Annotated in this window: 51 protein-coding genes, 1 pseudogene and 1 other annotated feature (1 of these 53 cut by a window edge); of the genes and pseudogenes, 23 read left to right on the top strand and 29 right to left on the bottom strand. The window is 36.8% G+C overall.

The window, feature by feature from the left end; genetic code table 11:
- Positions 1-109: 109 nt before the first annotated feature.
- From EKM68_RS00790 to EKM68_RS00820, 7 genes and pseudogenes are all read right to left on the bottom strand, one after another.
- Positions 110-1,468: an extracellular solute-binding protein gene (locus tag EKM68_RS00790; protein ID WP_125587769.1), complete on the bottom strand. Its 1,359-nt coding sequence runs from the start codon at positions 1,466-1,468 to the stop codon at positions 110-112.
- A 1-nt stretch (position 1,469) separates the two neighbouring features.
- A complete protein-coding gene (locus EKM68_RS00795) occupies positions 1,470-2,300 on the bottom strand; it encodes a carbohydrate ABC transporter permease (RefSeq protein WP_125587770.1) in 831 nt (276 codons plus the stop codon).
- Entirely contained in the window at positions 2,300-3,241 is a 942-nt protein-coding gene (locus tag EKM68_RS00800; RefSeq protein WP_125587771.1) for a carbohydrate ABC transporter permease, read from the bottom strand. Before EKM68_RS00800 ends, EKM68_RS00795 begins: the two co-directional genes overlap by 1 nt.
- Positions 3,234-4,316, bottom strand: coding sequence for an ABC transporter ATP-binding protein (locus EKM68_RS00805; RefSeq protein ID WP_125587772.1), 1,083 nt, complete (start codon positions 4,314-4,316; stop codon positions 3,234-3,236). The genes EKM68_RS00800 and EKM68_RS00805 overlap by 8 nt, the downstream gene beginning before the upstream one ends.
- A 211-nt stretch (positions 4,317-4,527) precedes the next feature.
- Positions 4,528-6,768, bottom strand: a complete 2,241-nt coding sequence (gene nrdJ / locus EKM68_RS00810; RefSeq protein ID WP_125587856.1) for a ribonucleoside-triphosphate reductase, adenosylcobalamin-dependent — start codon at positions 6,766-6,768, stop codon at positions 4,528-4,530.
- 410 nt (positions 6,769-7,178) lie between these two features.
- Positions 7,179-8,548 (bottom strand): annotated as a pseudogene (brnQ, locus tag EKM68_RS00815) (branched-chain amino acid transport system II carrier protein).
- A gap of 158 nt (positions 8,549-8,706) precedes the next feature.
- Positions 8,707-8,941, bottom strand: a binding site (T-box leader).
- Positions 8,942-8,998: 57 nt separating this feature from the next.
- A complete protein-coding gene (locus EKM68_RS00820) occupies positions 8,999-9,523 on the bottom strand; it encodes an SLAP domain-containing protein (protein ID WP_125587773.1) in 525 nt (174 codons plus the stop codon).
- Positions 9,524-9,822: 299 nt separating this feature from the next.
- Here EKM68_RS00820 and EKM68_RS00825 point away from each other — a divergent pair, with 299 nt between their 5' ends.
- Entirely contained in the window at positions 9,823-11,268 is a 1,446-nt protein-coding gene (locus EKM68_RS00825; protein WP_225422938.1) for a glycosyltransferase family 39 protein, read from the top strand.
- A gap of 51 nt (positions 11,269-11,319) precedes the next feature.
- Here the strand turns inward: EKM68_RS00825 and EKM68_RS00830 are convergent, their stop codons facing one another.
- From EKM68_RS00830 to EKM68_RS00840, 3 genes are all read right to left on the bottom strand, one after another.
- Positions 11,320-12,252 (bottom strand): peptidoglycan recognition protein family protein, encoded by a 933-nt coding sequence (locus EKM68_RS00830; RefSeq protein ID WP_125587775.1) that lies wholly within the window; start codon positions 12,250-12,252, stop codon positions 11,320-11,322.
- A 136-nt stretch (positions 12,253-12,388) separates the two neighbouring features.
- Positions 12,389-14,113, bottom strand: coding sequence for a phosphoenolpyruvate--protein phosphotransferase (ptsP, locus tag EKM68_RS00835; RefSeq protein WP_125587776.1), 1,725 nt, complete (start codon positions 14,111-14,113; stop codon positions 12,389-12,391).
- Positions 14,113-14,379 carry a phosphocarrier protein HPr gene (locus EKM68_RS00840; protein ID WP_125568761.1) on the bottom strand — a complete coding sequence of 89 codons (267 nt, stop codon included), beginning with the start codon at positions 14,377-14,379 and terminating at the stop codon, positions 14,113-14,115. Before EKM68_RS00840 ends, ptsP begins: the two co-directional genes overlap by 1 nt.
- A gap of 300 nt (positions 14,380-14,679) precedes the next feature.
- On the opposite strand from EKM68_RS00840, the gene EKM68_RS00845 reads away from it, so the two are divergent.
- A complete protein-coding gene (locus tag EKM68_RS00845) occupies positions 14,680-16,914 on the top strand; it encodes an ATP-dependent Clp protease ATP-binding subunit (RefSeq protein ID WP_125587777.1) in 2,235 nt (744 codons plus the stop codon).
- A gap of 240 nt (positions 16,915-17,154) precedes the next feature.
- Complete coding sequence (locus EKM68_RS00850; RefSeq protein WP_225422939.1) at positions 17,155-18,192, top strand: MucBP domain-containing protein; 1,038 nt, start codon at positions 17,155-17,157, stop codon at positions 18,190-18,192.
- A 48-nt stretch (positions 18,193-18,240) separates the two neighbouring features.
- Here the strand turns inward: EKM68_RS00850 and EKM68_RS00855 are convergent, their stop codons facing one another.
- The 3 genes from EKM68_RS00855 to hisJ form a co-directional block, all read right to left on the bottom strand.
- Entirely contained in the window at positions 18,241-19,164 is a 924-nt protein-coding gene (locus EKM68_RS00855; RefSeq protein ID WP_125587778.1) for an AEC family transporter, read from the bottom strand.
- A 98-nt stretch (positions 19,165-19,262) separates the two neighbouring features.
- Positions 19,263-19,997: a 1-(5-phosphoribosyl)-5-[(5-phosphoribosylamino)methylideneamino]imidazole-4-carboxamide isomerase gene (gene hisA / locus EKM68_RS00860; protein WP_125587779.1), complete on the bottom strand. Its 735-nt coding sequence runs from the start codon at positions 19,995-19,997 to the stop codon at positions 19,263-19,265.
- Positions 19,998-20,145: 148 nt separating this feature from the next.
- Positions 20,146-20,982, bottom strand: a complete 837-nt coding sequence (gene hisJ, locus EKM68_RS00865; RefSeq protein WP_125587780.1) for a histidinol-phosphatase HisJ — start codon at positions 20,980-20,982, stop codon at positions 20,146-20,148.
- Between the two features lie 161 nt (positions 20,983-21,143).
- Here hisJ and EKM68_RS00870 point away from each other — a divergent pair, with 161 nt between their 5' ends.
- Together EKM68_RS00870 and EKM68_RS00875 are read left to right on the top strand one after the other, a co-directional pair.
- On the top strand, positions 21,144-21,950 hold the full coding sequence (locus tag EKM68_RS00870) for an HAD family hydrolase (protein ID WP_125587781.1): 807 nt from the start codon (positions 21,144-21,146) through the stop codon (positions 21,948-21,950).
- 3 nt (positions 21,951-21,953) lie between these two features.
- Positions 21,954-22,907, top strand: coding sequence for a LacI family DNA-binding transcriptional regulator (locus tag EKM68_RS00875; protein WP_125587782.1), 954 nt, complete (start codon positions 21,954-21,956; stop codon positions 22,905-22,907).
- Between the two features lie 21 nt (positions 22,908-22,928).
- Here the strand turns inward: EKM68_RS00875 and rpoN are convergent, their stop codons facing one another.
- Complete coding sequence (gene rpoN / locus EKM68_RS00880; protein ID WP_125587783.1) at positions 22,929-24,227, bottom strand: RNA polymerase factor sigma-54; 1,299 nt, start codon at positions 24,225-24,227, stop codon at positions 22,929-22,931.
- A gap of 104 nt (positions 24,228-24,331) precedes the next feature.
- Positions 24,332-24,913 carry a TetR/AcrR family transcriptional regulator gene (locus EKM68_RS00885; RefSeq protein WP_125587784.1) on the bottom strand — a complete coding sequence of 194 codons (582 nt, stop codon included), beginning with the start codon at positions 24,911-24,913 and terminating at the stop codon, positions 24,332-24,334.
- Between the two features lie 156 nt (positions 24,914-25,069).
- Between EKM68_RS00885 and EKM68_RS00890 the strand changes: the two genes are divergently transcribed.
- Positions 25,070-27,628 carry a YhgE/Pip domain-containing protein gene (locus tag EKM68_RS00890; RefSeq protein ID WP_125587785.1) on the top strand — a complete coding sequence of 853 codons (2,559 nt, stop codon included), beginning with the start codon at positions 25,070-25,072 and terminating at the stop codon, positions 27,626-27,628.
- On the opposite strand, the gene EKM68_RS00895 is transcribed toward EKM68_RS00890, so the two are convergent.
- The gene (locus tag EKM68_RS00895; protein WP_125587786.1) at positions 27,629-28,774 is read right to left on the bottom strand and encodes a glycerate kinase family protein; all 1,146 of its coding nucleotides are present in this window, start codon (positions 28,772-28,774) and stop codon (positions 27,629-27,631) included.
- A gap of 182 nt (positions 28,775-28,956) precedes the next feature.
- Here EKM68_RS00895 and EKM68_RS00900 point away from each other — a divergent pair, with 182 nt between their 5' ends.
- Positions 28,957-29,799, top strand: a complete 843-nt coding sequence (locus EKM68_RS00900; RefSeq protein WP_125587787.1) for an aldo/keto reductase — start codon at positions 28,957-28,959, stop codon at positions 29,797-29,799.
- Here EKM68_RS00900 and brnQ (EKM68_RS00905) read toward each other — a convergent pair.
- Complete coding sequence (gene brnQ / locus EKM68_RS00905) at positions 29,796-31,118, bottom strand: branched-chain amino acid transport system II carrier protein (RefSeq protein ID WP_125587788.1); 1,323 nt, start codon at positions 31,116-31,118, stop codon at positions 29,796-29,798. The genes EKM68_RS00900 and brnQ (EKM68_RS00905) overlap by 4 nt on opposite strands.
- A 121-nt stretch (positions 31,119-31,239) precedes the next feature.
- Between brnQ (EKM68_RS00905) and EKM68_RS00910 the strand changes: the two genes are divergently transcribed.
- On the top strand, positions 31,240-31,791 hold the full coding sequence (locus EKM68_RS00910; protein WP_125587789.1) for a GNAT family N-acetyltransferase: 552 nt from the start codon (positions 31,240-31,242) through the stop codon (positions 31,789-31,791).
- Positions 31,792-31,831: 40 nt separating this feature from the next.
- Here the strand turns inward: EKM68_RS00910 and EKM68_RS00915 are convergent, their stop codons facing one another.
- Positions 31,832-33,409: a peptide chain release factor 3 gene (locus tag EKM68_RS00915; RefSeq protein WP_125587790.1), complete on the bottom strand. Its 1,578-nt coding sequence runs from the start codon at positions 33,407-33,409 to the stop codon at positions 31,832-31,834.
- A 57-nt stretch (positions 33,410-33,466) separates the two neighbouring features.
- Positions 33,467-34,822: a hemolysin family protein gene (locus tag EKM68_RS00920; protein ID WP_125587858.1), complete on the bottom strand. Its 1,356-nt coding sequence runs from the start codon at positions 34,820-34,822 to the stop codon at positions 33,467-33,469.
- A gap of 128 nt (positions 34,823-34,950) precedes the next feature.
- Here EKM68_RS00920 and EKM68_RS00925 point away from each other — a divergent pair, with 128 nt between their 5' ends.
- From EKM68_RS00925 to EKM68_RS00950, 6 genes are all read left to right on the top strand, one after another.
- Entirely contained in the window at positions 34,951-35,415 is a 465-nt protein-coding gene (locus tag EKM68_RS00925) for a hypothetical protein (RefSeq protein ID WP_125587791.1), read from the top strand.
- 251 nt (positions 35,416-35,666) lie between these two features.
- Complete coding sequence (locus EKM68_RS00930; RefSeq protein ID WP_125587792.1) at positions 35,667-36,464, top strand: homoserine O-acetyltransferase/O-succinyltransferase family protein; 798 nt, start codon at positions 35,667-35,669, stop codon at positions 36,462-36,464.
- Positions 36,465-36,476: 12 nt separating this feature from the next.
- The gene (gene cysK, locus EKM68_RS00935; protein WP_125587793.1) at positions 36,477-37,400 is read left to right on the top strand and encodes a cysteine synthase A; all 924 of its coding nucleotides are present in this window, start codon (positions 36,477-36,479) and stop codon (positions 37,398-37,400) included.
- Positions 37,401-37,477: 77 nt separating this feature from the next.
- On the top strand, positions 37,478-38,263 hold the full coding sequence (locus EKM68_RS00940; RefSeq protein WP_125587794.1) for a transporter substrate-binding domain-containing protein: 786 nt from the start codon (positions 37,478-37,480) through the stop codon (positions 38,261-38,263).
- Positions 38,264-38,304: 41 nt separating this feature from the next.
- Positions 38,305-39,000: an amino acid ABC transporter permease gene (locus EKM68_RS00945; protein ID WP_125587795.1), complete on the top strand. Its 696-nt coding sequence runs from the start codon at positions 38,305-38,307 to the stop codon at positions 38,998-39,000.
- A complete protein-coding gene (locus EKM68_RS00950; protein WP_125587796.1) occupies positions 39,000-39,758 on the top strand; it encodes an amino acid ABC transporter ATP-binding protein in 759 nt (252 codons plus the stop codon). Before EKM68_RS00945 ends, EKM68_RS00950 begins: the two co-directional genes overlap by 1 nt.
- An 86-nt stretch (positions 39,759-39,844) precedes the next feature.
- On the opposite strand, the gene ntdP is transcribed toward EKM68_RS00950, so the two are convergent.
- The 4 genes from ntdP to recX form a co-directional block, all read right to left on the bottom strand.
- On the bottom strand, positions 39,845-40,378 hold the full coding sequence (gene ntdP, locus EKM68_RS00955; protein ID WP_025023143.1) for a nucleoside tri-diphosphate phosphatase: 534 nt from the start codon (positions 40,376-40,378) through the stop codon (positions 39,845-39,847).
- Between the two features lie 116 nt (positions 40,379-40,494).
- A complete protein-coding gene (locus EKM68_RS13525) occupies positions 40,495-40,653 on the bottom strand; it encodes a hypothetical protein (protein WP_164509317.1) in 159 nt (52 codons plus the stop codon).
- A 26-nt stretch (positions 40,654-40,679) separates the two neighbouring features.
- On the bottom strand, positions 40,680-41,411 hold the full coding sequence (locus tag EKM68_RS00960; RefSeq protein ID WP_164509318.1) for a type II toxin-antitoxin system death-on-curing family toxin: 732 nt from the start codon (positions 41,409-41,411) through the stop codon (positions 40,680-40,682).
- Positions 41,412-41,478: 67 nt separating this feature from the next.
- Positions 41,479-42,249 carry a recombination regulator RecX gene (gene recX, locus EKM68_RS00965; RefSeq protein ID WP_125587798.1) on the bottom strand — a complete coding sequence of 257 codons (771 nt, stop codon included), beginning with the start codon at positions 42,247-42,249 and terminating at the stop codon, positions 41,479-41,481.
- Between the two features lie 69 nt (positions 42,250-42,318).
- Between recX and rlmD the strand changes: the two genes are divergently transcribed.
- On the top strand, positions 42,319-43,698 hold the full coding sequence (rlmD, locus tag EKM68_RS00970; RefSeq protein ID WP_125587799.1) for a 23S rRNA (uracil(1939)-C(5))-methyltransferase RlmD: 1,380 nt from the start codon (positions 42,319-42,321) through the stop codon (positions 43,696-43,698).
- A gap of 84 nt (positions 43,699-43,782) precedes the next feature.
- Here rlmD and EKM68_RS00975 read toward each other — a convergent pair whose 3' ends face one another.
- From EKM68_RS00975 to EKM68_RS00985, 3 genes are all read right to left on the bottom strand, one after another.
- A complete protein-coding gene (locus EKM68_RS00975; protein ID WP_164509319.1) occupies positions 43,783-44,934 on the bottom strand; it encodes a low temperature requirement protein A in 1,152 nt (383 codons plus the stop codon).
- Between the two features lie 80 nt (positions 44,935-45,014).
- Complete coding sequence (locus tag EKM68_RS00980; RefSeq protein WP_125587801.1) at positions 45,015-45,359, bottom strand: MerR family transcriptional regulator; 345 nt, start codon at positions 45,357-45,359, stop codon at positions 45,015-45,017.
- Between the two features lie 84 nt (positions 45,360-45,443).
- Positions 45,444-46,319, bottom strand: coding sequence for a LysR family transcriptional regulator (locus tag EKM68_RS00985; RefSeq protein ID WP_125587802.1), 876 nt, complete (start codon positions 46,317-46,319; stop codon positions 45,444-45,446).
- Between the two features lie 142 nt (positions 46,320-46,461).
- Here EKM68_RS00985 and EKM68_RS00990 point away from each other — a divergent pair, with 142 nt between their 5' ends.
- From EKM68_RS00990 to EKM68_RS01000, 3 genes are all read left to right on the top strand, one after another.
- The gene (locus tag EKM68_RS00990) at positions 46,462-47,397 is read left to right on the top strand and encodes an aldo/keto reductase (RefSeq protein WP_125587803.1); all 936 of its coding nucleotides are present in this window, start codon (positions 46,462-46,464) and stop codon (positions 47,395-47,397) included.
- Between the two features lie 73 nt (positions 47,398-47,470).
- The gene (locus EKM68_RS00995; protein ID WP_125587804.1) at positions 47,471-48,376 is read left to right on the top strand and encodes an amidohydrolase family protein; all 906 of its coding nucleotides are present in this window, start codon (positions 47,471-47,473) and stop codon (positions 48,374-48,376) included.
- Positions 48,377-48,389: 13 nt separating this feature from the next.
- Positions 48,390-49,400, top strand: coding sequence for an aldo/keto reductase (locus tag EKM68_RS01000; protein ID WP_125587805.1), 1,011 nt, complete (start codon positions 48,390-48,392; stop codon positions 49,398-49,400).
- 40 nt (positions 49,401-49,440) lie between these two features.
- Here EKM68_RS01000 and EKM68_RS01005 read toward each other — a convergent pair whose 3' ends face one another.
- Positions 49,441-49,962 (bottom strand): GNAT family N-acetyltransferase, encoded by a 522-nt coding sequence (locus EKM68_RS01005; protein ID WP_125587806.1) that lies wholly within the window; start codon positions 49,960-49,962, stop codon positions 49,441-49,443.
- A 150-nt stretch (positions 49,963-50,112) separates the two neighbouring features.
- Between EKM68_RS01005 and EKM68_RS01010 the strand changes: the two genes are divergently transcribed.
- On the top strand, positions 50,113-51,489 hold the full coding sequence (locus EKM68_RS01010; RefSeq protein WP_125587807.1) for a DHA2 family efflux MFS transporter permease subunit: 1,377 nt from the start codon (positions 50,113-50,115) through the stop codon (positions 51,487-51,489).
- A 110-nt stretch (positions 51,490-51,599) separates the two neighbouring features.
- Here EKM68_RS01010 and EKM68_RS01015 read toward each other — a convergent pair whose 3' ends face one another.
- Positions 51,600-52,466, bottom strand: coding sequence for a DegV family protein (locus tag EKM68_RS01015; protein ID WP_125587808.1), 867 nt, complete (start codon positions 52,464-52,466; stop codon positions 51,600-51,602).
- Positions 52,467-52,666: 200 nt separating this feature from the next.
- On the opposite strand from EKM68_RS01015, the gene EKM68_RS01020 reads away from it, so the two are divergent.
- Genes EKM68_RS01020 through EKM68_RS01030 form a run of 3 tightly spaced genes read left to right on the top strand, consistent with a single transcriptional unit; the run spans position 52,667 to position 56,303 of the window.
- The gene (locus tag EKM68_RS01020; RefSeq protein WP_125587809.1) at positions 52,667-53,842 is read left to right on the top strand and encodes a galactokinase; all 1,176 of its coding nucleotides are present in this window, start codon (positions 52,667-52,669) and stop codon (positions 53,840-53,842) included.
- 1 nt (position 53,843) lies between these two features.
- Complete coding sequence (locus EKM68_RS01025) at positions 53,844-55,307, top strand: UDP-glucose--hexose-1-phosphate uridylyltransferase (RefSeq protein ID WP_125587810.1); 1,464 nt, start codon at positions 53,844-53,846, stop codon at positions 55,305-55,307.
- The gene (locus tag EKM68_RS01030) at positions 55,308-56,303 is read left to right on the top strand and encodes a LacI family DNA-binding transcriptional regulator (protein WP_125587811.1); all 996 of its coding nucleotides are present in this window, start codon (positions 55,308-55,310) and stop codon (positions 56,301-56,303) included.
- Positions 56,304-56,331: 28 nt separating this feature from the next.
- Here the strand turns inward: EKM68_RS01030 and EKM68_RS01035 are convergent, their stop codons facing one another.
- Positions 56,332-57,297: a ketopantoate reductase family protein gene (locus tag EKM68_RS01035; protein WP_125587812.1), complete on the bottom strand. Its 966-nt coding sequence runs from the start codon at positions 57,295-57,297 to the stop codon at positions 56,332-56,334.
- Positions 57,298-57,462: 165 nt separating this feature from the next.
- Between EKM68_RS01035 and EKM68_RS01040 the strand changes: the two genes are divergently transcribed.
- Positions 57,463-57,671, top strand: the 5' portion of a protein-coding gene (locus EKM68_RS01040; RefSeq protein ID WP_125587813.1) for a branched-chain amino acid aminotransferase. It continues 823 nt past the right edge of the window; the window shows 209 of its 1,032 coding nt (coding positions 1-209); its start codon is at positions 57,463-57,465; its stop codon lies off the right edge, out of view.

Here is a 57,671-nt window from a genome sequence, read left to right on the forward strand (position 1 = left end):
TTTACATTTGTAATCTTTATTACAAAACATAGTTTACAACTGTAATCACAAACTGTAAAGAAAAAAGCACACTCAAATTCACTTTTTTTGAGTGTGCTCGTATAAATACTTATTTATAGCCGTTTGCGCGGTTTGATATAGTGATATTTTGATTAACATTCTTTGTGGCTTTTTTCAGAGCCTTATGAATATCTCCACCATTATATGATTCTTCCATCGCAACTTCTTCTAATTGACGAGTAACTTGCATCCCCTCAAGAAGAATACCTGAGTTCACATAGTTAGGTTTTGCATCTGCTAATTGTTGGCCCGGAACCTTAGCCTCTGGGTTCTTAGCATAAAGATCTTTTAGGATCTTTTCTTTTTGTGAATCTTTGTTAAGTGCTAGATAACCAGTCGATTTTTGCCATTGAGCTTGAACTGCTGGACTCAATGCGTATTTAGCAAATTCATAAGCACCTTGTTGAACTGCTTTTGGTTTGTCATTTGAAATCCACAATGCTGCCCCACCAATTGATACACCGTTAGCTTTTTGACCATCTGGATGTGGGAAGTATGTAATTCCAAGTTTATCTTTGTTGTTAGCAGTTAGTTCACCGATACTTGCTGAGGATTGGATAAAGATACCAACTTTTTCAGCTAAGAATCCGGCAGTTTGGTTAGCACCAGCACTGGCACCAGAACCGTAATTGATAAAGTCGCCTGACTTAATGTTTTCGTGGATCCATTCAAGGAACTTAACTGTTGAAGGATTATCCATATCAATTGCAGTTGGAATACCAGTATGACCATTGTTATTGTTGGCCAAAGCTGTACCAGCATTAGTTGTAGCTTGTTCCAACAACCAACCGTAAATTTGAACCGTCATACCCTTAGTCTTGTGGCCTGAACGTTCATATAATTGTTGAGCCACACGAGTAATATCAGAATATGTTGGCGAAACCGGTGGTGGTGTAATCTTGTACTTCTTTAATAATGAGGCATTATAGTAAAGAACTGGTTGTGACGTATTGAATGGCATTGCTTGTTGCTTACCACCATTTGAGTAAAATGATCTGGCTGCTGGAGCAATTTTTTCAATATCAAAACTCGGATCTTTGTCAATAAAGTTTTGAACTGGTGTTGTGTACTTACTGTGGATCATTTGAGCCGTTGCAATATCGAAGGCCTGGAAAACAGCTGGTGATGTACTTGTACCATGTGTTTGAAGGATTTTTTGAATTGCTTCATCATATGAGCCTTGATACTTCGGTACAACTTCGTATTTTGATTGTGATTTATTGAAGCCATTAACAACTTCTTCCAGAGCATCTTCAGATGCCCCACCCAATTCATGCCAAAAAACAATTTGTGTTCTATCTGATGAACTAGATGATTTAACAGGTTTGTTAGTTGTAAAAATACCAACAAGCACTGCTGCAATAATTAAGGCTAATGAAATCAGTGAATTCTTTAGTCGTTTATTCATTTTATTTAACGGCTCCTTCATTCATACCAGATTTGAAGTAATGTTGACCAATGAACAGTACAAGAATTGTTGGAATAACAATAATTGCTGCACTAGCTTGAATCATACCCCAGTCATTGAATGTTTCTTCAGATTGCAATTGACGCAAACCATTTTGAATCAATCGTGAGTTATTACTGAATGTAGTAAGCATTGGCCATAGATATTGATTCCAAGCACCTAGAAAACTATATGCTCCCAAAGTGATCAAACTTACCTTGTTATATGGCAAGACAATATTCCAATAAAATTGGAAATGATTCAATCCTTCAATATCAGCTGCTTCTTTAAGCTCACTTGGTGTCTGCATGAATGCTTGACGCAACATGAATGTACCAAAAGCAGAAGTTAAAAATGGAATCAATAGAACTGAATAGTGATCTAACATTCCTAAATTCTTCACTGTCGTGAAGTTAGGAATAATCTCTGCTTCAAATGGAAGCATCATTGTGATCAAGAATAGAACGAAGATGGCATTGCGATACTTGAACTTTAGGAATACAAAAGCATATGCACTCATTGAACAAAATACTAATTGTGCTGCCATTGTTAGAACAGAAACTACTAAACTGTTTCCTAAATATCGTAAAATTGGTGTCTTAGTAAAAGCTGATACATAGTTATTGAGAGATAAGTCAGTACTCATGAAATTACCTTTAGCAATTTCCATGGTTGGTAGAAAACTTGTCCAAATACCAATAAAGAATGGAGCCAAGATTACAAATGCTAGTAGCAAAAGTAATGTATAGCTAACAATCTTATTCAAACGGCTTGGTTTGTTTGTGCTAATCATTAATAGTTCACCCGTTTTTCTAAGAATTTGAATTGTAAGAATGTGAAGAAAGCAATTATAACAGTTAAGATAATTGCTTCTGAACTGGCTTGCGCATAATTACCACTGTAAAAAGCATCCTTGTAAATTCTATAAACTAACATGTTGGTTGAGTTCGTGGGACCACCCTTAGTGATCAAATCAATCAAACCAAAACTCTTAAACCCTTCAATCAAAGTAATTGTTGAAACAAAGAAAAGTGTTGGTGAGATCATTGGCACAGTTATTTTGAAGAATTGACGACGTTCTGATGCACCTTCAATACTTGCCGCCTCATATAAGGTAGTTGGTACTGCTGAAATAGCACCTAATAAAATAAGGAATGTAAATCCTAAGTTCATCCAAACTGTCGTAATGATAACGGCCCACATTGCCATCGTTGGATCTGTTAACCAATTAAGAACTGGCAATCCAAGCATGTTACTTAGTAATGCGAAGAATCCAGTTGATGGATTAAAAATGAATAGCCAGAAAATTGCGGCAACTGAAACTGAAACACCCATGGTTACTGAGTAAAGGGTTCTAAAAATTCCAATACCAGGTAGTCGTTTACTTGCTAGGTTAGCTAATAACAATCCGATTCCTACGGTTAAAACTGTAACTGCAAATACATAAACCAAAGTCGAACCTAAACTAGCGATATATTCCGGTGAACCTAACAAATCCGTATAGTTACCTAGTCCGTTAAAAACAGTTGTTTTACCTAAGGTATTTGTTAAAAACATACTGATATAAAGCGTTCTGAGCATTGGATAAAATACAAAGACACTCAGAATCAAAAGTGATGGGCCTAAAAATAATACTGCGTAATATTTATCTTTTGCGTTTAATGAAAAAGTACGATGTTTAGTCTTTGCTTTTGTCTCAGATCCAACCACCGTAGGAGTTGTTGATTTAAGCATTGACCAAGTCCCCCGTTTCCATTGGAATACGTTGATTCAATGAATCGAACAAGAAAATTTTATTGCTTGAACTGATTTTGATCTTCTCAAAAGCTGTATATAACGCCTTACCTGGTAAGAGGATTCTGATATCATGACCACTGTTTGTTGTTGCGTAAACGATTGTTTCATCCCCCAAAAATTCTGTACTCTTAACTGTTGCATTTGCGGACAATTCATCGGCATGTTCGATTGATAATTCACCAGGACGAATACCAATTTTAGTAGCTTTGTCAGTAATCTTTTGTTCCATGTGGATTTCAAAATCACCATCAACATTCAATGTATACTCATCGATCTTTTGTGCAGGCATAACATTGATAAGTGGTGTACCGAAGAAATTAGCTACAAACGCATTAGCTGGTTGTTGATAAATTTCTGTTGGTGTACCAATTTGTTGAACTTCGTGATCGTTTAAAACCATAATATGATCAGCCATTGTCATTGCTTCTACTTGATCATGAGTAACATAAATCAAAGTAATACCCAGTTTTCTTTGTAGTTGATAAATTTCTTGGCGCATCTTAACACGTAATTGTGCATCCAAGTTTGATAGAGGTTCATCCATCAAGCAAATCTTAGCGTCACTGGCAACTGCACGAGCAAGTGCCACACGTTGTCTTTGTCCACCAGATAATTCACGTGGCTTGCGATCTTTAAGTTCACTTAAACTAACCATATCCAAAGCATCATTAACACGTTGATGCACTTCAGCTTGATCAAGCTTTCTAGCTTTCAGACCAAAAGCCACATTGTCCCAAACATTCAAGAAAGGAAATAGTGCGTAACTTTGGAAAACCATCGTTAACTTACGATCCTTTGGTTGTAGATCATTAACAACTTGACCGTCAATACTGATCTCACCATCAGAGATTTCTGTTAATCCCGCAATCATGCGCAATAACGTGCTCTTACCACATCCAGAAGGCCCAACGATAACGAAGAATTCTCCTGTTTCGATTTCGGCAGATACGCTATTTAAAATAACGTTATTAGCGCCGTAGTTCTTTGATACTTGATTCAAAATTGTAGACATCTTATTCACCCCATATAAGTTTCGATACATTTAGTATGTAGTAAGGATGTATATTTCTTTCTTATTTATTGTAAAATTTGTGTAAATTTTCAGAAATTATTTATAATAAAATTGATTTTAATAAATAAATATCGACAAAAAAGGCATCAATCAATGAATATTTTCATTAATTGATGCCTTTTATTTTCATAGTTTAACGAGACTTAACACCCTATTTAATAGGACATGCTCCACTTTCACAATCTGATTGATCAACGAGTTCAATATCTTTCTTATCGTGATTATCATTCATTTCAGCAAATTTCTTAGCAACATTTCCGCTAATCAGAGACTCACGTTCTTTGTAAACTTTTTTATCAATCGGTTCCTTGGGAGCTTGTTTGAGTTCACCACCACTGTATGGTAACAACGAAGTTGACTTAGTAATGTGTCTATATTGATACATCAATGGTGCAATTTCATCAGCTTCCTCTGGTTGAAACGTTACAGTACAACTTACTGCATTATCTGACCAGTATGTTTGAAGGAATGCCTGTGTCGCAAATTGTTCAGCAATGGAAACATTACCAGCTGATGCAAAGTTAGGATTGTCAGCATTAACAGCCTTAACTGGGAATTCGACACACATCGTGTGCTTCGTATAAACATCAGGTTCGATCTTGTAACCACATGCCTTCAATGCTGGAAGCAATGGATCACTGTCCTGGAATCTAATTCTTTGAATTAAATAGCCGGCATAGTGAAAATGCATTCCTTCTGATACACCTGCAAGTTTAGCAACTGTACCTGATGGCTTAACAGTTGTGTGCTTGATTGAAGTATTACACTTCAATTCATGTGAATAATCCTCATCAGCCTTAACGACTGAGTGATACAAGTCATCAAATCTCTTAACGATTCTTTTATCATAAATAGGTTTCTTAATAGCAACACCGTCTTGATCTTTAGTATCTTCAAATCCAGTAACAACACGGTTACCAAAAGTATTCAAAATCCAGTCTTGGATACCTGACATTGAAACACCAATACGACGATTTTTTTGGATTGCCTTACGTGAAACTTCCCAATCATAACTACTGAATGTGACACGTTTTGTGTATCGAGCAGCTAAATCAAAAGCTTCTTCCAGTTTCCAGCCTTGTTTTTCAGCAATAACCGGGAAAACCTCGAATAAGTTACAAGGTTCACCATTACTCAATGAAATTTCACCACAGGGATTAGTTCCTTCAACAGCATCATCAATTCCTGGTTGGTAACCATCGGCGATTCGGCCGTAATTACGTGACAGTTCAAGATTAACGATCCCAGGTTCACCATTATGAACGATCGAGTTAGCGATGGGTTGGTACTTATTAAACTTAGAATCAACTGAAACACTGTTATTTGATGCCCAACGGTGATGGTATAACTTCTTTTGGTCTTGTTTCATGGTAATGAAGTCATCATCAGTAGCACCACCTAGTGCCAATTCCGCAGAACGACGAACATTCCCCGCAACAACTGTCTTACCAATCAAGTTACCCATGTCCGTGCAATCAACTGAAGTCAATTGCTTGCCAATAGCATCATTCAAAACTTCATTGATATCAGAGAACATTTCAATCAATGGAACAGGGCCTGATGCAGTACCACCGAAGCCCTTGATCTTAGCGCCTTTGGGACGAATATCAGTAATATCCAAAACAACATCATTAACATCTTCAACATTAGTTGAAGCAAAATGAGCATCGATCATATTAGCATTGGCGATTACCCAGCCTTCACGAGTATCTGGAAGCTTGTAAAAACGAACGTCAGCCACATCGTGGTCCTTTAAGTAATCCTCACGGTCAATTGCACCTGCTTCGATTGAATCCTTGTAAGAATCGCTAGATTTACTGATAAGGATCGATAAGTTAATCTTCTTATCAACCGCTGGCATTTTTTTCATATTATCAGGAACAACAGAAAAGCCAACGCCGCCGCCCTTCATCAATTGGTCAAACATGAATGAAAACGGCATAGATACAGCAACTTGGTCTGCATTTAAGTAACTAGGAAGAATGTGACTATCACCGTATTTTTGTGGTCTGATAGCAATGAACCAGCAATTGTTCAGAGCATCCCCATTGCGCTTTTGATATTCAGTACCAGAGATCCAAAGGTTTCTACCCGATGGCGTTGCTGCTAATCCATAAACCAGTTTGTACAGCTCTTTGGCTTCGCTGACCAAACCCTGATATTGTTCTTCAGTTAATGATTCCTCTTTCAAACGAGGATCAAGATTAATGTTACCTTCAATTACACGTTTAACGGTTTCTGACCAGTTCTCAGTACGTCCTAATTCCGGAATCCAACGTGCATAAGTACGTTTGTATGTAACCCAGCCCAGTTCCCCCCAGTGAGGTTTAACTGTCGCCTTAACTTCATCAATAAATTCATCGTCTAATTTGATTTTTCTTAATAAGTTCATCATTATGTATCACTCCAATTAATTTGTTACAACACTATATATGGTATCTCACCGGCAATTATATAACAAGATGTAGTGTTTGTTAATCAAATTGATGAACCTATTTTTCACCGTCATAATTGCCGTCATTCTCGGCATCCATAAGTTAGATTTTTACGTAAAAACTTTTTTAGGAATTAAATTTTGATTCAACTTAATTCAATTGTCATTTTGAAATCCGCAACTTCCATTCTAATATGCTTATCGCATGATAAGCAATGATAAATTTAATTAGCATATTTCAGTAAAATTCAAGTACTTGACACAAAATTTTGTCAACAAAAAAAGATGAAATCCTATTGACTTCATCTTCATTCATTTGTTATTGCTAACTCAATTTTATTATCAAAATCATAAAAACCTTTTTATAATTAATCTTCAATTTTTAGCTTAGAGCGTTTTGAAATAAGCTGTCCATAATGAATCATCAATCCTAATAACAATCCAATCAAGGCTGGTAGCAACCAGTCCATCCCGAACGCAAATACAATTGATCTAATCTCAAGATTGTTTGTGATAATGATTGTTCAGAAATAACTGCTGGAGCTGAATTTAAGGCATCAATCAAAGCTGGAATAATTGTAAATACCGTTGTCGTGCGATAGACAATTGGATCACTACCGAATAACGGCGATGCAATGGATAAGATAATCAGAGTGATTGCCAATGGATACAAGAACATCAGCATCGGAGTAGACCAAGAAATGATTTGTTCCAATCCCATATTTGCAATTAAAAATGATGTTCCACAAGATAATAAGTTCCATGTTCGATAAGATATCTTAGGGAACTTATCGTGAAGTGCCTCTGCAAATGACGAAATCAAACCAACTGCCGTCGTTAAGCATGTCAGAGTTGCCATAATAGCAAGTATTATTTCTCCAGGTACTCCCATGAAATGATTGGCAATTTGTGAAAATCCAATACCTCCATCTGCAGAAATATTAAAATATGACAGTGAAGTGGCACCGATCCAAATTAAACCTAGATAAATAAATGCCTCTAATGAAATACTCAACAAACTTGATTTGGCAGCCGTTTTGGCAATGGCACTGGGATCATGTTGTCCCAAGCTCTTGATCGAAGTAACAACAACTATTCCAAATAACAAGGCAGCTAAGGCATCCATAGTATTATAGCCTTGCAAAAATCCGTTCAGAAAAGCTCCATTCTGATAATTACTAGTAATTTTTGCTGTAGAAGCATTTCCCATCGGATTCGTAAAAGCAATTGCAAAAATAATTGCTAACAAAATTAAAAATGCTGGATTTAAAAGTTTTCCGATCATGTCGATAATTCCAGTTGGCTTACGTGATGCCCACCCAGCAATCAAAAAGAAAATCAATGAATATCCTAGCAAGTACCACGGTTCTTGGCTAGCAGTTACATGTGTTGCAACACCGATTTGAAAAGGTGTCGTAGCCGTTCTTGGAGTGGCAAACAATGGTCCTAAGGTCGCACATGTGAGAATCATGAAGAAAGTGGCATATCGATGTCCAATCGGCTTAGCCAAATCATAAATACCACTGGATCGGGTAATGCTGATTGCAATAATTCCTAACAAGGGTAAGAGTGTTCCAGTTAATAAGAATCCTATTCCAGCACTAAACCAGTGTCCTCCAGCCAATTGTCCTAAATGAATCGGAAAGATTAAGTTTCCTGCTCCAAAGAACATTCCGAAAAGCATAGAACCAATGATCAAATAATGTTTGAACGATAATTTTTTATTAATATTTTCCATAAATAATTTCCTCTTTCAATTGAATGTATAATTATATAACCTGCCACATACATTCACTCGAATGAGTCCGCCATTGCTATTAGTACAACTATTCATCGTTGACCGCCTCCATTTTTAATGAATAAAAAAAAGCGCCCTCTGAAAATCAATTAAGATTTTCAAAGGACGCTTCTGCGCGGTACCACCCTTGCTTCATATTGTTCTCACAAACAATACCTTCTCACGTACAAATAATACGCTAGCACAATAATGGGTGCACCCATGCAACACTCACTCTCGTTCGCATTGCCAGCTCCGTGGCTACTTTCATTGAATGACAAATACTATTTCTCAATTAACATAGCTTCCTGTGCTTTGTCAGACTCAATTACTTCTCCACTTACTTGCTGTTAAATTCATTATTTTAATATCATTAGAATATTCTAATCTTTATGACTTGTCAATCCTTTTTTAAACTGGTGCGGCATCACTTACACAAACATATTCATCGGTTGCCACTCTAAAGTAACTAATTCCAGCAAGATTGACTTCTCTATCGGTGTGCCAATATGATCCAGGTGCCAAAGCACGTCCAGTGATCTTGGCTCCATCTCTAGTATAAATAGGTGCCGGTGTTGTAGAACTGATAACACGTACTGTTCCATCATATGGTGTATATGGATAATCAGCTGTTTGACCGGTTATATACTCGTTAGTTGCTACTTCAAAGTAATACTTACCACTGATTGCGATACTCTTACCTAGACGCCATGAGGTACCAACTGGCAAATACTTTCCAGTGAATACACCTTGCGCAGTATAAATAGGTTCTTTAGAACCATATATCGTCATACATTTGACGCTTGCTTCAGGATTAGAACTTTCCCAAGCAGCGGCATTTGCCGTGATCGTACCAAGCGAACTAACTCCCATCAATAATGCTGGTGAAACTGCCATTAATCCTATTGTTAAATTTCTAAAAAGATTTTTTTTCATGTTATTGTACCTCGAGCTTGTTATTTGATTCGACGCTAAGATAGCACCATAAAAGTTGGGATACAAATAAATGAGTACCGATTAAATAGACGTAAAGTACAAGGTGTAAATACCAGATTACTTAACAGTTATGAAATAATTATTAATTATTAAGTACATTATGCTAGTATTGTAATAGTAATTTACTAAGAGATATTTATAAAGAATTAGGGAAACCAGACTAGCATTCAAAGACTAGTCTGATTAGTTTAAAGGGGAAAATCATTACTAAAATTCAAAGTATTTTAAACAAGATTATTTTGGCCTGTGTCGCTATATTTACTAGTATTGTCTTCTTATTAATGTTGACATTTTATTATCACAATTTTTTAGTTCAAAATGCGATGAGAAATGTCGCATTAATGATCGTATTCTTCGTAATTATTCTGTTTGTAGGATATTTGCTTATAAAGATCAAAACAGATAATAAGAAAACTAATGCCATCATATTAACTACAATGTTATTAGCTTTTGGTATTGTGGCTCTGATGTGGGTATTGAATGTGCCAAATCAACAATTGAGTGACTTCGGTAATTTCTGGAGTCGTGCACCGGGATTCTTTAATGGTGATAAACTTTATAACACTGACAATGACTACTTTTCAAAGTATGCCTATCAATCAGGTTTCATGGCTTACATTCTGGCAATTGTTAAAATATTTGGTTTCAACATTTTTGCCGTTCAGTTCTTCAACGTTATCTATCAAGTTTTAACGTTATTAGTTACTTATTTACTGGCCAATAAGATTTTTAACAACATAAAAATTGCACGCCTGTCAGTTCTACTGCTAATGGTCGATCTTGATTGGTTTGCCTTGAATAGTCAAGCTGATAATCAGTATCTTGGTTCACTGCTATATCTAGTTACCTTCTATATATTATTCCAAGATAAACTCTGGAGTTACATTCTCGCAGGTGTGACTCTAGCTGCTGGATGTTTGATTCGTCCTATTGGACCAGTTATGATTGCTGGTATTATTGTGTTTGCATTAATCTATGTACTAATGAAGCATCGTGATTATAAAACTAGTTTGAAGTTTTTACTTACTCTGGCAACTTACTTTGTTCTATTCAGTCTGGCTGGAGTTGGGATCAAGGCATCCGGGATCAACTCGTATGGATTATCCAATCACGATCCCGAATGGAAATTCCTGACCGGTTTGAATTATCAATCTGGTGGAACTTATTCAAATGACCTGAACAAATTCATCGATCCAAATAAATCCCGTGCACAAATGAGCAAAGTTGAAAAAGTTCAACTAAACAAACAAATAAAATATCTCAACGATAATAATGCTTGGTTGAAACTATTCATCAATAAGACTCAAACTCTTTGGTCGAGCAGAACTCTAGCAACTGATTTTACGAATTATTCAACGACCCATTCACCACATACCGTTGAAATAGTTAATTATCTAGCCTACATGGGTTCAATTGTTTTAATAGTATTTTCTTGGATCGGCTCACTAACAATGTTCAAAACCAAGTTTGATGATAAATTCTACTTGTTACTATTACCACTAATGGCATTTGCTGTCGCCAACTTGATCATAGAAGTTCAAGGACGTTACCGAATTGAATTCTTACCAATAATTTCTATCATGGCTGGATTAGGTATATACAAGACTATTCTTTCAATTAGTAATATTCACAGCAAAAGTAAAGTCTCAAAAAGCTTAGAGAATAAAATAAACGCCAATAATTAGATTCGATTCTAATTATTGACGTTTTTTATTTTATCTTAAAGACTAATACAACTAAATGACATATGTTGATGCCACCCATTCGTTTGTAGCAACACGACGATATGTAACACCATCTGATTCTTGAGTCTTATCAGTTTGCCATGGAGTATTATTCTTCAAAGCACGGTTAGTCACTCTAGCAAATGTTCCATCACTCTTAAGTGCCATAATCGGAACATAATCACCATTAGCGTTATTTACATTTATAACGTTAGCTGATGATGTGTTGTTATTAGAACCAGCGTTAGTGCTACTTCCACCATTGTTATAAACACTGCCGTAGTTCTTCAAGTTATTATAGAATGTACCGACCAAATCATTGAATTGGTCCATGTTGTAACCCATTGAAGCAAAGTAGCCATCTGGATCTGTATGAGTAGTTTCACCATACATCTTGCTTACTTGTGCATGTGATACAACTGTTTGACCAGGAATATCTGGCAAACCATATTGAATCAACTTAGCAGCAACGTAGTAAGCATCATTAGTAATTGCTCTGGCAAAGGCATCTTGTGTATGTTCCTCACATACCTCTACCTGAATGTACTTGGCATTAGCTGTTGGTCCAGCACCCCAAACACCATAGTCAGCACTATGAATATTGATAATTTCGTTATTATCAACAAAGGCGTGCACATACGACTGCATGTTAGGCCACTCGCGATTGAAGTATGTAACTTCATTCTCAGCAGTGGCGTTGTAATCAGCAGTTTCATGAACAACCACTCCTTCAGGCTTACCAACACCATTTTCATATGGTATCCAGTGGCTAAACGTACCCTCACGGTACTGAATAGCAACCGGTTCAATTCTGTTTTGGGTAATGTAGTCATTGACAGTCTGTGCTTTAACATCAGTGGTATTACTTGAAACAAGTAGTATACCGAAGAAGACGGCAACTAGACTCCATATCCAAACTGCACCCCTATTTATTTTTTTACTCATGCATTATTCCCCCTAGTTCATCCAACATTAACTATACCGCGTTAAATATTACACAAGATAAAGATTTGATTACAAAATTATTACATAACGCAAAAAAAACGTAAATCTCTAATTAAAGGGATTTACGTCTAAATTATTATTTGTTGATATATGATTCAACAAGCTTCTTGTTATCTTCGTTAGTGATTGATTCATTGACTGCGCGTTCAGCTAATTCTTTAAGATCAGCTGTGCTCAACTTCTTCATCAAACTTCTTACACGAAGGACAGATGTAGCACTCATTGAGTATTCATCTAGACCCATGCCAAGTAGCAATGGAACCATGATGTTATCACCAGCAGCTTCACCACACATACCAGCCCACTTGCCTTCCGCATGAGCTGAGTCAATAACGTGCTTAACTAGTCTCAAGATTGAAGGGTTGTATGGTTGATATAAGTATGAAACGTGTTCGTTACCACGATCAGCAGCCATTGTGTATTGGATCAAGTCATTCGTACCGATACTGAAGAAGTCAACTTCTTTAGCAAATTGGTCTGCTAGAATAGCAGCAGCAGGAACTTCCATCATCATACCTAATTGGATATGATCTGAAACTTCTACACCCTTTTCAACTAACTTAGCTTTTTCTTCTTCAAAAATCTTCTTAGCAGATCTGAATTCAGCTAATGTACCAATCATAGGGAACATGATACGTAATTGACCGAATGCAGAGGCACGTAACAAGGCTCTAAGTTGTGTTCTGAAGATTTCTTGTCTATCCAAACTGATACGGATAGCACGGTAACCCAAGAATGGGTTCATTTCTTCTGGAAGTGGTAAGTATGACAAGTGTTTGTCACCACCAATGTCCATTGTACGAACAACAACTGGCTTACCTTTCATACCTTCAAGAACTGTCTTGTATGCTTCAAATTGGTCATCCTCTGTAGGAAGTTCCTCAGATTGCATGTACAAGAATTCTGTACGGTAAAGTCCAACACCTTCGGCACCGTTGGCAATAACGCCTTCGAGGTCATCAGGTGTACCGATATTAGCAGCAATATCAAAGTGTTTACCATCAGCAGTAACTGTGGCTTCATTCTTTAATTTTTCCCATTCAGCCTTTTGAGCAGAAAAGTCTTTTGCCATCTTATCGTATTTCTTGATATCTTCATCTGAAGGATCAATAATAGCAGCACCGTTAAGTCCATCAAGGATTACGGTTTGGCCATCTTTAACGTCTCCAGTGATCGTGTTTGTACCAACAACAGCTGGTAGTTCCAAAGAACGAGCCATGATAGCTGAGTGAGCAGTACGTCCACCGATATCAGTAACGAAACCTTTAACATACTTTTTATTTAATTGAGCAGTATCACTAGGTGTCAAATCATGAGCAATGATAATTACTTCGTGATCGATCAATGAAGGATTAGGTAACTCTACACCAAGAAGATGTGCCATAACACGTTTTGTAACATCGCGTACGTCGGCAGCACGTTCTTGCATGTAAGGATTGTCTGTCATTCCTTCAAAAATAGCGATAAAGTTCTTTGACACATCGTCAAGTGCTTGTTCAGCATTAACTGATTGGTCTTTAATTTCTTGTTCTACTGCACCAGTAAATTCTGGGTCAGCCAAAATCATTTTATGTGCATCAAAAACTTGAGCTTCGTCCTCACCAAGTGAAACCTTAGCTACGTCTCTAATTTTTGTTAGTTCAGCATCTGATGTTGCGATTGCATCCTTTAAACGACTAACTTCGGCGTCAGCGTCAGAAATGCTCTTTTTATCGAAAGACAAATCTGGTTGAACTAAAAGGTATGCTTCAGCAGTAGCAATACCATCACTAGCTGCAATCCCTTTGATAGTTTTCACCATTATTCAGCAAGTCCTTCCTTTGTCATTGTATCTGAAATAGCAGTAATTGCGTCAGCAGCATCGTCGCCGTCAGCAGTAATTGTAACGTCAGCACCTTGGCCAACACCAAGTGACATAACACCCATGATTGATTTAAGGTTAACTGATTTGCCGTTGAATTCAATATTGATATCTGAAGCAAACTTGCTAGCAGCTTGTACTAACATAGTAGCTGGACGTGCGTGGATACCTGTTTCTGCAATAATGTGAAATTCTTTCTTTTCCATAATATAAATACCTCACCATATTTTTTAATTAATTCTGTAGTATCTCTACAAATATACACTAAATAATTTACCATTATATAGATTTATTCACAAGTGATTTGTCGAAATATCTCTTATGAACCCTAGTTATGATAAGCCATGTAACGCTTTCATGCAAGCTTTTTGTAAGCGTTAAAATTAATGTGCCAATTTTATTTAAAAATTGATATTAAATTATAAGACTTAGCACTTGCATTACTCGAGTGCTAAGTTATATACTACCGTTGTATCCTGTATATGAGACAGAAAGGTGGGGTGTCAGTGCTTTGTCAAAATTGTCACAAAAATGAAGCAACAATTCATTTATATACAAGTGTTAATGGTCAACGTACAGAAATAAACCTCTGTCAGAATTGCTATCAACAACTACGAAATCAAGCTAATGAAGGTATGAATAATATGGCAGAAAATCCATACGGTTTTTCAAGTTTTGAAGACTTGTTCAATGCCTTGAACAATGGTAGCGCACAAGCTGCAAATGGCATTGATCAACAACAAGGTCCACAAACACAAACTGGCGGCAACGGTGGAAACAACCGTGGTCGCGGTCGTGGTAATGGTGTGTTAGATCAATACGGTGTTGATTTAACAGAATTGGCTAAAAAAGGCCAAATTGATCCTGTTATCGGTCGTGATAAAGAAATAAACCGTGTAATCGAAATTTTAAATAGAAGAACAAAGAACAATCCCGTCTTAATCGGTGAAGCTGGTGTTGGTAAAACAGCTGTTGTCGAAGGTCTTGCACAAAAGATTGTTGACGGAGATGTCCCTGAAAAATTACAAAATAAACGTGTCGTTCGTCTAGACGTCGTCTCACTAGTTCAGGGAACTGGTGTCCGTGGTCAATTCGAGCAACGTATGCAACAATTGATTCAAGAATTACAAAAGAATAAAGAAATCATCCTATTTATAGATGAAATTCATGAAATTGTTGGCGCTGGTAACGCTGAAGGTGGAATGGACGCTGGTAACGTCTTGAAACCTGCCCTAGCCCGTGGCGATCTTCAATTAGTTGGTGCTACAACTTTGAATGAATACAGAACTATTGAAAAAGACTCGGCACTTGAACGTCGTTTACAACCTGTTCAAGTTGATGAACCTTCAGTAGAGGAAACTGTTCAAATTCTAAAGGGCCTCCAACCTAAGTATGAAGACTATCACCATGTTAAGTATTCTAATGAAGCTATCAAGGCTGCGGCAGAATTATCTGCTCGTTATATCCAAGATAGATTCTTGCCCGACAAGGCTATCGACTTGATCGATGAGGCTGGTTCTAAGAAGAACTTGCAAATCAATCACGTTGATATGGCTGACCTAGATAATAAGATTTCTGATGCAGAAGTTCAAAAGCAAGCTGCTCTACGTAATGAAGATTATGAAAAAGCTGCCTACTATCGTGACCAAGTAACTAAGTTCCAAGATATGAAGGACAACGAAAAGGGTAAACCGACTGACGAGAGTGTTGTCAGTGAAAAGAATATCCAACAAATCGTTGAAGAAAAGACCAACATCCCTGTTGGTGAACTTCAATCCAACGAACAAACACAATTGAAGAACTTAGGTCCTGACTTAAGAAGTCACGTTATTGGACAAGATGAAGCTGTTGGCCAAGTTGCCAAGGCCATTCGTCGTAACAGAGTTGGTTTCAATAAATCTGGTCGTCCAATCGGTAGTTTTCTATTTGTAGGACCTACAGGTGTTGGTAAGACTGAACTTGCTAAGCAACTAGCGCGTGAACTATTTGGTACAGAAGACTCAATGATTCGTTTTGACATGTCTGAATACATGGAAAAACACAGTGTGTCTAAGTTGATCGGTTCACCTCCAGGGTATGTTGGTTACGAAGAAGCTGGTCAATTAACTGAACAAGTTCGTCGTAATCCATACAGTTTGATCCTATTAGATGAAATCGAAAAGGCTCACCCTGACGTAATGCACATGTTCTTGCAAATTCTTGATGATGGTCGTTTGACAGATTCTCAAGGACGTACGGTCAGCTTCAAAGATACGATTATTATCATGACTTCTAACGCTGGACAAGGTTTGCAGGAAGCAAATGTTGGTTTCGGTGCCGAAGCAACTGGTAATACTCATTCAATCATCAGTCGTCTATCAGAATTCTTCAAACCAGAGTTCTTGAACAGATTCGACGGTATCGTTGAATTCAATTCATTAACTAAGGCTAACTTGATGAAGATTGTCGACTTAATGTTGACTGATACCAACTCAATGATTGCTGATCAAGGTTTGAGTATTCACGTTACAAGGGATGCCAAGGAAAAACTTGTTGACCTTGGATTCAATCCTAAGATGGGTGCTCGTCCATTGAGAAGAGTTATCGAAGAACAAATTGAAGATAAGGTTGCTGATTACTTCTTGGACAATGCTCGTGAAAAAGAACTAGAAGCTAAAATTGTTGATGGGAAGATTACTATTGGTAAGTACAATGCCCCTAGTGATGTGCCCGCTGACAATTCGTCAACTGAAGATAAGTAGTTTAATAACTATATGAAAAAGGAACCGAGATTATCTCGATTCCTTTTTGTTTAGGATTTTTCTGGTTATATAGAATAGTATCATTACATTGATTTGCAACTCTCTTTGAATATTAAAATTTCCTTTAGTCTTCCTTATATTTAATTTAAATTATCCCTATAACGGCTTGAGAGCAACTTTTATACTACTTTACTATGTTAGAATTACAATAATTAAAAAGTATATTAAAGGGGTCTAACTATGGGGAAAACACAAAATAGAAATAGTTCCCCTAACCATGGGGACACGCATATGAATAACAATTTAGTTACTTCCAAAGTAAAAAAAATAACTCGCAATGATATCGAAATTACTATCAACTATGTTGACTCAATTGGCGATCCGATTGCTGAGCCCGTTACACTTAGCGGCCACTACATGGGGATGCTTGACATGCCTTGGAAAACCATTCCTGGATATGTCCTGTCATCTGTCCAAAATTTTCAACAAACGTTCATTCCTAATTCTGACGGAATCTATCTGATTTACTTCAAACAAATAGCTGCACCTGTCGTTGTCTATCACCGTAATACTAATGGTGAATTGATATCTGACCCACAATTCATCTATGGTGAATTAAATAAAGATTATCAAGCAAAACCACTAGCTGAAGCCGAACGCTTCTTGGTTAATTATCCAAAGAAATCAAAGGGTCAGTTTTCTAGTAGAGTTCAGGAATACGAATTTGTCTACAATACCATTCCGTTAGTTAGCTATAAAGTCGACAAAGACCTATTTATCAAAACTAATGATAATGTTAATGTCTTCGGGGAACCTGCTAGTAAAGTTCCACTACAATTGCCAATTCCTCACGATTCTACTTGGCGAGTATTCAAAGCCTTGAAGGAAACATACAGCAATATTATCTGGTACAACCTAGGTGGTAGCACTTGGATTCCTAGTTCTGAAAACATTACCCCAGTTGTACTGAAGGAATACACTACTCAACAAATTGAGAAGCAGCGTCAGCTAAACAATCCATTGAATGCCACTGCAAATAATATCAGTTATATCTACCAAATTATTGATAGCATGAACATCAATCGTTCGGTCAAAATTCTCTATTATGAAGATCAAAATGTAACTGCTTGGGAAACTCCATATGGAACAATCAACAATAAACTATACTTCGGTGGTCAAACGGTGTTTGTCACGCGTTTAATTAAACTTGATAATTATAGTGTTTGGGCAGAATTAAAAGACGGTTATTACATTGAAAGTAAATATCTAAACTTATAATAATTTAAAAACTCGTTATCGAAATTAATCGGTAACGAGTTTTTTCTTCTATAATATAAATCCACCAATAGCAAATATTAATGGAATTGTAATTAGACTGAGTATCGTTGAAATACTCATCAGAGAAATCGCTGGGCCTGCATCTCCGTGTGCTTGCAATGTAAACAATACTACAATTCCAGCGACTGGGCATGCTGCCATAATTATTGTGGTGTAATATGCAATACCTGTCACACCTAATAGTTTGAGTATCACAACCATCATAATTGGTAAAATCAAATTGCGCAGTATCAATGTTAAACCAATATTCTTATCTAACATGTCTTTGCTAAATTTGATATTGGCCAAGCTATTACCAATAACAATCATCGATAAAGGTGTATTGATCGAACCAACGTACTTAACTACTTGATTGAGAGTGCTTGGCAACCGTAACGATAGTAAGAACATCAACAATCCAATAACAATAGCGATTAAATTGGGGTTTAATAAAACTTGTTTGTAATCAATGTGTTCATCATCACTTCTGAATAATGAAACTCCATGAGTCCAACTAAAAATATTGAACCCTGCCAATGATACGACGGCATAAAAAACTCCGGTCGAACCGAACAAGACGCTGATCAACGGTATTCCCATGAAACCAGCATTAGAATAAACACTGCCATATTGAGTTATCCGTCGAATATTCTCATTCTTTATCCGTCCAAAAATCAGCTTGGAAATAATAATTGCAATAATATAAAAAATAACTATCCCGATGGAAACAACCACAAACTGTTTAATGCGGCTACTTGAATAATCTTGTTCAAAAGCATTGATAATTAAACAAGGTGAGACCACATAAAGTAAAATATTCGTTAAATCATTCGAAGTCTGAGCATGCATAAATTTAAATTTGTTAATAATCACACCCACTAGCATCAAACAAAACATCAAAACAATTTGATTAGTTATTTGTCCTAAATTCATATATAGTTCCCCCTAATAAAAAAAGAGTGACAAATCTCACCCTTATTTATAACTATATATTAAATTACGTAATTCTTCATTGATTGTTTTTATTTAAATCAAAAATCTTGTCTGATATTTTTACTAACATTGGATATTTGTTTGAGCGTGATCGTACCTTCATATAATGCTTTACCAATAATAACATCAGTCAGTCCGAATGCTTTGAGGCGATGTAGGTCTCTCAAATCACGAATTCCACCGTTCGCAATAAAATTAATTTCAGGCATATCTTGTTTTAATTTGAATAATAAATCTAAATTAGGTCCAGTCATAGTTCCATCTCGTGAAACATCTGTCACAATAAAATGCTTGGCACCACTATCGACCATAATTCTGATCAAATCTTCCATCAGTACATTGGATTGATCCAACCAGCCGTTAACAGCCACTTTGCCATCCTCACCATCAACGCTAATGACGATTCTTTCACTACCATATTCTTGCAATAATTGCTTAACAAAAAACGGTTCTTCAATTGCGGCAGATCCAATAATGATTCGGTCAATCCCTAATTCAAGATAATTCCTAGCAGTTTCATAATTGCGGATCCCTCCACCCATTTCCAAAAATCCAGAGAAACTATTGCGGATACTAGAAATGACATTATAATTTTGTGGCTTTCCACTTTTAGCACCGTCGAGATCGACAATGTGTATTTGATTTACATCTGCAGCAGAAATCTGTTTGGTCTGTTCTAGTGGATCCTTATTGATTAGAGTAACTCGTTGATAATCACCTTTGAATAACCGCACACTTTGTCCGTTATGTATATCGATTGCTGGAAAAATCATACTTCCACCACTCCCTCATTATCTTGAAAAAATCCTCTTAACAAAACTGTTAAGGGGAAATTATTTTAGTAAACTAAATTAAAATAAAATTAGTTTTTTTAATAATAATTTAATCTAAAATTAATAATAAGAGTTGGCGGCTACTGTGTCAAGCTAAATCCATGGATTCAACCAAGTGCTGACCGTGTCCAACCGACCTGATATCATGTGCATCAGATCCATAAATCATTGGTATTTCTAATTTTCTAGCAAGCTCAACAATCTGTTTGCCCGGATAAAAATCATTACAAAGTGGTTTGTATAGTCCAGATACATTAAGATCCAATTCCCTTCTTTGTTGCTTCACATTTTGCAATATTTCAGTAATCAGTTGCATATTCTGGGCATCGTAATCTTCAGTCAAACCAAAGTAATCTTGAAACTTTCTAACCAAACTCATATGGCCGATTCTCTGTGGACGATACTGGCCTAAATCAGCTTCGACGGATTTCTTAACCGTCTCATAATACTGTTTGAAGACATGTTGTGGGTCATCCAAAAATTGTGCGAATCCTTCCTGATAAGTGTCAGTATCAAAGTCGATACACCACTGCTTTTGACCTTTACCTTGCATAAAATGAACTGATAAGATGCTTTCTTGTGTCTGTGGACCATACTCATCTAAGAAATCCTTGGTCCAATCTTCAAAACCTTCCAGATAATCAACTTCAAAGCCAATCGAAATTTCTAACTCAGATTGATATTTTTTTTGCAGACGTTGCATTTGTTTCATATAATCGGGCAGGTCAGTTAGGTCCATCGATCCAGTATCGAAGCCTTCTTGATTGCCATCATAAACAGTCTTAAAATCTGCTGGTAAAGGTGCGTGTTCAGTGATGCAATATTTTTTCATACCTAATTGTATTGCTCGCAAAATCATTTTTTCTGCAGGTTCCCCACTCCCATGCTGACAAAATTCAGTATGTGTATGTCCGTCCAAAAGCATTCAATCACCCCTATTTTTTGTTTAAAACTTAGCACAAAACAAAAAATTAAACAAAAGAAACTTTTCTTCTTGACGTGGAACGCGTTCCACACTTTAAGATACTTTGGTAGAATTATTTCGTAAGCCAATTATACAAAAAAAGTTTTTTTATAGGAGTTAACATGATCAAGCATATTTTTTCAGACATGGATGGAACATTATTAAACGATAAAGGTGTTGTTAGTGAAGGCAACATTGAAACTATCAGAAACTGTGGTATACCTTTTACCTTAGTTTCAGCTCGGGCACCAATGGAAATGTTTGATACGATCGATAAATTAAATCTTACCAGTGCTCAAATTGCCTTCAATGGTGGACTAATTTACAAACGTAAGAATGGATCCATCGACAAAATATCTGAACACTTCCTAGATACAAATAATGTTCAACTAATAACTTCAAATATTCGCCAGCAATTACCGACGGTCAGTATGAGTATCTATACTGCAAACAATTGGTATACTGACAAAATAGACGATGGCATCAAATTAGAAACTAGTCTGACCCAGCTTGAAGCAAAAGTCATCAACTACCAGCAGTTATTGCATGCAACTTCTGATGAAATCTTCAAAATAATGTTCATTGCTACTGATGAATCACAGATGAACCAATTGACCAACGACTTAGCTAAGCTGCAATTATCTGGCATTAGCATTCAACGTTCTGGTAATAATTATTTGGAAATAACTAGTGACCAAGCCAAAAAGTCACATGGAATTAGTTATATTCAAAAGCTTAATTCACTAAATAAATCTGAAATGGCAGCCTTTGGTGACGGACATAATGACATTCCAATGTTAAAAATGGTAGATACCGCAATCATAATGGATAATGCCATGAGTGAGGTAAAAAAGTTCGCGACACATATGACAAAAAGTAACGTTGAAGACGGCGTCGCATATGGTATCAAAAATTTTCTCGAGGTGTAATATATGAACATTCATGATATTGCTAAAATAAGTGGTTATTCTTCATCGACGGTTTCTCGAGTCATTAATAATCGTAATTATGTATCCAAAAAGGCTCGCCAGGATATTCAAAAAGTCATTCATGATTTCGATTATGTACCTAATGATGTCGCTCGTGATCTCAGCAAAGGCAAAACTCATAATATTGGTGTTGTCTTACCACACACTGACCACCCATATTACACGCAATTGGTCGAGGGAATTATGAGCGCAGCATTTCCTGCTGGTTACCGAATCGTCATGCTACCTTCAAAGTTTAATGCTGAAATTGAGATGGATTATTTAAACCGATTGCGACGAAAAGCCTATGATGCCATCATTTTTACATCACATGGCATTTCATTAAATGAATTACTAGAGTATCAACAATATGGATCAATTGTGATCTGCCATAATCCTGGAGAACTCAATATTGCGGCTGCTTATACACATCGGGAAGAATCATATACGGAAGCATTCAAATGGATCAAAAGTCAAAACTATCAACATATTTCTATTCTATTGAGTCGTGCCTACAAAATAAGTGCTACTGCTCAGAAAACATTTCAAGCATATCGCAATACTTTTGGATCCGAACCAGATAAGAACTTATTAAATACAGATGTAACAACATTCAAGGACGGATACAACGCTGCAATGAAACTTTGCCATAATAACCAACCAGATATTTATTTCACCAATGGTGATGATATTGCGGCTGGAGTCAGACAATTCTATCTTGATAACAATTTACCTGTGCCCAGATTGATTGGACAAGAGGATCAACTTTCAGGAAAAATACTAAATATCCCCACGATCAATCATCATTTCCATGAGGTTGGAAAACTTGCTTGTGGGTTAGCAATTAATAATGAAATCAAACAATTATCAGTTGAATCAGATTTTATCTTTAGAAATCAAAAGAACATCGAAAATTAATTTTCGATGTTCTTTTATTTATCAAACTATTTGATCATTCTTTCGTTTGCTTGCTGTTGGAATTTCTAGCTGCTCACGATATTTAGCAACTGTTCTTCTAGCAACTTCTGAACCTTGTTCTTTTAACAAATCAGAAATTTTTTGATCACTCAATGGTTTATCTTCGTTATCGATCAATGACTTAATTTGTTGTTTAACTTGATCGACCGAACGGCTTTCAATCCCATCCGCAACTTTACTACGTCTGGAGAAGAATCGCTTCAAGGCAAATAATCCAAAGTCAGTTTGAATGTATTTACCGTTGATAGCACGACTAACCGTTGATTCACTCAATTGTAACTTTTGAGCAACATCACGTAACAACAATGGTTCCAAACTATCTGACTCTTGTGTAAAGAACTTGTATTGCTTATTAACAACCACTTTACCAATCATCGAAATAGTCTTAATACGACGCTCCAAATTATATTCTAGCGTCTGATACTGATCATATTTTTGCTTAATATATTTCTCAACATCTTCATCAACCGTCTTCGATAGCAATCCATAGGTCTCTTCCGCAAAGATCAATTGTGGTTGACCATATCTAGTAACCGCTAAGCTTAATTTACCACCGTTATTTTTAACCTGCAATTCAGGAACAACGTATTGCAAATCACTTCCGTTATAGCGTTCACCAGGTGCACCCGACAAGGACTTGATGTAATCGATACTATTATCCAACGTTACTTGATCGATATCCATCTTTTTCATGATTTTCTTCCAATCATGAGCAGCTACTAAGTCAAAGTATTTATCCAATATTTCTTCAGCATATTCTGGTGCCTCTGGATCTGCTTGTGCCTGTAAGAATAGACATTCACGTAAGTCATGTGCTCCGACCCCGGGTGGATCCAGTTGTTGTAGCAGCGTCTTGGCATCGAGCAACATTATCTTATCAACATCTAACTCTTTCAAAATTTCTTTGTCAGTCAATGGCAAATATCCATTTGGATCAAGTTGCTCAACCAAGTAGATTACCAAATCACGTAGTGGAGTCTTCCTCATAGTTAGTTGAACCTGATCCAACAAATATTCAAATAAAGACTGATTATTGTCCCTCAATTGATACGATTGATTATCTCTCGTACCCTGCATGAACGGAACATCTAAACTTGTATGTACATCAAATAGTGGATTCTCCAAACTAATGTCTTTTAAATATTCACTTAGGTCAATTGCATCCGATTGTAACATCAGAATTGACTGACGCATCCCTTGAGTTAATGATAATTTTTGAGATTGTCTCTGACTTAATTGTTGTCCTTGTGCGAGTTGCATAATAAATTGCCCTCCTTTCGGGTTAAAAATATCTTGTTACGATTTATTCTTCAAAATTAATGATAGCGCTTTTCAGTTACTTTGTAATTGATTATTTAAATATTTCACAAACTATTATTTTTACTTAAAAAAGTCTTCAACCCATATTTATCGAGTCGAATGATCCGATCCTTGAATTCATCACGCGTCATTTCGACCTCACTATTGATCCGTAATCTGAATAACATCATCGTATTACGAATCATAAAACTAGAACTAATATAGGCATCAGCCTTACTGACTCGGTATGATTCACTGATTGCTTGAGCAAGACTTTTTGACACTTTAGCTTCGACTTTTCGCGACAAAAAACTATATTCATCCGAAGTGATCATAAAAGTATAAAACTCCCGAGATTGCTCAAAAAAGTCAAACACTTTATCAAAAATTATTCCCGGCTGTGACAAAGTCTTGTTCATTGGTTTAATAACAATTATCTTAATCAATTGATCAGCTAGTTCGTCTACAAAAGTATTCGCAAAATCTTCAATCGAATCATAGTGTAGATAAAATGTCTTACGATTCACATTTGCTTTTTCAGTCAGTGCTTGAATTGTAATATCGTGATAGCTTGTATCTCGTGCCATCTCACGAAATGCATCCTTCAGAGCTGTCGTTGTTTTTCTAACTCTACGATCTGTACTCATTAGTGTTATGCCCCACTTTTGTTATGTCTGTGTATTAGTACTCAGATGTGGATGATTTGGTGTAGTAATCAGCTTTCATAGAAGTTATTCTTTCTACACAAGTGAGTATTATTTTTACTCACAGTATAATACTTTTTATGAGATGCGGGTGAAGTAATGTTAAAAGCTGAATGGAAATACATTCTCAAGCATAGATTCTTGTTAATAGTTTTAATCGTCATCATGTTTATACCATCGATATACTCGGTCACCTTCCTAAAATCGATGTGGAATCCTTATCAAGAATTATATAAGATTCCCGTTGCAGTAATCAACAAAGACGAGTCAGTTAAATATCAAGGATCCAAATTAGAGGTTGGAGACAACTTAACTAACAACCTCAAAAAATCTTCTGCCATGGACTTCAAAATCCTTAAGAACAAAAAAATTGCAACTCAAGGTTTAAAGAACGGCAAGTACTACATGATAATTACTATCCCCAAAAACTTCTCCAAGAACGCTACAACCTTGCTGAATAAGAAACCTAAAAAAATGATCTTAAAATACGAAACCAGTGCTGGTCATAATTACACCGCTTCAAAGATGACTGCCACGGCGGCCAAACAAGTTGCCCAAGAAGTATCTCAACAGATCACCAAGAGCTATTCTCAAACGATGTTTGCAGATATCAAAAAAATTAGTAGCGGAATGCAAACAGCTGCTAATGGCAGTGCCAAAGTCGTATCAGGTGATCAAAAACTTTCCACAGCTAACAAAACAATTACTACTGGACTGAATCAATTAGCCGCCAGTTCATTAACTTTTTCTAACGGGACTAATAGTTTGAACCAAGGATTGAATACCTATATTGAAGGCGTTGACCAACTAGCTAGTGGCAGCAAGAGTTTGACTAGTGGGATCGAACAACTATCAAACAAGTCGACTAACCTTGTCAGTGGTATTGGACAACTAACTAGTGGTTCCTCTAGCTTAAATACTGGTATCCAATCCTACACTAATGGTGTCGCTGCTTTGAACGCATCTACAAAATCATTGAGTTCTGGTTCTAATTCCTTAGCTAATGGCAGTTCTACTCTGAACAAAGATTCTGCCAGTCTCAATTCTGGTATGAATCAAATATATTCGGCTAGTTCACAATTATCAACTCAATTGCAAAAAGTCAGTGATGGGCTCGTCAATAACTCATCAGATATGACCAAACTTAGTTCCTCAATTTCTAATTTAAAAAATACCTTAAGCAACGATGATCAGTCAACAACTTTAAAAAACGACTTAACTTCATTGCAAAAAAGTATCGACGACAATAACAATAGTCTCGCATCCAAGGTCTCCAATGTGGCTGATCAGCAAGGATTAACTTCTGGACAAAAATCTGCAATCTTAGCTGCCGTTAACGACAACAATCCAACTAATATCACGCAAGCCGCTTCTACACTAAATAACGATTTAAGTAATCTCCTCGACTCACAAAGTACTGCCGTCGACAACTTAAATACCATTCAATCACAGTTATCCACAAACTCAGATCTAACAACCGTTATCGGGCAATTAAGCTCTGGCGCCACGGATTTAACGACCAATATTGGAACGGCCACCACGGGAATGAATCAACTGAACAGTGGCATTTCACAACTATCCAACAGTTCCACAACCTTAGCCACTGGTGCAAACAAAATTTCAACTGGCACCGCACAACTAACGGGTAACTCAAATAATCTTGTTTCTGGAGCTAATACCTTAACTAATGGTATTAGTTCGATGAACAGTCAAATGCCAACTCTGACAAGCGGCATCTCACAACTAGATACTGGTGCTAATCAGTTAAGCTCTGGCTTCAATGAACTAACGACCAATAATCAAACTCTGACATCGGGAGCAAATCAATTATCAAGTGGGGCAACACAAATATCATCCGGAGCAAATACTTTGGCATCCGGTTCATCACAACTGGGAACTGGCATTGATCAAGTAACATCTGGTGATAATACGTTGACTACACAGCTAGCTAACGGTGCCAAAAAAGCCAAAGTAAATCCAAGCAAACTAACTTATAATCAAATTGCTAGACCAGCTACAACTCAGCATACTGAACGTGATGATGCACCAAACAACGGAACTGGTATGGCACCTTATATGTTGTCAGTTTCATTATTCGTCGGAGCACTGGCCTTCAACATGATGTTCGATACTTACTCACCAAGAAAATATCCTCGCAATGGCTTCAACTGGTGGTTCAGTAAGGCTTCTGTTCAATTAGTTTTTGCAACGTGTGAAGCTATTATTGTCTTCGGCCTGTTATGTGCTATCGATGGATTAGCACCTATTCATCCCATTGCAACCTTTGGTATGATTTTATGCACTGCGCTAGTGTTCATGGCAATAGTGGGTTGGTTAAATCTTGTCCTTGGCAAAGTCGGTGCTTTCTTCAGTATGATCCTACTAGTGCTTCAACTTGGTGGATCAGCTGGAACTTATCCGATCCAACTATCTAATGGATTCTTCAATGCAATTCATCCCTGGTTACCAATGTCCTACAGTGTTTCAGGACTACGAGAAACCTTGATGATCGGTAACTCAGCGGTTCCACAAATGATGGTCTTGTTAATCATCACCGCGATCTTCTCAGGTATGAGCATTCTCTTCTTCTTGCGTCGAAGATCTCATGTCAACAAGATCGACTTCACTAAAGAAGCTGCTGAAAATTCACTTAATTAATCAGCATTTATGATTGGCGGCAATCAAACGACCAATATTCTCAGACACTTGCTCAATATTCTTTTGTGAATCAGTAATAGCTTTGTCCAAATTCTCAACGCCAGGAACACATGTAAAAATCGCATCGATCCCTAGTGGGTACAATTCAGAGATCCTATCGCCGACACTTCCAGCAATTCCAATCACAGTTGCATTGGGATTAACCGACTTCGTTGCTTGGCTGACACCGATCGGTGTTTTACCAAATTTAGTTTGGAAGTCGATCTGACCTTCACCAGTCAAAACCACGTCAGCATCCTTAACCTGTTCCTTCAATCCAGTATAATCAACCACTATGTCAACTCCTGATTGAAGTTTGGCATTAGTAAAGGCGAGTAACCCTGCACCTAATCCACCGGCAGCGCCGGCTCCGGGTGTTTGTTCCAAGTCTCTATTCAAGTCACATTTGATGACATCGGCATAATGCGACAATGCTTTATCCAAGAATGCAACCATCTCTTCATTAGCACCTTTTTGAGGACCAAAGACACGTGAAGCACCATTTTTGCCAGTCAGAGGATTAGTAACATCTGATGCCACAATGATTTTTACCTCGCCTAACTTTGGCATCATTTCACTAATATCAATTCTGTCTAGCTCCTCTAACATTGCCCCGCCATATTTCAACTCTTCGCCTTGTGAATCAAGTAAATGAGCACCTAAAGCTTGAGCCATACCGGCTCCACCATCATTTGTCGCCGAACCACCAATCCCGATGATAATTGTCTTTGCACCATGTTTAATCGCAGCTTTGATCAATTGTCCAGTTCCATAAGTTGTTGTAATATATGGGTTCTTAGTGAAGTCATTGATGAATTGAATTCCTGATGCTTCAGCCATCTCAATAACTGCAACTGTGCCATCATCAATCAATCCATAGTGAGCTTCTGTTTCGGAACCCAACGGATTAATGACCGTCTCGGTCAGAATTTCACCATTCTTAGCATCCACTAATGATTGAACCGTTCCCTCACCACCGTCTGCCATCGGAACCTTGACATATTCAGAATCTGGATAAACTTTTTCTAAACCATTTTGCATTGCTTGTGCTACCTGCTTTGCAGTTAATGAATTTTTAAATGAATCTGGAGCTAATACAAATTTCATTTTAGTAACTCCCCTTTATAACTTTTGAAACATACAATTATATGATAACTCAAAATAAAATTGCTAAATCAGTTGATTTAGATTTACACAACATAGTCAAAACTATTAAACTATATGTGAATTACCTGTTCTTCAAAGAATTGATCTATAAGATAAATAATTAATCTGAATAGGAGACAATTATGAGACAAATACAGTTTAATGGACGACCAACTTCCATCATCGGAATGGGTACTTGGCGGATTGGAGAGGATGCTGAGAAGGCTGACTCCGAGATTGAAACAATTCGTTATGGACTCGATCATGGTATTGATCTTATTGATACCGCCGAAATGTATGGTGACGGTGCTTCTGAATTACTGATCGGTAAAGCAATCAAATGTTACGATCGCAGTAAGTTCCAATTGGTTTCAAAGTTCTATCCCTATCATGCAACACCTGAGTTGATCAAAAAAAGCCTGCAAGATAGTCTTAGCAGACTTCAAACAGACTATTTAGATATATACTTATTGCATTGGCGTGGTGATACACCGCTCGCTGAAACTATTGCTGGTTTAGAAGCAGTAAAAAAAGCCGGCTACATCAAAGATTGGGGTGTCTCAAACTTTGATATCGACGACTTAAAAGAACTTTCTTCATTACCAAATGGTGAGAATTGTAAGGTCAATCAGAACCTCTACAATATAGAGAGTCGCGGCGTCGAATACAATGTTCTACCTTGGCAAAAAGAACATAGTGTTTCATTCATGGGATACTCGCCCTTCGGTTCGGATAAGAATGCTTACCTACATCCCAAACAAATTATTGACGAACTGGCTGAGCAAAAACAAATTACTGTCTTCCAATTACTATTGGCATGGGCCATTAGAAACAACAATCTCTTGAGTATTCCTAAGACCAGCTCAGTTGAACACCTAAAGAGTAATTTACAGGCCGTCGATGTTGAATTCACCAGTGATGAACTCAATTTGCTCGACCAATATTATCCAGCACCTACGCACTCTGTACCGCTTGATACAATTTAATTCTTAACATTTTTACTAACAACATAGCCGATTACCGCTCCAATCAAGGCTGGGACAATCCATCCCAAACCAAGATTTGAAAATGGTAAGAGGCTATTTATTTTGAGCACTGATGCAATCTGGAGATTCTTAGGCATGTTCTCGATTCCCGCAAAAATAGCTGGGAATAGTGTAAACAAAAGTGTTACACCATATAGGACTTTGGAATGACCCAATATTGGTGAAAAAACTGATAATAAAATCAATACAATTGCGATCGGATAAATAAACATCAATACCGGTGTTGAATACTTGATGATATTAGTTAAACCAACGTTTGACATAACACATGACAGAACAGTCGCAATGACGATCATAACTTGATAATTAGCACGTGGGAACATCTCAACCATCGAATCACCAAAGGCTGAAATAGCACCGATGGCGGTCTTCAAGCAAGCAATAATAACGATCACCGCTAACAGTAAACTACCAATTGAACCAAAGTAATAACTGAATACTTGGGCCAACGTAACGCCACCATTGTCGGCCAAGTCCAGTTTTCCAAGACTCATTGCACCGATCAGGGCTAGTAAAGCATACAAAATACCCATCAAAATAATACTGATCGTACCTGACTTAATTGTTTCTTTGGCAATTTGTGCCGGCTGCTTTATTCCTAAATCTTTGATAGAGTCGATAACAACGACCCCAAAGGCCAGCGATGCCAAGGCGTCCATCGTATTGTACCCTTCAGTAAAACCAGACATCACTGGACTATGCTTATACGCACCTTGTGGAACTGATGAAATACCTCCCATCGGTTTAACAAATGCCGTCACGATCAATATTCCTAATAGAATTAAGAATATCGGTGTCAACCACTTGCCGACATAAGTCATCAATTTGCTAGGCTTTCTAGCAAACCACCAAGATACCGCAAAGAACACAACTGAGAAAATTGCTAAAACAATTTTTTGATTATCAACTGGTGTAAATGGAGCTAGTCCCATTTGGAAGGACGATGTTGCCAATCTGGGTGTAGCGAAGAATGGTCCAATCGTCAAATACAATAACATTGTAAAAATATAAGCAAACGGACGATTCACTTTTTCTGATAATTCAAACACACTGTTAGAACGAGTCAAACCCATTCCGGCAACACCCAATAACGGTAATCCGATCCCTGTTATTAAGAATCCAATAATTGCTGGAAAGATATTTTTTCCCGCTTGTTGTCCCATAAAAACTGGAAAAATCAAGTTTCCAGCGCCAAAGAACAGCCCAAACAGCATAGACCCAATAAATAGCGAATCTCGCCATGATAACTTCTTATCCATAAAACTCTCACCTCATAATGAGTTTAAAAACTCAACCTAAATATAATAACAAAATTTCCACACAATTATTCACAGAAGTTGTAAGATTTAGATAATTTATTATGAGAGTTGGTGCTTGACCATGAATAACGTTGGTACAATTCCACTTGAGACGAAACGTCTTTTACTGCGAAAATTAAATCTCAATGATGCACAACAAATGTACGATAATTGGGCTAGTGATCCGGATGTTACCAAATTCTTATCATGGCCAGCATACGATTCTATCGACCAATCGTATGCTTTTTTGGACTATCGTACAAAATCATATAGCGACCTTTGTACATACGATTGGGGAATAGTCATTAAAGAAACGAATGAATTGATTGGTACTATCTCTGCTGTTGATTTTTCAGATAAAGTAAATTCAGTTGAAATTGGTTATGTAATCGGCAAAAAATGGTGGCACAACAGATACACAACTGAAGCACTAAAAAATATAATTAAATTTTTCTTCGATAATACCGACGTAAATCGAATTGACGCCTGTCATGATTGTGACAATCCCAATTCTGGCAGAGTTATGCACAAAAGTGGCATGAGTTTCGAAGGTATCCTACGTAGTCGTGGGTACAACAACAACGGAATATGTGATGAGGCGGTTTACTCTATCCTAAGAACTGAATACGAATAAAAAAAGTTTCCTCTTTTGAGGAAACTTTTTTAAATACATTCTATAATTTTGAAGTTAATTTAACATCTGGGTACTTATTTGTAAACCAGTTTTCAGCAAATCTATTTTCGAACAAGAACAATGGTTGATCATCCATATCCTTAACCAACATGTTTCTAGTTGATGACATCGATGCGTCTAGTTGTTCTGGATCGATCCAACGTGCGGTTCTCGAACCAATTGGATTCATCTCAACGTCACAGTTGTATTCATTTTTCATCCGGAATTGGAAAACTTCAAACTGCAATTGACCAACAGCACCAAGAATGTAGTCATTAGTTGTATAAGTTCTATACAACTGAACAGCTCCTTCTTGCACAAGTTGTTGCATACCCTTGTGGAAAGATTTTTGCTTCATAACATTTTTAGCTTGAACTTGCATAAACATTTCTGGTGTAAATTGTGGCAAATCTTCGAATTGAACAGCTTTTTTACCTGAATAAATCGTATCACCTATTTGGAAATTACCTGTATCGTACAAACCAACAATATCACCAGCAACGGCAGTTTTTACTTGTTCTCTTTGGTCAGACATAAATTCAGTCGCATTGTTCAAACGCATAACTTTGCCTGTCCTCTGCAACGTAACGTCCATTCCCTTTTCGAATTCGCCTGAGCAAATTCTAACAAAGGCGATTCTATCACGATGATTAGGATTCATATTTGCTTGGATCTTGAAAACAAAGGCTGAGAACTCAGGATCATCTGGTTTAACGATCTCATCACTATTTTGAATCTTATGTTCAGCAGGAGCTGGTGCCATATCAAGGAAAGCATCCAAGAATGTTTGTACGCCGAAGTTCGTCAAGGCTGAACCGAAGAAGACTGGTGTTTGGTCACCGGCTTGAACTTTTTCAATATCAAAAGTATTACCAGCTTCCTTGATCAAGTCCACTTCACCAACAGCTTGATCGTACACCCCTTCACCTTCAAGGTCATTGCCAGCAGGCAACTTGCCATTTGCATCTAACGGCAAATACTTATCATCGCCATCCTTACGATATAACTCAACGCGATCATTAGAAATATCATACAGGCCCTTCAATTCCTTACCCATACCAATAGGCCAGTTCATTGCACAGCCTTCAATATTAAGTAAGTCTTCCAATTCAGCAATGAGATCAAGTGGATCACGACCATCACGATCTAACTTATTCATGAATGTAAAAATAGGAATACCACGTTTTTTAACAACTTTAAATAGCTTTTTTGTTTGAGGTTCAATACCTTTAGCTGAATCAATTACCATGACAGCTGCATCAACAGCCATCAAAGTACGATAAGTATCTTCAGAGAAATCCTCATGTCCTGGTGTATCCAGGATATTAACATCTTTATCATGATAATGGAATTGCATAACAGAACTTGTTACAGAGATTCCACGTTTCTTTTCGATCTCCATCCAGTCACTAGTTGCGAATTGACCAGATTTTTTAGCTTTAACAGTACCTGCAGAACGAATAACTCCACCAAAGTAGAGCATTTGTTCAGTGATCGTAGTTTTACCAGCATCCGGGTGAGAAATGATAGCGAAAGTACGACGTTTGCTTACTTCATTTTCTAATTTTTTTTGATCCATAATATCTCCTAGTATAAATTGCAATAAAAGAAGGCGAGACTAAATATCGCCTTCAGATTAATTAACTTTTTTTAACGTATTTGCCATAACACTTTTGGTTTTATTATCCGGAAGAGTTACAAGAACTTTTTCAATTCTTGAACCATTCATTTCACCAGAAGTAAGGACAACTCCGTCTTTGAGCGTAAATGACTTAGGATGATTTTCATCCGGAATTTCACCAATATTGGCAATCAAATATCCAGCAATCGTATCAACATCTTCAGCATCTAATTCTTCCATAAACAAATCATTGAAGTCTTCCAAAGATAAACGGCCAATGACAGAATACTTGTGAGAACTGATACGTTGATAATTAGTAGTAACTTCATCATATTCATCATCGATCTCACCTACGATCTCTTCAATAATATCTTCAATCGTAGCCAAACCAACGATTCCACCATATTCATCAACTACCATTGCAATCTGCGTTTGTGTACTACGCATCTTAACTAAGACAGCATCGATATTAGTAGATTCTTGAACAAAGAGTGGATCGGTCATAATATCTTTTAAAGTAATATTATCGAATCCAGATTCACGAGCTTTTTTGAGCAAATTCTTAATATGAACAATCCCGATGATCGTATCTTTATCCCCACCATAAACAGGAACTCTTGAATATGGCTGATTCAAAATCGCATCGATTGTTTCATCGATGGGATCATTGATATCGACCATGAAAGTATCAATCCTTGGCACCATGATCTCACGAATAGTTGTATCGCCAAAGCGAACAATTCCTTGTAACATCTGATACTCCTCAGAATTTATCGTTCCACTTTGACGTGATTTTTGAATCGTAGCCATCATTTCATTACGAGTAACTTTATCGTCTTTTTGACTAAAATCAATTGGTGTTATCTTCATCAATAAGTCAATCGAAACGGTCAATAACCAAACAAATGGTTTGAGGATCTTACCAAAAATAGAAACTACCGGTTCAGTCGCACTAGCCACTCTGTAGGGACTATGTAACGCTATGCGCTTAGGATAAAGCTCTCCTAACACCAATGTGAAGTATGATAAGATAACCGTTATTATAACGATAGATAGTTCACGGCTTCCAGGGAACTTACCAATAACTCCTTCCATTACAGAAGTCAAACTTGTCGCTGCACTAGCTGATGAAAGGAAACCAGCTAAAGTTATTGCAACCTGAATAGTTGATAAGAAGTTATTGGGATGATTAATTGCCTGCAATATTTTAATTGCTCGACGATTACCATTCTTCGCTTTTTCCTCAACGGAAGTTTTATTCACAGAAACAATTGCCATTTCACCAGCGGCAAAAAAAGCATTAAGGAACGTAAGCACGACTATAAAAATCAACTGTCCAGTCAGCGTCGCTCCGGTCGGGTCATCACTCATTGAATCTTTCACTCTCTTTCATATTTAAAATTAAATAGACAAAAACATTATAGCAGGTGTTATTGGTTTCAACAATAAAGGTTTTTCATGATAGAATATAAGTTAATTGCACATAGGGAGTTTTCGTAATGTCTAATAAAAAGATTTCTATTATTTATTTACTATTTTTTATCATCCCCTACATAGTTTGCTTACTAGTCGTAGGAATATCTTATAACGCTTTAGTTCTGCATGCCTTAACCTGGCGTATTCTCGCTGGAGGTTTGATAGGCGCTTTCGGAATGTTCGCTGTCAAAGTCATTGCACAACGTCCAGTTCTAATAATGTATCGAAGTACCACTCAAAAATTTCTTAAGGGATTGATCAATTTTTTCATTCTAGAACGTAGCAAGTGGGTCATTGGCTTTAACTTGATCATTGACTTTTTCTTGTCCATCGGAAGTATTTATTTAGTCGCACACGTACTTACTCTTTCACAAATAATCGGTAAAACTTTGGGCTGGCTTGTCTTGATACTTATGATTTCCTTGACCCTTGCATCATACTTAGAATTCGAAACACTTTCAATCTACACTGAGAAAAAGAAGAAATAGTTCTTGACTTATCTATAAATTAATAATAATCTTGAGACAACTTAATTGAAGGAGGTATTTGACATGATGAAATTTAACAATGAAAAACAAATGCAAGCATGTTGTTGTGTAGTAATTAAAAATTACTATACTTTTTCGACATGTCTAATACCACTCAATTGATAATCACGTAGTGAAAACTATAAATTCAAGGAGAGTCGACATTAGTCGGCTCTCCTTTTTTTATGCCCACTACCAGAAAGGAGCCAGTCGTGGAACATACTAGAATTGGAATTTTAAATTTAATGAAAGACAAAATTGAAACTAATCATAATTTTGAACATGTCTTAAAAAATAAGGACGTAGAATTAATTTTTTATTATTCAGCTACTCGATATAACGATAGAGTTCTTGCTCCAGAAATAACTTCAACTATGAAGCCTCTCAACTTGATCGAGGTCAAACAGCTTGATGGTTTTATCATAACTGGAAGTCCAGTTGAACAACTTGATTTTGCTCAAGTTACTTACAATCAAGAAATTAATAACTTGTTAGACCAACTCGATGAACTGAATATCCCGCAGCTCTACGTCTGTTGGGGCGCCATGGCTGCCCTTAATCACTTCTACCAAATTAGAAAAAATATTTTACCACACAAAACCTTTGGAGTTTATCAAAATAATATTATCAACGACTCCTGCTTCCTCAAAGATATTAAAAATGAATTTCCTGCTCCACATGCACGTTATGCCGAAATGAATCACCAAGATCTCGACTTTAATAGTGAATTGGAAACCAAAGCTATTAGTGAGAACGGCTTGCTTACATTGGTAGAATCGACTACTAGACCACAAACATTTGTTTTCTCACATCTTGAATATCCACAGAGTGGTCTAGATGATGAATATCATCGCGAAATGAATAGTGGCAAAGTCCCTGAGGCCTTCCCTGCTAACAATTACTACTCACCGATCGACCATCATCCAATGTTTACTTGGAAGGAAACACAAAAACAATTCTTCAGTAACTGGTTGAATTGCGTTACGGAAACCAAATTAATTAAATCTTAGGAGAAAAAAATCATGACAAAAATTGCTGAAAATATAACAGAATTAATCGGAAACACACCTATCGTTAAGTTAAACAATGTTGTACCTGAAGATGCCGCTGACGTGTATGTCAAGCTTGAGTTCTTCAATCCTGGTAGTTCTATCAAAGATAGAATTGCCTTGGCTATGATCGAGGATGCCGAAAGTGCTGGCAAAATCAAACCTGGCGATACAATCGTGGAACCTACTTCTGGCAATACTGGCATTGGGCTTTCGTTAGTCGCAGCTGCTAAAGGGTACCACCTAATCATCATGATGCCTGACACAATGAGTATTGAACGTCGCAAGCTGATGCAGGGTTACGGTACAGAATTAGTTCTTACACCTGGTAGCGAAGGCATGGGAGGTGCCATCAAACGAGCACAAAACTTGGCTGACGAAAAAGGCTACTTCCTACCTATGCAATTTAAGAATCCCGCTAATCCTGCTATTCATGAGAAAACAACCGGAAAAGAAATTGTTGATGCTTTCGGTGACGACAAAGTAGATGCCTTTGTTGCCGGCGTTGGTACTGGTGGTACTCTTTCAGGTGTTAGTCACGCATTGACCAAAGCATATCCTGACGTTAAAATTTTCGCACTTGAAGCTGCTGAGTCCCCACTACTAAAGGAAGGAAAAACTGGTCCACATAAAATTCAGGGTATCAGTGCTGGTATGATTCCCGACACATTGGATCAAGATTCTTATTCAGATATTATTGAAGTAAGTAGTGACAATGCTATCAAGACAGCTCAAGAAGTGAGTCACCAAGAAGGCTTCCTACCAGGTATTTCATCTGGTGCAAACATTTACGGTGCCATTCAAATCGCCAAAAAGCTTGGCAAAGGCAAGAAAGTGGTTACAGTTGCTCCAGATAACGGAGAACGATATCTATCAACTGATTTATTTAATTTTTAAAAGTCAAATCTTTTCAAACAAGCACAAAGTTATGAGAGAATAGAAAATGATAATTTTATATGGGGAGAGTTTTTAATATGAAGAAAAGAATTATTTTACTTTTATCTACAATTGCTGCATTGGTACTTATCCTTACAGGATGCTCAAGTAACAGTAGCCAAGCAACTACTAAGACAAAAGGAACATTAACAATCGGGCTTGAGGGTACATATGCACCTTATTCATACCGTGAAGATGGCAAACTAAAGGGATTTGAGGTTGACCTTGGTAAAGACATCGCTAAAGAAATGGGTATGAAGGCTAAGTTCGTTCCTACTAAATGGGATTCACTTATCGCTGGTTTGAACTCAAATACATTCGACGTTGTTATCAATAACGTTGCGATGAATAAGTCACGTGAGAAACAATATATATTCTCAACACCTTATATTTATTCAAGATCAGCTTTGATCATGAAAAAGGATAACACTGATATCAAGAATATTACTGACATTAAGGGCAAGAAAGTTGCTGCAGGTACTGGTACTGATAATTACAACAAGGCAGAGAAATACGGTGCTGACATCGTTCCATCAGCTGATTTTCAAACATCAATGTCAATGATTGATCAAGGACGTGTTGAAGCTGCTGTTAATTCAAAAGAAGCTTTCTTAACATGGGAGAAAGATCACAAAAACACCGACCTTAAGTACCAAGTTATTTCATCTAAGTACATTGCCGCATCAAAAATTGCTCCAATCTACAATAAGAAATCAACCAAGCTTCGTGGTGACGTTAATAAGGCTATGAAGAAACTTTACAAAGACGGAACTATGAAGAAGTTATCGATCAAATACTTCGGTGAGGATATTACAAAAAAATAAATATTTATAATTAATAGATTTTTGAGAGGGGTTTTCGTTTCATGTGGCACATAATTGTTTCATCACTGCCGGAAATGGTTGGGGCTATGCTTCAATTCACTATTCCATTAGCCATTATTTCGTTCATCTTCGGACTTATCTTGGCTGTTCTAACAGCACTGATCAAGTTCATTGAACCTAGTGAAAACAAAGCATTACGCTATCCTTGGTTGGTATTACGAGCTATTGCCAATTTCTACGTTTGGCTATTCCGTTCTACTCCATTGCTAGTTCAATTATTCATTATCTTCTTTGGATTACCTAGCGTCGGAATTCAACTGCCAGCTTTCTTAGCCGCCGTCATTGGATTCTCACTTAACACTGGTGCATACGCATCTGAAACCATTCGTTCAGCGCTCTTATCTGTGCCTCAAGACCAATGGGATGCAGCCTATACTTTGAACTTCACTACTCGTCAAACACTGATGAAGATTGTTCTTCCACAAGCTGTCAGAATTGCGTTGCCTCCACTATCTAATTCATTTATTGGTTTAGTTAAAGATACTTCATTGGCCAGTTCGATCACTATCTTGGAAATGTTTCAGGTCAGTCAACAGATCACAGCCAAGAATTATCAACCACTATTAATGTACACATTGGCAGCCGCACTATATGCAATTGTCTGCTCACTTCTAAGCTGGCTACAACACTACTTAGAACGCCGTACATCTAAATACGTTAAGGGAGGTCAAAACTAATGATTTCGGTAAAACATATCAATAAGCAATACGAAGGAAAAACCGTTTTGAATGACATCTCAGTTGACTTCCCTGATGGCAAAACAACTGTTATCTTAGGACCTTCTGGTTCTGGTAAATCAACACTATTACGTTCACTAGACATGTTAGTTCGTCCCGAAAGCGGAACTGTTGATTTTCCTGATCTCGAAATTGACTACAGCAAGCCTATTTCCAAAAAAGATAGTTTTAATCTAAGACGTAAGACCAGTATGGTTTTTCAAAATTGGAACTTGTTCCCTAATTTAACAGTTTTGAACAATATCACGACTGCACCAATAACTGTATTGAAACGTTCAAAATCAGACACTGAATTACTAGCCAAGCAATTATTAAAAGAAGTTGGGCTCGAAGGACTCGAAGATCGTTATCCTAGTCAATTATCTGGTGGACAACAACAACGTATTTCAATTTGCAGAGCTTTAGCAATGCATCCTGAATATATTTTGTTAGATGAACCCACTAGTGCGCTTGATCCAGAGCTTGAAACACAGGTACTGCGTATTCTTGAAAAATTATGTGAACAAGGTCAATCAATGATCATCGTTACACATAATATGGAATTTGCCCGACTTGTTTCTGACAAGATCGTCTTCATTGAAGACGGTAAGAAACTATATGATGGTGATACGAAGGAATTCTTCAACCACCCAACACAACGTATTAAAGATTTCTTATCTGGTATTTCACTTAATGACGAAAAAGACAGTATAAAATAAATAACCACCACATACGAAAAACTCAAAAAAGAAGCTAAGACTTTAAATAGTCTTAGCTTCTTTTTATTTATCGGACAATCCAATAATTAATGGTGTGACAGTTCTTTATATCTCTGCATCCAAAGATCAACATAGGCCTGAGAAAATGGTCCCTTACCTTTATCGATCCAATCAATTAGAACGTCGACATTGCGATGTAAAATCGTATCTATTTCTGGTGGATAATTCCAGTACTTACTATGTGCAGCATATTCGTCCACATCCAATAAGCGCTTCTCTCCATCAGGAAAGACCTTTACATCCAAATCATAATCAATATATTTAATGGCCTCTTTGTCTAAAGCAAACGGTGTCGCTAGATTGCAGTAATATGAAACTCCGCTCTCTCGTATCATGGTAATAATGTTGAACCAGTAATGCTTATGAAAATAAACCAGTGCCGGTTCTCTAGTTACCCAACGACGACCATCAGATTCAGTAACAAGAGTATTCTCATTACAGCCGATTATCTCGTTCTCACTTGTCTTTAACACCATTGTTTCACGCCAAGTACGATGTAAATGACCATCATGCTTATAACTCTGGATTGCCACGTAATCTCCTTCTTTAGGTATCTGCATAAATTACCCGGCTTTCCACTTCTTGTTCACGAAAAATTATAACAGAGCTGTGAAACAATTAAAAGATATTACGTACTAAAAAGCACCTGCCAAGTTAATGGTAGGTGCTTAAGTTATTACATTTTTGATAGTTCTTTGAGTGCCGCAAGTACTTCTGGGTTTGAGAATACTTTATCTTTGCTATCTTTAAGAATTGCCTCTTCTTCGGCTTTGGATCTTTTATTCTCTTTTATGTCTGCTTCAAATACCACATTGAAATCCCTTTTTTGTAACATTTCTAACATCTCCATTCAATTAGTTTCTAATCACTCAATTTTTCTAAAAATTTCCATTCTCGATTATTCAAATTCAAAACAACATTATCCAATAAATATTCATGTATAAGATCTAAGGCTTCTTTATCAGTCTCTTTAAATTGGGCAATTCTCTGAGACATATTAATTAGTTCATCCTTGATTCCATTCTTAAATTGAAAATTATAACTATTGGAATGTAGGAATACTAAAGCAGATACCATAGCTGTTCGTTTATTACCATTTTTGAATGCTTGAAATTTGGCAATCTTAAACCAAATATACGCTGCCTTATATGCAATAGTTGGTAATTGATCTTCACCAAATCGTACAGAATCTCTGACCATGTCAACAGTATAAGCAATATGGTTTAAGTCTGAAACACCTTCAATACCATATGTTCCTTCTTCTTGGTATATCGCTTGTGCATTGGTATTATATGATATCACATTCTCAACCGTCGGAGTAATTAAGGTGTCTTGTTCATATAAAAAGTTATTAATAGTTTTATCAGAATTATGAACTTGCATCGTATATATCGATTTATTTGAAACTTTATTTAAGTTATTAATAAATCTGATTTCGTCAATATTTTTGTCAAATTCTTGAACATAGGTCTTTCTAAATATCATTAGAAACTCTTCCAGTTGCTCCTCACCTTCATAAGAATTCAAAGCCAATCCCGAAAATTTTTTCCCTTGAAATTCCATAATCTCAAACTCACCCGTTTTCTTCTTCATGGATTCTCCCATTTTAACTAATTATTAACTCGATAATATATTTAGAAACCAGACAAAAACTAAGTCTTTAATTCTCATTACTCAAAGCCTTTTTGATGGCATCATATCGATATCCTTTGCTCATCAAATAATGAATCAACTTGGACGGATTGTCATAGCGATGTTGAACCTTATTGATCATCGCAACTAGATTTTCTTCTTCAGTGTCATCGTCACGTTCCAAGTCCAAATCATCAATTGCCTGACTCACTATATCACCGCTGTATCCTTTTTGATACAAACTTTGCTTGAGCTTAGTCATCATCTGTTGAAAAGATTTGTGACGTTGTTTTCTAATCTGCTTACTAGCAAACTCTGTCGCATTCTCTAACAATCGGTCCTCATCAACTTCAGCCAACTTATCTTCAATGATGTTTGCTGGAACACCTTTTTGAACCATTTTTTGCTGAATAATTTTGGGACCATTAGCAGTCGTATTCAATTGTGTATTAATAAAACTTGTCGCATAGGCTTCATCATCTAGATAATTAAGCTTTGCTAATCGTTCCATAACTGAATAGATAACTGGTGAACCATATTCTTTCTTATACAAATAATCCCGCATTTCTTTTTCAGTTCTTAATTGGTAGCTCAAATAATTTACGGCATCACCGTATGCCTTATTAGTGTTCTCTCGCGATTCGATTTCTTTAATCTGCTTATCATCAAGTTCAACACCATTCATCAATCGAAAATCTACTAGTGTTGTTTCTCCGACTGGGAAAGCATATTCTCCATCAAGATAAACATTGTAGCGCCCTTTTCTTTTTTGAGCTTGTATTTTAGTTACCTTTGCCAATATATAATTACCTCACATGTTATACTCTAGTATAGAGTTTATCGCATATTTTAAAAAAGGAAAAATCTAATGGATAACAATATAACTGAAGAACTAGCAGTGGGCGACCGTTTCCCACTTACAATCAAACGAATCGGAATCAATGGTGAAGGAATTGGTTTCTTCAAGCATGTCATCGTCTTCGTACCTAAGGCCGTACCTGAAGATGTTATCGTCTGTGAAATCACTGATGTTCATCCAAAATTTTTGAATGGTAAAATCCACAAAATCAGAACTGAAAGTCCTTTTCGTAATCCTGAAACACCCGAACTTGCCAGTGAAGTCGGTGGATTGGAATTCGCACATATCAAGTATGAGGATCAATTGAAATTCAAGGCTGATATTCTTCGTGAATCAATCGAAAAATACCGACCTTACGCTTACGAACACTACAATATCAGACCAACTATCGCATCACCTCAACAAGAAAAGTACCGTAACAAGGCTCAGTTTCCAATTCAAGAAATAGATGGAAAAATTCTTTGTGGTCTTTATAAAGATGGAACACAAAAATTAGTTGATCTTGAAGAAATGCCCACGCAGATGGATCTAACTATGGAAACAATGCGTAAAATAGTTGGTATCATCAAGGAACTAGGAATTCCTGTTTACAATCCCGAAGGTAAATCTGGTATCTTGCGTATGATAGTAATTCGCCAATCAGTTGAATTCAACAAATTGCAAGTTACCTTCATCACTCGTACCAAGAAGTTCTTAAAAGAACATCAACTAACTGAAAAAATCAAAGAACAAATTCCTGAAGTCAGTTCCATTTCTCAAAATATCAACACTGATGATAAAGGTAGTGTCTGGGGCGACGAAACACGTCTGGTCTGGGGTGACGAATATCTTCAGGAAGACATCAATGGTTATGTCTTCAACCTGTCACCACGTGCCTTCTTACAATTGAATTCACTTCAAACTGATAAGTTGTATGACATTGCGACAAAAGCCTTGAATCCTGAAGAACGTGATATTCTTCTCGATGCTTACTGTGGTGTTGGTACGATCGGTATCACTATTGCCAAAAAAGTTAGTCATGTCTACGGAATTGAAATTATTCCCGAAGCTATCGCTGACGCTAAGAAAAACGCTGAACTGAACGATATTGACAATGCTGATTATTACGTTGGTTCCGTGGATCAAGTTTACCCAGAACTATTAACTGATAACATTAAGCCAAATGCCGTTATCGTCGATCCTCCACGTACCGGCTTGGATAGTAAACTAATTGACACTTTATTGCGTCATCGTCCTGAGAAGTTAGTTTACGTCTCCTGTAACCCATCAACTTTGGCCAAAGATCTAACACGTTTAACTAATAAATATCGTGTTGATTACTTACAACCAGTTGATATGTTCCCACAGACTCCTCACGTTGAAACAGTCGTCAAATTAAGTCGCAGATAATATCGACTGTGACATAACTATAAAATTACTCAAATTTGCAGTTTAAGCGCGCAAAAAAGCCTGTATTTACATAGTAAATACGGGCTATTTTTGTGCCCAATCCCAAACTCCAATTCCTAATAGAACAACATCGATCACAACTAGCCCAATTGATATTTGAACAAGACTCATCAAGAGAATAACCACAGCGGCCAAGCCAATAACTCGAGTTTCTATATTCGACAATGGTTCTGGATTAAACAAACTCCACCTGGACAAAACTAAAAGTGAAATTAAAACTAACCCCGTAACTAACACCAAGCCTTGAAAATATATTGCTGAATATTCTTCAATCGTTCTAGCAATAAAAAATGACTGTAGTATTAAACAGGCAATCATAAATCTGTGGATCCCTCTAAATAACGAAATAGGCCAATAATGATTGGCGATAATCTTACGTTCATCCATCATTGTGTAATAAATCATCCATGTACCGATGATACAAAGCATGGCAAGAACAAAATGACTATAATCAACAAAATGTGCATGCTCCTCAGTCATATGTTCAATTATTCCGGCAAGTGATTCACCCAAAACGATCATCGTGAATAATCCATAACGTTCAAGGACCGCCGAATTGAGTTCAAATGGAATCTTACGCAGGTTGAATTCTTTATCAAAATTACTGCTCTCCAACATAACTGTGCTGATAAATATCAACAAACTAAAAATAATCATCCCTTGTTGTAAAGCTAAACTCGGTACAAAAATACTACCGATAAAGATGATTTCACCAACAACATAACTGATCAAAAATGGTCGCGTAGTTGTTGCATGTAATGGATCACTAATCATCGTCTTCAAATATAAATACATATAGATCAACTGGTTAAACGAATATGACAAAATAAAACCTGTGTAATTGCCTTTGAAGAAGTCTCCAGTAAATGTGGCTGTAATGGCAATTGCTACAATCTGCAGTAATGCGAAGAAAACATTCCGCAAATTATTCTCACCATGAAGGTCAAAATAAAGTACCATGTTCGTCCAGGTATTAAAAAAGAATAGGAATAATACCCAAAAAGTTACAAAACCTGTCAAACTAAAATGCTCTGTTAAATTTTCCACGAAACTATGAATAATAACGACGTAAATTAAATCTGAGAATAATTCAAGCCAAGATATTTTCCGATCTTGAATCGAATCAGTAATCTTTCTTGGTGCACCCCACCAAGATTTTCTCTCTTGATTGTCCAATAAAATCAACTCCCTGATATATTTGATTTTTGACTTATTTATTATACAAAAAAGGAGCGTCATTTAATACGCTCCAGAATTTATATTTGAACTTTGCTTCTCAAATTATCTAATTTTTCTAATTGTTCTTCCAATACATGAATACTCTTTAGTTTGTCGTTTCGCTGTTTTTGGATAATTGCTAACAACATTGTCTTAGCGGACTTGTCTTCTTTTAGTAAAGCTATCATATACTTCTTGATTGTCCGATTATCGAACCCGATATCGTGAAGAGTCATGATCATGCTCAATCGGTCAATATCTTCATCACCATATTGCCATTCACCGATAACTAATTTTACCGAATCACATAATTGCCATTTCTCGTATTCAAGCAACAGATCCACTGGAATATTATATTTTTGACTTACTTCTTGTTTATTCATCAAACTATCCTCCAAAATATCTAATGCCATGATTAGATTATGGGTGTCAAGTTTGAGCATGTCTAATACCTATTTGAAACATAACTAAATGCCTTTTAGGTATTTCTTGGCAAATTCAATAAACGCTGTCGTCGTTTTAGAAAAGATTTGGCCGGATTGCCAGGCTAATACACTACTCAAAATTGGTGAATCATGTAATGGAACAAACTGGAGATCATCATAGCCATTATCTAGTTTCAAACAGAGTGCTACTCCAACCCCACTCAGCACCAACCTTGTACTGTTATAGATAAGATTGTATCTAGATACCACATTAATATCGTCCATATCAGCATTCAACCAATTTAGTATTTCATGATTTACCTCAACTCTAGCTGGCAAAATCAACGGATAACTTTTGACATCATCCGCTGTTACAGATTCCATCTGCGCTAATTCCGAAGACTTCTTTACTAATACTCCCCACTCTTCATCAGTACTCATTCGGACAAAGTCATATTTCCCAATTTGCACAGGCTCCATGAGGAGACCTAATTCTAATAATCCTTGACTCATTAATTCCTTGATATTTTCAGAATTACCACTATAAATATTAAAGGAAACATTGGGATGTAATTCTTGAAACAGTTTTATAGTTTTGGCTAGGTCATCAAAGCTTCGCAGTTCGCCACAACCAATTGCGATATCACCCGATAATTCTTCATTACTATGAGAAACTTCATTCTTAGTTTTTTCAGAGAGATTTACGATTTCTTGAGCTCGTCTTCGTAGCAATAACCCATCGTTAGTCAGAGAGATTCGATGTTTATTTCGTTCAAACAACTTAACTCCCAATTCGTCTTCCAATTGCTTGAGCTGCCGCGAAAGTGTTGGCTGGGTAATATTCAATCTATCAGCAGCACGTGTAATATTCTCTTCACGAGCCACAGCTAGAAAATATTTTAAAACCCTAATTTCCATAATTACTCTCCTATAGATGGATAAATGATTTTTTATAATTAATGCCTTCAAAGCATTTTTAACAATTTATTATAAGTATTGTACAACCTTTAGAATATAAATTACTATGAACCTATCAAAAACAGTTCAGGGAGAATATTAAATGACTAATACAAACTTACCAAAAGTAGCACTAGGAACATGGGCCTGGGGATCACAAGATGTCTTCGGTGACGCCTTAACAACATCTGACTTAAAGCCAGTCGTCGATGCTGCAATGAATTCTGGTTTAAACCTCTGGGATACAGCAACTGCCTACGGAATGGGCATTTCAGAAAACTTTGTTGGTGAATTACTGAAGGATTACAAGCGTGAAGACTATATCCTTTCAACCAAGTTCACACCACAAATGGCCGACAACAGTGACACACCCGTCGCCAATATGTTAGAAGCAAGTTTGAAACGATTGAACACTGACTACATTGATATTTACTGGATCCATAATCCAGCTGACGTTAAAAAATGGACACCACAATTGATTCCCTTAGTTAAGAGCGGCAAGATCAAACGTGTCGGCGTTTCAAATCACAACCTTGATGAAATCAAATTAGCAAATAGTATCCTACAACCAGAAGGTATCAGTATTTCAGCTATTCAAAATCACTACAGCCTGTTATATCGTTCATCTGAAGAAGCTGGTATTATCGATTATTGTAACGAAAACAACATTGACTTCTTCTCATACATGGTTTTGGAACAAGGTGCACTCAGTGGCAGATATAACACTAAGAACCCACTACCCGCTGGTAGTGCTAGAGCTGACAAATATAACAAGATGTTGCCAGAACTAGAAGCTCTTACAAACGGGCTAACTGGAATTGGTAAAAAGTACAATGCCTCTGCTGCACAGATTGCTGAGGCCTGGGCTATCAACAAAAACACCCTACCAATTATCGGTGTAACTAAAGAAAAATACATTGCTGAAACAAAGCAAGCTACTAATATTCAATTGACTAATGATGAGATCACACAACTTGAATCATTAGCCGATGCAACTACCGTTGAAACAAAAGGTTCATGGGAAAGTCATATGGAATAATTGCTTTTTTCTATTGGCTTGAAGTTAACTTCAAGGTATATCATGTTAAGTATTGAAGGGAGTAACTAATCATATGACTAAAATTGACGTATTCGCACATGTACTACCTGTAAATTTTTACAATCGTATGCAAAAATTTGATAATAATTTATTAGCTAAGAATCCTTATTTACACAATGATGTACTAACTAATATTGAGAAAATAAAGGCTGGCTTAGCCTCTGATGTTAAACAAGTTATTTCCAATGTGAATCTAAACCCTGAAGACTACGTTGATGACAAAACGTCAGTTGAGTTGTGTCGTCATGCTAATGAGGAACTGATTTCCATGGTAAAAGATAATGATATTTTCGTATCTGCGGTAGCGATGTTGCCCATGAACTCAGTCTCTGAAGCTATAAAAATTATTAACGAACAAGTAGTTAGAAATGACGAACTAATTGGCGTTCAACTCTTTACTAGAGCTCTAAACAAACCAATCACTTCCGATGAATACGAACCAATTTTTGCTAAATTAAATGAATTGAACATTCCGATCTGGTTGCATCCAGTCTTTGATGAATCTCGCAACGACAACAATATTACTTTCAGTTGGGAATATGAATTAACACAGGCAATGTACAATATCGTCAAAAAAGGCTATTTCCAAAAATACCCTGACTTAAAAGTTATCGTCCATCATGCTGGTGCCATGATTCCTTTCTTCTCACAACGTATCAAATATACGATGTCTGAAACTGAATACAAAGACTTCAAAAAGTTCTATGTTGATACTGCCCTACTCGGAAATTCTAAGGCACTAGAATTAACCGTCGACTTCTTTGGAGCCAGTCACGTATTGTTTGGAACAGATGCTCCGTTTGGCATTCCGCCTTATGGTGCAACCGATGAAATCGTATCTGCCATCGATAAGATGAACATTTCCGCAGATCAAAAAAATATGATTTATACAAATAACTTAAAAAATATACTTAAATAAAAGAAGATCAATAATGAAATATACAAAATTTGGTAACACTGGCTTAGATGTTTCAAGAATCGCCTTGGGCACTATGGGATTCGGTAATGCTTCAACTGGCATGTTTCCTTGGGCCATTGATGAAGAGAAGAGTCAAGATGTCATCAAGACAGCACTAGACTTAGGTATTAATTTCTTTGACACTGCTAATATTTATTCCCATGGAGATAGTGAAAAATTTATCGGAGATGCCTTGAAGAAATACGCTGACCGAGACGAAATAGTCCTAGCCACGAAAGTATTTTTCACACCTGAACAAAAGCCCAATTACGCTGGCCTATCACGTAAAGCCATCATGTCTCAAATCGACCAAAGTTTAAAACGTCTTCAAACTGATTATGTTGACTTATACATAATTCACCGTTGGGATTACAACACACCTATTGAAGAAACGATGGAAGCTCTACACGATGTCGTAAAATCTGGAAAAGCAAGATACATCGGTGCTTCTGCAATGTTTGCTTGGCAATTCGAAGAAGCTCAGGCTGTCGCAAAAGAACACGGTTGGACAGAATTTGTCTCTATGCAAAATCACATGAACTTGTTGTACCGCGAAGAAGAACGGGAAATGATGCCACTTTGCGAAGAAAAGAATATTGCTGTGACACCATATAGTCCTCTAGCTTCTGGACGTTTGGCAAGAGACTGGACTGCCACAACCAAACGTTTTGAAACTGATAAGGTTGCTCGTTCCAAATATGATTCAACCGAAGATCAAGACGAACCAATTGTTCAACGAGTTGGTAAAATTGCTGAAAAATATGGAGTAAAACGTGCTCAAATCGCACTTGCTTGGTTACTACAAAAACCACAAGTTGTGGCGCCAATCGTCGGTGCTACTAAAAAGAATCACCTAGTTGATGCAGTTGACGCCTTAGACATTACCTTGAGTAAGGAAGATGTTGACTTCTTAGAAGAACCATATTTACCACACAAATTAGTCGGAGCATTTACCAAAGCTGATGCTGATGATTACAATAGATAAAAAAATACCTCCCGAAATATTTTCGAGAGGTATTTTTTGTCTACATATTCAATTCATAAGCCACACGACGGTCGTCTTCCTTAGGACCTACGTATATAATGCCACGATACTTGAAACCAAATTTTTCAGAAACATGTTGCATTCCTTTGTTCATTTCATGTGTATCGATACGGAAATTTCTAAATCCTAAACCATAACCGATCGTAAACATATTTGACATCAAGAAGTCGCTCAAATGCTTGCCGCGATAGCCGTCACCAATAGCAACACGATGCAACGTTGCATACTTATCAGTTGTATTATTCCAACTACCATCTTGAATAACTTCATAATGAGGATCATCTGATTGCATCAAACAAGTATAACCGACTAGCTCACCGTTAACTATCAAGACATAGCCACGCCCTACTTGTAAATCCTCTTCAAGAACGGTACGACTAGGTTCACCATCTTGCCATTGCGGACTACCACTACCTTTGATCAAATTCTTAGCATCGTTGATAACTTTGATAATTTGTTCTAAATCTTCATCTTGAGCTTTTCTTACAAATACATTAAACATTCAATTCACTCCCTAAACATAAAACTCGATGTTTCTAATAATAATCTAACTTGGAATAATGTCAATTCTAGATTAATTTGACAAAACCATCTATTAATCAGATGATTGTAAAAGTCGTATTTTTTACATATATAAGGAAGTGCATCGTTAATGAATCAAAAAGCCAAATTATCGTTGGCAATTGTTACCATTGGAAGTTTCTTCGGAGTGTTAAGTTCCACCTTGATGAGTACTGCCTTACCATCAATCATGAAAACTTTTTCTATTACCACATCAATGGGACAATGGTTAACAAATGGCTATATTCTAGTTAATGCCATTATGATTCCCACCAGTGCTTTCTTACTCAAAAAATTTTCATTTAAAGATCTCTATTTATTCTTCTCGACTATTTTTTTATTAGGGACCATCTTCGGTGCCCTCTCGCAACAATACGTCTTTTTGATAACTGGACGAATGATCCAAGCCATCGGTGCCGGTGTCATGATGCCACTAGTTAACGTGATGGCAATGAACTCCGCCGAAAGACAAGATCAAGGTAAAGTCATGGGCATAATTGGGCTCGCATTCAACTTCGCACCAGTTGTTGGTCCAACTTTATCAGGATTCGTGTTGTCAGTCTTATCCTGGCGTTATTTATTTATTTTGGTTATTCCATTCACAGCAATAAACATCATTCTATCAATCATCTTTTTAAAGGGAAATCATCAAGAAACAAAACTTAAATTCAATACAACAGGACTACTCTTGTCTAGTTTAGGATTGTTGTTCCTACTATATGGACTGTCAAATATAGGAACGGCTAATTTTTTAAGCCTCAATATTGGCGGATCTGCACTAATTGGTCTTATTATTCTGATATTATTTGTACTAACTCAGCGACGAAATGAATCCCCATTCATTAACCTGAACATATTTAATTACAAACAATACAATGTCGCCGTTGTCATAAATATGATTTTAATGGTAACAATGTACAGTAATTCTATTATCATTCCGATCCTAGTTCAGAATGTTATGCATTACAGTGCATTACAATCGGGATTAGTCGTTCTACCTGGTGCAACTTTTACCGCCATAATGTCGCCAATCAGCGGTCGCTTATATGATAGGTTTGGAGTTAAACGACTGGTTATTTCAGGTTTAATAGTTGATTGTATCGGTACTGGGCTACAATCATTCACAACATTATCCACATCGATTCTGGTTGTAACCTTGGGGCAAACCATCAGACAGATGGGTTTATGCCAAGTTTTGATCCCCATTCAGACCCAAGCTTTAGCCTCTATTCCACACGAAATATTGCCTGACGGTGTTGCAACTTATAATACTTTAAGACAAGTGGCGGCATCATTTGGTACAGCATTGTTAGTCGGTGTCATCAGTATGTCAACTCGTGCTAATCCGGGTAATTATTTAGCTAGTGAGTTGATCGGTATTAAGATTGGTTTCGTAGTTTCACTTAGTATGATAATTGTTTGCTTGGTAATGACACGTTGGTTGGTTTCTCGAACTTCCGAGGTTTAGTACTTTGTTGTTGGAACATCGAATTCTTCATTTGCACAGCAGGTGAAGTTATTTTCAACAGTAGGAAAAAATAGGAGCATCCACAAAAATGGATGCTCCTTTTCAATACACTATTTAATTGTCTGCCAATCCTCTTGCCAAATGATTCCCATCGTCTTCTCACCAGTATGAACACTGATAGCGGGACCAAGTGAACTTTGAGTAACTCGAATCTGAGGAAATTTCTCTTCTAATTCTTTAGTCCAAGCATCTGACAACTCTTGATTATTCGCATCGATAATTGTTGCATGAACCTTATAATCTACAGTGTCAAGCGTCTCTTGAATCTTCTCACACATCAACTTGAATACTCGCTTCATGGTACGTTCTTTACCAATAGCAATTATCTTACCTTCTTCATCAAAAGTAAGCATTGGTTTAATATTCAAAAGATTACCAATAACCGCTGACCTGTTACTCAACCGACCAGTACGCATCAAGTGCTTCAAATTATCAACCGCAAAACGTACTTCCATCGTCTCACGTAAATTCAATAACTTCGGCATGATCTCTTCTGGCTCTTGACCTTCTTTAACTAACTTACCGGCTAATAAAACCAAATTAGCTTCACCAGCGCTCGCCACTAATGAATCAAACGGAAAGGTTTCTGCTTTGTCATAATCCTTACAAAACATTCGTAAATTATCCATGAATGAAGTTATCCCACTAGATAAATGAATTGAAATAATTTTATCGTAACCTTTTGAAACCAAGTCATCATAGGCTTCCTCAATTTGGCCCATTGAAACTTGAGACGTAGTTGGTAATTCTTCTTCAGTATTTAGATAATCATAAAACTTATCTAGTCCTAATTCTTCTGTTTCTTTGTATTGTTTATTTCCCAAAATAACTGTAATTGGTAACACTCTAATATTGAATTCTTCAATCTGTTCGGGTGTTAAATATGAAGCCGTATCCGTCACAATTGCCGTTGGCATAACTCGTCCTCTTTTTTCCTTCTAAATATATAAAAGTATTGCTTAAAGCATAACATAACTGTCATATATTTCTATTATGAAATGGCTTGTTCTATCACTAACATATTTTGTTTACTAGTTGTTTACTCGATGTACCTTGCTCATACTACCGAAAGGAGTTATTATTAGTTAGTAAACATTTACTAAATATGGAGAAAATTATGAAAACAGATAACCTTTTGTCAGATTTTAAGAGCATATTTAATAGCAAGGCTGAGCGATTATTCTTCTCACCAGGACGAATCAACTTGATTGGTGAGCACACCGATTACAATGGTGGCAATGTTTTCCCATGTGCCATCAGCTTGGGAACATACGCTGCTTATGGATCACGTGATGACGACGTGGTTCAATTATATTCAGCTAACTTTCCAGAAAATGGAATTATTAGTTTTACAACTACTGATTTGGATTATAACAAAGCTGATGATTGGGCCAATTATCCACGTGGAATTATGTATTACCTTGTAGAACACGGCTATAGTTTCGACCATGGATTCAATCTCTTCATCCATGGAAACTTACCTGATGGAGCTGGACTCTCTTCTTCAGCATCAATTGAATTATTAATGGGAACAATTTTAAACACAGTCTTCGACCTTGAAGTTGATCAATTAGACTTAGTCAAGATTGGGCAAGAAGACGAAAACAAATACATCGGTGTCAATTCAGGAATCATGGATCAATTCGCAGTTGGTATGGGTAAAAAAGATCAAGCAATTTTACTCGACACTAACACGATGAACTATCAATATGCACCCGTTGAATTAGGAAGCCACGTTATTGTGATCATGAATACTAACAAGCGGCGTGAATTAGCTGATTCTAAATACAACGAACATCGTAGTGAGTGTGAACAAGCGCTTGAAAGACTACAATCAGCTTTACCTATTAAGTCACTGGGTGATTTGACAATTGATGAATTTGATCAGAATTCATATTTGATAAATGACAATACCTTGATTCGTCGTGCTCGTCATGCTGTTTTCGAAAACCAACGCACCCTTCGTGCAATCGATAAATTACAGCAAAATGACCTAGTTAGTTTTGGAAAACTAGTTAACGCATCACACGTTTCACTTCACTATGACTATGAAGTTACTGGTCAAGAACTCGATACGCTCGTTGAAACAGCTTGGCAGCAACCTGGAGTCTTGGGTGCTCGTATGACTGGTGCTGGATTCGGTGGCTGTGCAATTGCTATCGTTGAAAAAGACCAGGTGGAAAACTTCAAAGAAAATGTCGGTGAAACTTATAAACAAATCATCGGTTATAACGCTGACTTCTACATTGCGGAAATATCCGATGGACCAATAGAATTAAAGGTGGAAAAATAATATGAATGCAATCGATAAATTTGTCGATGTAATTATTAGTTCAGACAATAATTATCAAGAATTGGATCGTATCTACTTAATCAATCGTGTCAGAGCATTGGTTGGTGATGAATGTACTCTCAATGGCAAAAACTTACTAGTAGTTCGTGATGCTTTGATTCAAACCGCTATCCAGAATCAAAAAATCACGAATACACCTACCGAAAAAGAAATATTGAGTGACCAACTGATGGATTTGTACACACCAACTCCATCAGAGGTGAACCAAAAATTTTGGAATTTATATCAAAAAAATCCAGAGTCTGCCACTAACTACTTCTATGAACTAAGTCGTAAAAATGATTACATCAAAACAAAGGCAATCGCCAAAAACATTTCTTATACAACCGCAACTGATTATGGTGACTTAGAAATAACCATCAATCTCTCCAAACCTGAGAAGGATCCTAAGGCAATTGCCGAAGCTAGCGTTCAAACCCAAAATGGCTATCCAAAATGCCAATTATGTATGGAAAACGAAGGTTACCTGGGAAGGCTTGGTTACCCAGCTCGAAGTAATCACCGCATTATCCGCTTCATGCTCGGAGGCGAAACTTGGGGATTCCAGTACTCCCCTTATGCCTACTTTACTGAGCATGCAATCTTCCTGTCACACATTCATCGTCCTATGATTATCAATCAGCATACTTTCAACAACCTACTAGAAATCACTAAACAATTTCCACAATATTTCGTTGGTAGTAATGCTGATCTACCGATTGTCGGCGGCTCAATGCTTTCACATGACCACTATCAAGGTGGACGTCATGAATTCCCAATGATGAAGGCTCCTATCGTTAAAAAAATCAATTTGCCAATCAACAATGTTGAGGCTGGTATCGTCAAATGGCCATTGTCGGATATTAGACTGATCAGTGATACCCCTGAACAATTGATCAAGGCTGCTACGCTAATTCATAAACATTGGAAATCATATTCTGACGCATCAGTTGATGTTCGTGCATATACAGATGATATTAGTCATCACACGGTTACACCGATTGCTTACCGAAAAGATGATCAATACGTACTCGATATCGTCCTACGTGACAACCAAACCTCAGCAAAATACCCAGACGGAATCTTCCATCCTCACAAGCAATATCAACACATAAAGAAAGAAAATATTGGTTTGATCGAAGTCATGGGACGTGCAATCCTCCCTGCTAGATTAAAAGCTGAATTAATTGAAGTTGAAAAATACTTATTAGATCAACCTAACAAAATGGCTGAATACCATCATCAATGGGCCGATCAACTCAAGCAAAAATATGAATTAACTTCTGAAAATGTCGAAGATGTTGTTAATACAGAAACTGGATTAGTATTTTCTCACGTATTAGAAAATGCCGGTGTATACAAATGGGATGATCAAGGAAGAAAAGCCTTTGATAAATTTATTAATAGTCTAAATGAGGTGAAATAAATGGCTACAATTCGTGATATTGCTAAACGAGCTTCTGTTTCACCAGCTACTGTTTCCAGAGTTCTCAACAACGATCTGACACTATCTGTGACTGATGATACTCGTGAAAGAATCATTAAAATTGCGGAAGAAATGAATTATTCCAAAACAAGTAAAAAAAATCAAACTAGAATTGCTCTAGTTCAATGGTATTCAGAGTCCCAAGAACAAGATGATATCTACTATATGATGATTCGTGAAGGTATCGAAAAACAAATTCAGAAATTCAACTTTGAGATCATACGTATCTTTAACAATGATTTTTCCACAATTGACGGTGATATCGATGGAATAATTGCAGTTGGAAAATATAGTTTTCAACAAGTTGACCATATGCAAAAATATTCTAGGAATATCGTTTTCATTGATGACGACCAATTTGCAAATGACTTCGATACCGTTCTGACTGATTTCAAATACGGCGTTCAACACGCACTGGACTTCTTCTTAGATCAAGAGATCAGAGATATAGGTATTATATATGGTGAAGAGAAGTCAACCGATGGACTTAAGACAATCGTCGATAAACGTTTCGATTGTTATAGAGATTACTTAGCTCAAGAAGAACTATTTCAAGAAAAATATTGCTTTAAGGGCGACTTCACAAAGAAGTCCGGTTATGAGCAGATGAAACTTGCTATCAAGAAGTTAGATACTCTTCCACAGGCATTTTTCATCAGCAATGACCCGATGTCATCTGGTGCGTTGCAAGCATTACAAGAAGCTCATATTTCAGTTCCTGATGATATTCAAATTTTTAGCTTCAACAATACCTCAGTCGCCAGTTTTGTTAATCCAGAATTAAGTTCTGTTTCCGTTTCGACGATTCAGATGGGAGCATCTGCAGTACAATTACTCTACGATTTATTGACAAATAAAAATCATGTACCGTATAAGTTAGAACTAGCTACTAAATTAGTATTCAGAGATAGTACAAAAAAGGTCGAGAAAAAATAATTTTCTCGACTTTTTTTGTGTTTTTTATTTATGCTTCCAATGACTTAGGATCAAAATCACGGGCAAATTCTGACAGATGAACCAGATTCCTCAAGAATTCATGTGTTGTTGCTTCGTAATGATATTTAAGTCCTAATTCATAAATATAACCGTTGATATAGTCAACTTCAGTCGGACGACCTTTTGACATATCTTGATACATTGATGGGAAGTGTAATGGATTGGTATCAGTACTTACGTATTTAATAGTCTGCCATTCTTCCTCACGTGTATTTAACAGTTTAATTCCAGCACGTTCACATACATCAAATGCTTCATTGATAAGTTGTCGTCCTAATTTTTCAGCAGTTGGTCCCTGAATATACTCGCCCATTTGGATTTCAAACATTGTACATAATGTATTGATAACAGAATTAAAAATAACCTTTGCCATCAATGTTCCTAAGAAATTAGTGGTCAATGTTGGATTCAAGTTAGCTTTAGTAAATTCATCAACAATTTGATTCGTTGTATCGTCAGGTTTTTCAGTCTGATTAGCCATATGCATGCTGCCGGCCCCGGACGCACCAATGAAGTCAACATCACCGGCGGCATTCAAAACAGTCCCGATCAAAGCCGTTCCACCAATTACTTTTTCGGGTTTAAAATATTTATTTATTTTTTCAATATGACCCATCCCATTCATAGGTGAAACGACATATTGATGATCCTTGAAACTACCTGCTGTACGTTTCAGGGCATCTTCTAATTGCATTTGTTTGGTGAAGACAATCCAGACATCGGGATTGCCTTCGTAATCTTCTGGAGAATAAATGTTGACGGGCACTAAGTGTTTATCTTTACCATCTCTGGATACATAAACTCCGTTCTGTTCTTTAATTTTATTGATCTGATCATCCCAGATTTCAACGAAATCTACTGGGAAACCAGCCTGCTGTAGTAAAATTCCATATCGCAGGCCCATTGCTCCTGCTCCTAAAACTGCGTATTTCATAGTGTGCGCCTCCATTTATTGATTACTGGCAATTATTAGACAAATTATAATAATTGTCAACGTATTTTTAATCTTTTTCTTAGATATGGTTGACTTGCCATTAGTACAAGCACTATCATACAAATTAACTTAAAATTTATTTTTTTAATAAAGGAGAGATTTTTTATGGCAAAAGCAGATGCATCAAAACTAGATTGGAATAACTTAGGATTCGAATATATGGACTTACCATATCGATATACAGCCCATTGGAAAGACGGTGCTTGGCAGGACGGCGGTCTTACCGAAAACAGTACTCTCCCATTAAACGAAGCAGCCGTTGTACTTCATTACGGCCAAGGCGCCTTTGAAGGTATGAAAGCTTATCGTACTCC

It is taken from the genome of Companilactobacillus jidongensis, assembly GCF_003946575.1.
In the GTDB taxonomy this organism is placed as follows: Bacteria; Bacillota; Bacilli; order Lactobacillales; family Lactobacillaceae; genus Companilactobacillus; species Companilactobacillus jidongensis.

Excerpts from the sequence above, each read along its gene's own strand:
- EKM68_RS00790 (WP_125587769.1), bottom strand. The coding sequence starts at position 1,468 with ATGAATAAACGACTAAAGAATTCACTGATTTCATTAGCCTTAATTATT.
- EKM68_RS00795 (WP_125587770.1), bottom strand. The coding sequence starts at position 2,300 with ATGATTAGCACAAACAAACCAAGCCGTTTGAATAAGATTGTTAGCTAT.
- EKM68_RS00800 (WP_125587771.1), bottom strand. The coding sequence starts at position 3,241 with ATGCTTAAATCAACAACTCCTACGGTGGTTGGATCTGAGACAAAAGCA.
- EKM68_RS00805 (WP_125587772.1), bottom strand. The coding sequence starts at position 4,316 with ATGTCTACAATTTTGAATCAAGTATCAAAGAACTACGGCGCTAATAAC.
- nrdJ (WP_125587856.1), bottom strand. The coding sequence starts at position 6,768 with ATGAACTTATTAAGAAAAATCAAATTAGACGATGAATTTATTGATGAA.
- EKM68_RS00820 (WP_125587773.1), bottom strand. The coding sequence starts at position 9,523 with ATGAAAAAAAATCTTTTTAGAAATTTAACAATAGGATTAATGGCAGTT.
- EKM68_RS00830 (WP_125587775.1), bottom strand. The coding sequence starts at position 12,252 with ATGAGTAAAAAAATAAATAGGGGTGCAGTTTGGATATGGAGTCTAGTT.
- ptsP (WP_125587776.1), bottom strand. The coding sequence starts at position 14,113 with ATGGTGAAAACTATCAAAGGGATTGCAGCTAGTGATGGTATTGCTACT.
- EKM68_RS00840 (WP_125568761.1), bottom strand. The coding sequence starts at position 14,379 with ATGGAAAAGAAAGAATTTCACATTATTGCAGAAACAGGTATCCACGCA.
- EKM68_RS00850 (WP_225422939.1), top strand. The coding sequence starts at position 17,155 with ATGGGGAAAACACAAAATAGAAATAGTTCCCCTAACCATGGGGACACG.
- EKM68_RS00855 (WP_125587778.1), bottom strand. The coding sequence starts at position 19,164 with ATGAATTTAGGACAAATAACTAATCAAATTGTTTTGATGTTTTGTTTG.
- hisA (WP_125587779.1), bottom strand. The coding sequence starts at position 19,997 with ATGATTTTTCCAGCAATCGATATACATAACGGACAAAGTGTGCGGTTA.
- hisJ (WP_125587780.1), bottom strand. The coding sequence starts at position 20,982 with ATGCTTTTGGACGGACATACACATACTGAATTTTGTCAGCATGGGAGT.
- EKM68_RS00870 (WP_125587781.1), top strand. The coding sequence starts at position 21,144 with ATGATCAAGCATATTTTTTCAGACATGGATGGAACATTATTAAACGAT.
- EKM68_RS00875 (WP_125587782.1), top strand. The coding sequence starts at position 21,954 with ATGAACATTCATGATATTGCTAAAATAAGTGGTTATTCTTCATCGACG.
- rpoN (WP_125587783.1), bottom strand. The coding sequence starts at position 24,227 with ATGCAACTCGCACAAGGACAACAATTAAGTCAGAGACAATCTCAAAAA.
- EKM68_RS00885 (WP_125587784.1), bottom strand. The coding sequence starts at position 24,913 with ATGAGTACAGATCGTAGAGTTAGAAAAACAACGACAGCTCTGAAGGAT.
- EKM68_RS00890 (WP_125587785.1), top strand. The coding sequence starts at position 25,070 with ATGTTAAAAGCTGAATGGAAATACATTCTCAAGCATAGATTCTTGTTA.
- EKM68_RS00895 (WP_125587786.1), bottom strand. The coding sequence starts at position 28,774 with ATGAAATTTGTATTAGCTCCAGATTCATTTAAAAATTCATTAACTGCA.
- EKM68_RS00900 (WP_125587787.1), top strand. The coding sequence starts at position 28,957 with ATGAGACAAATACAGTTTAATGGACGACCAACTTCCATCATCGGAATG.
- brnQ (WP_125587788.1), bottom strand. The coding sequence starts at position 31,118 with ATGGATAAGAAGTTATCATGGCGAGATTCGCTATTTATTGGGTCTATG.
- EKM68_RS00910 (WP_125587789.1), top strand. The coding sequence starts at position 31,240 with ATGAATAACGTTGGTACAATTCCACTTGAGACGAAACGTCTTTTACTG.
- EKM68_RS00915 (WP_125587790.1), bottom strand. The coding sequence starts at position 33,409 with ATGGATCAAAAAAAATTAGAAAATGAAGTAAGCAAACGTCGTACTTTC.
- EKM68_RS00920 (WP_125587858.1), bottom strand. The coding sequence starts at position 34,822 with ATGAGTGATGACCCGACCGGAGCGACGCTGACTGGACAGTTGATTTTT.
- EKM68_RS00925 (WP_125587791.1), top strand. The coding sequence starts at position 34,951 with ATGTCTAATAAAAAGATTTCTATTATTTATTTACTATTTTTTATCATC.
- cysK (WP_125587793.1), top strand. The coding sequence starts at position 36,477 with ATGACAAAAATTGCTGAAAATATAACAGAATTAATCGGAAACACACCT.
- EKM68_RS00940 (WP_125587794.1), top strand. The coding sequence starts at position 37,478 with ATGAAGAAAAGAATTATTTTACTTTTATCTACAATTGCTGCATTGGTA.
- EKM68_RS00945 (WP_125587795.1), top strand. The coding sequence starts at position 38,305 with ATGTGGCACATAATTGTTTCATCACTGCCGGAAATGGTTGGGGCTATG.
- EKM68_RS00950 (WP_125587796.1), top strand. The coding sequence starts at position 39,000 with ATGATTTCGGTAAAACATATCAATAAGCAATACGAAGGAAAAACCGTT.
- ntdP (WP_025023143.1), bottom strand. The coding sequence starts at position 40,378 with ATGCAGATACCTAAAGAAGGAGATTACGTGGCAATCCAGAGTTATAAG.
- EKM68_RS13525 (WP_164509317.1), bottom strand. The coding sequence starts at position 40,653 with ATGTTACAAAAAAGGGATTTCAATGTGGTATTTGAAGCAGACATAAAA.
- EKM68_RS00960 (WP_164509318.1), bottom strand. The coding sequence starts at position 41,411 with ATGAAGAAGAAAACGGGTGAGTTTGAGATTATGGAATTTCAAGGGAAA.
- rlmD (WP_125587799.1), top strand. The coding sequence starts at position 42,319 with ATGGATAACAATATAACTGAAGAACTAGCAGTGGGCGACCGTTTCCCA.
- EKM68_RS00980 (WP_125587801.1), bottom strand. The coding sequence starts at position 45,359 with ATGAATAAACAAGAAGTAAGTCAAAAATATAATATTCCAGTGGATCTG.
- EKM68_RS00985 (WP_125587802.1), bottom strand. The coding sequence starts at position 46,319 with ATGGAAATTAGGGTTTTAAAATATTTTCTAGCTGTGGCTCGTGAAGAG.
- EKM68_RS00990 (WP_125587803.1), top strand. The coding sequence starts at position 46,462 with ATGACTAATACAAACTTACCAAAAGTAGCACTAGGAACATGGGCCTGG.
- EKM68_RS00995 (WP_125587804.1), top strand. The coding sequence starts at position 47,471 with ATGACTAAAATTGACGTATTCGCACATGTACTACCTGTAAATTTTTAC.
- EKM68_RS01000 (WP_125587805.1), top strand. The coding sequence starts at position 48,390 with ATGAAATATACAAAATTTGGTAACACTGGCTTAGATGTTTCAAGAATC.
- EKM68_RS01005 (WP_125587806.1), bottom strand. The coding sequence starts at position 49,962 with ATGTTTAATGTATTTGTAAGAAAAGCTCAAGATGAAGATTTAGAACAA.
- EKM68_RS01010 (WP_125587807.1), top strand. The coding sequence starts at position 50,113 with ATGAATCAAAAAGCCAAATTATCGTTGGCAATTGTTACCATTGGAAGT.
- EKM68_RS01015 (WP_125587808.1), bottom strand. The coding sequence starts at position 52,466 with ATGCCAACGGCAATTGTGACGGATACGGCTTCATATTTAACACCCGAA.
- EKM68_RS01020 (WP_125587809.1), top strand. The coding sequence starts at position 52,667 with ATGAAAACAGATAACCTTTTGTCAGATTTTAAGAGCATATTTAATAGC.
- EKM68_RS01025 (WP_125587810.1), top strand. The coding sequence starts at position 53,844 with ATGAATGCAATCGATAAATTTGTCGATGTAATTATTAGTTCAGACAAT.
- EKM68_RS01030 (WP_125587811.1), top strand. The coding sequence starts at position 55,308 with ATGGCTACAATTCGTGATATTGCTAAACGAGCTTCTGTTTCACCAGCT.
- EKM68_RS01035 (WP_125587812.1), bottom strand. The coding sequence starts at position 57,297 with ATGAAATACGCAGTTTTAGGAGCAGGAGCAATGGGCCTGCGATATGGA.